We start from the raw sequence: 57,671 nt of genomic DNA on the forward strand, positions 1-57,671 counted from the left end.
GCCTGAGACAAGGCCTCAACCTGACGCACGGACAGACCCTCTTTCACAACCCGCTCAGCCAGAGCGGTCGGGTCTTCCATCGTGATCAGGCTACGGGCATGACCAGCTGACAAAGCGCCATCAGAGATAAAATCCTGTACGCGTTGCGGCAGTTTTAAAAGACGCAGCGTATTGGCCACATGGCTGCGGCTTTTGCCGATAACCTGGGCCAGATCGTTCTGCGTATAATCGTGATTGTCGATAAGCTGTTGATATCCCATAGCTTCTTCGACCGCGTTGAGGTCAGCACGCTGTACGTTTTCAACGATTGCAATCTCAAGCGCCACGCGATCATCAACATCGCGGATGATCACCGGGATGCTGTCGACGCCCGCGCGCTGCGATGCGCGCCAGCGACGTTCACCGGCGATCAGCTCAAAGCGATCAGGTTCGCCTGGTGCGGGACGAACCACGATTGGCTGAACGACACCGTGTTCCTTGATCGACTGCGCCAGATCTTCGAGTTCGACTTCCGAAAACATGCGACGCGGATTGCGCGGATTGCGTGTTACGAACTCAATCGGAACATTACGCTCGCTTGAAATCGGCACCTTGCGTTCTTCCGCCGGGCGGTCGATTTCACCGATCAGGGCGGCCAAGCCGCGGCCAAGGCGCTTTTTTGAAGGATCGTCGTTCATCGTCGGCAGTTCCTGCAATTGTTACGTAGTCGAATCGATAAAGTACCGTTATCCGATACTCGCTTATTGTTATGCGGCCTGAAGCTGCCGCTCACGCTGAATAACTTCGGAAGCAAGCTGTAGATAGGCCTGACTGCCTGCACATTTCAGGTCATACAGAATAGCTGGCTTGCCATGCGATGGCGCCTCCGAAACACGCACATTGCGTGGAATAACAGTACGATAGACTTTCTCGCCCATGAAAGCGCGAACGTCTTCAACAACCTGAGAAGCGAGGTTGTTGCGGCTATCGAACATGGTCAGCACGATGCCCTGAATGGTCAGTTCAGGATTAATCGTCGACCGAACCTGATTGACCGTCTGGAGCAACTGGCTGAGACCTTCGAGCGCGAAGAACTCACACTGCAACGGAACCATCACGGAATCTGCTGCTGCCATCGCATTGAGCGTCAGAAGATTGAGCGATGGCGGGCAATCCACCAGCACATAAGAAAACTTTTCTGCAACAGCTGAATCGAAACGCAGCGCATCACGCAAGCGGCGCGTACGATCGGGCGCCTGCGCGATTTCCATTTCGATACCGAGCAAATCGAGTGTTGACGGAACGATGTACAGATTTGGAACATCGCTCTGCATGGCGGCTTCATTCACGGAAGCTTCCTGCGTCAGCACGTCATAAGACGATAATGGACGGTTCTGCCGGTCAATACCAAGCCCGGTACTTGCGTTACCCTGCGGATCGAGATCGACAATCAGCACAGTTTCGCCAATGGCGGCCAATGCGGTAGCCAGATTAATGGCGGTCGTTGTCTTGCCAACGCCACCCTTCTGGTTCGCAATGGTTATGATCCTGGATCTCTTGTTCATACCGTCGCCCTGCTGCTTTCTGCTCTGAGATAACGAATTAGTCTGCAATGCGTCGAAGATTGCTGATTTCGAGTATCACCGAAGCTTTATCGATAGCACTTTCATGTTGTACCAGATCGAAACGCCAGCCGACACGGCTTTCATCGATTTCTCTCTGGTAATCCCGACCTTTTTGAAAAAGAGCCTTTGAACCCTTGGTAAGCCAAGGCTCAGCGAGTTCGAAAAGATCGTTCAACGAGGCGAGTGCGCGGGCTGTTACGACATCCGGCACGTCGATTTTATCCCACATCGATTCAATGCGGGCAGAGTGAATGCGCGCTGGCACAGCCAGATGGCCTGCAGCTGTACGAAGAAATGCAGCCTTTTTTCCCGCACTTTCGACCAGATCAATCGAAGCACCCTGAACTTCCTTCAGAAAGCAGGCGGTTACGATACCGGGAAAGCCGCCGCCAGATCCGAGATCAAGCCACCGCTTAGCGTCGGGAGCGAGCGGAAATATCTGCGAACTGTCGAGAATATGGCGGCTCCACAGGTCCGCAAGGGTAGAAGGTGACGCCAGATTAATGGCCGAAGACCACTTGCGAAACAGCTCTTCAAAGGCAATCAGCCGCTCATTTGTTTCACGTGAAACACCCGGAACAATAGTTTTCAAGCTTGAATAACGGCTATCCACAGTCATGCTACGCTTTTCCCGGCGTTCAGTTCAGCAGCAGCACGCTCACGCCCGCTATGCTTCTTAATATGCGTGATAAGCAGAGCAAGGGCTGCAGGTGTAATACCTTCAACGCGCTGCGCTTCTGCAATTGTCTCCGGCATACGCTGTTTGAGCTTAAACTTGAGCTCGTTCGACAGGCCAGAAATGGCATCAAAGTCCAACGACGCAGGAATGAAGAGACGCTCTTCCCGCTCCATCACAGCAATATCGCTTTGCTGACGATCCATATAGACCGAGTATTGAGCTTCGATTTCCAGCGCTTCCCGCGTGATCGAATCAATGCTGTTCAGCTCTGGCCAGATAGCCTGCAGTTTCTGTAGATCAATATCTGGATAGGACAGAAGATCATAAGCCGAGCGACGCACCCCATCCTGATTAAGATGGAGCTCATAACGACTTGCCTGGTTTGGTGTAATCGTGAGTTCCTTCGTCAAATCGCGCGCTGCCGACAATGCGTCCTGCCGTGCTGCAAACTTCTCGCGGCGCTCGGATTCAAGAATGCCGAGCTGATCGGCCAAAGGCGTGAGCCGCTGATCAGCATTGTCAGCACGCAAAGACAGGCGGAATTCGGCGCGTGAGGTGAACATGCGATAAGGCTCGCTTACACCACGCGATGTCAGATCGTCGACCATAACGCCAATATAGGCTTCCGTGCGCTGAATAATAACTGGCTCGCTACCCCCTGCCCGCTTTGCAGCATTAAGACCAGCAAGGAGACCTTGTGCGCCTGCTTCTTCATAACCGGTCGTGCCATTAATCTGGCCAGCAAGGAACAGACCAGTCACGCGGCGCGTCTCCAGACTGCGCTTCAATTCGCGGGGATCGATGAAGTCATATTCAATTGCGTAGCCAGGCTGCAGCATAATCGCCTGTTCAAGACCGGGAATAGTCTTGAGATAAGCGAGCTGTACTTCCTCCGGCAGAGAGGTCGAAATGCCATTTGGATAGACGGTATGATCGTCCAGCCCTTCCGGCTCCAGAAATATCTGATGCCCATCGCGATCACCAAATTTGACGATCTTGTCTTCAACGGATGGGCAATAGCGCGGACCGACCCCTTCGATAGAACCGGAATACATTGCAGATCGATGAAGATTGGCGCGAATGATTGCGTGCGTTTCAGGTGTCGTGCGCGTGATACCACAATTAATCTGTGGAGTGGTGATCTTGTCAGTCATCAACGAGAATGGAACCGGCTCTTCATCTGCCGATTGCATATCAAGGCTCTTCCAGTCGATCGTTCGACCGTCGAGACGCGGTGGCGTCCCCGTCTTGAGGCGCCCGACTGCAAAACCTAAACCGCGCAAAGTATCCGACAGTCCAAGCGCCGGGTTCTCGCCCATACGGCCTGCCGGGATTTTCTTCTCACCAATATGAATAAGGCCGTTCAGGAATGTACCGGTTGTCAGGACCACAGCCGCACAAGTCAGCGCGCAACCGTCACCGAGAATAACCCCGGTGATAGCTCCGTCCGTTACGCGAATATCTGAAGCGCCGCCCTCAACAACTGTCAGATTATCCTGCGCCGAAATAAGCTCCTGCATCGCAAGCCTATAAAGCTTGCGGTCAGCCTGTGTGCGGGGACCACGAACGGCTGGTCCTTTACGGCGATTGAGCAAACGGAACTGGATGCCCGCCTTATCTGCAACCCGCCCCATCAAGCCGTCGAGCGCGTCGATCTCGCGAACAAGATGACCTTTGCCCAGACCACCAATCGCAGGATTGCAGGACATCACGCCAATCGTATCGAAGCGATGCGTGACGAGAGCAGTGCGAGCGCCAGCGCGCGCGGAAGCTGCCGCAGCTTCGCAGCCTGCATGTCCACCACCAATGACGATAACATCAAAAGCTGTCGCTTCGGCAGAACCTATGTTGTTCATACTGATGCTTCCGAATCCAATCTAGGCATTCCCAGCAAAAGTGCCATGCAGCTTTGCGTTGGATAATGCGTAAGGCAAAGAGGGAGAGCGTATCAGAAAATGTCGCCAATCGGAATCGCTCTGGAAAGCAGTCTCTTTGACATGTTTATGCTTTCAACGGAAGGGGTAACCCGACCGAGGTGCGATCAACTCTTTGATAAATTTGATACGAAACTCGACTCACGGATGCGAACGGGAGTCAATAAGCCTATGCAGATTCCACAGATGTTTCACGTGAAACATTTCTTTGGGTCGCAAACACAGCTCTCACTGTTTCACGTGAATCACTCATTTTCCGATGCAGAATTGCGAGAAAATAACATCCAATATTTCCTCAACGTCGACATCGCCTGTAATGCGTCCGAGATATTGCGATGCGCGGCGCATGTTTTCAGCGCGCAATTCCAGCGGTAGATCATCTCGCTCTGCCGCTATTGAGATTTCAGAGATTGTCGATTGCAGCAAATTAATATGTCTCTGGCGCGTTGGTACTGCGTCATTGATCAAGCCTATCCGTTCCTCGGCAAAGGATTGCAGAGCTTTCAGTAATTGATCGAGGCCATCAGCCGTCTTGGTGGAAATTTCAAACTGCCAGTCAGCAGAAACAGCAGCATTGCCAAGGTCAGCTTTGGTTCCCACGGTCCAGATATCCGCACTGCCCTCTTCCAAAGTTACTGCAATCGGTTTCTGCATATCCTCAAGCATCAGAACCAGATCAGCCTCGGCCGCGCGTTCGCGGGCTCGTTCAATCCCGATACGCTCAACCTGACTGGTTGTCTCGCGCAATCCAGCTGTGTCAGTCACATAGACCGGGATGCCGCCGAGGTTGAGTTTAACTTCAAGCAGATCGCGTGTTGTACCCGCCTCTTCCGAGATAATTGCGATCTCCCGACCGGCAAGGAAGTTGAGCAGGCTCGACTTGCCGGCATTGGGTGCGCCAGCTATGACGACATGTAAACCATCCCGCAACATCGCGGCTCGTTTGCCGCTTTCAATATGGCGGGTAATTTCGCTTTGCAGAGACTTGAGTTGCTCCCATACCTGCCCCGAAACGGAACCAGGCACATCACTTTCATCAGCGAAGTCGAGTTCAGCCTCAATCAATGCGCGGGATCGAATAAGCTTCTGACGCCACTCTGTATAAAGCTGCCGCTGCGCTCCGGACGCGACCTGTAATGCAAGGCGACGCTGGCCTTCCGTTTCCGCCGCAATCAGATCGGCCAGACCTTCAGCAATCGTCAGATCCATCTTGCCATTGGTGAAAGCACGACGGGTAAATTCACCCGCTTCCGCAATTCGGGAATTCGGGAAAGTGCTGAGTTCTTCCAAGAGCTTTTCGACCACTGCAATGCCGCCATGCAGATGAAATTCCGCGCAATCTTCGCCAGTAAAGCTGTTCGGACCTGGAAAGAAAAGTGCCAAGCCCTTATCGATCGCATCGCCATTACGCGTTAGAAAAGTCTTATACGCAGCGTATCTCGGTTCAATAGCCTTTCCAAGAATCGTTTCGATAACGAATCGAACTTGTGGGCCGGATATGCGTACCACCGCCACACCGGAAGGCAAGCGTCCACTCGACAAGGCGAAAATCGTGTCCTGAAGATGTTGCGGCTCGCTCATTTGATTTCCCGTTCTATATAGATGACTACGTGATATTCATTCGTGTCAGGAAAGAAAAGGCTTATGACTGATATCAGCAGCAACAGGCTCGGCAGAGAGCCAAGCGCTTATCTTCGTCAACACGCCGATAATCCGGTTTACTGGCAGCCATGGGGCAAGCAAGCGCTCGTTGCTGCACGCGAACTGGACCGCCCTATCCTGCTTTCTGTCGGTTATGCGGCATGTCACTGGTGCCATGTGATGGCGCATGAGTCTTTCGAGAACCCGGAAATCGCGGAAGTCATGAACGCGCTTTTCGTTAATGTAAAAGTCGACCGCGAAGAACGACCGGATATCGACCAAATTTATATGGCCGCTTTAAGCGCCATGGGGCAGCAGGGTGGCTGGCCGCTCACCATGTTCCTGCGCCCTGACGGTAAGCCTTTCTGGGGCGGAACCTATTTCCCACCCAAGGCGCGGCATAACATGCCCGGCTTCGTTGATGTGCTCAAAGCCGTCAACAATCTCTGGCAGGGAAATAAAGAAAAAATTAATCATAATGCCGAGGCTGTATTCAACCATCTGGAAGCCCAGTTGGCTGCTCAAAGCGAAGCGCGCGCCAATGAAGTGACACGCTTTAACGAAGTCGCAGACCGCATCCATGCCATGTTTGATCCGGTACGTGGCGGCATAGATAATGCGCCCAAGTTCCCCAATGCACCCTTCATGGATGCCTTATGGCTGTCCTGGCTCTATAATCGCGAAGTTTCAAATCGCGACGCGTTTCTGCTTTCTCTCAGAACAATGTTGCAAGGTGGCATTTACGATCATCTGGGTGGCGGGCTTTGCCGCTATAGCGTCGATGCCGATTGGCTGGTGCCGCATTTCGAAAAGATGCTGTATGACAATGCGCAGGTCATTCGCCATGCGACCTACGCCTATGCGGAAACGCAAGATGATTTGTTCCGCATCCGAATCGAAGAGGTCATCGATTGGCTGATGCTCGAAATGCGCTTGCCCGACGGAAGTTTTGCATCCAGTCTGGATGCTGATAGCGAGGGTGAGGAAGGCAAATTTTATATCTTCACCGGCAGCGAGTTTGATGCCGTCCTCGGTGATCAGGCTGAAAGCTTCAAATCCTGGTATGGCGTGAAGCCCGCAGGCAATTTCGAAGACAGCAACATTCTCAATCGCCTTCACGCTGTCGGCGAACCAGCAATGCTCCCGCCGGATATAGAAGCTTCGAAACAGAAGCTGTTGGCTTATCGCAGCCAACGCGTCCGCCCAGGACGAGATGAAAAGGCACTGACAGACTGGAACGCACTGACAATTCGCGCACTGGCTGAAGCGGGACGCAGTTTTCAAAGGCAGGACTGGATTGAATATGCCGTCACCGCTTATCGTTCGATAGGGTCATCTTTTCAGAATGGTCGCATGGCGCATTGCCGGATGGATGACGTGTTACTCTACCCTGCCCTCTCCACCGATTACGCAGCGATGATTAATGCTGCCCTGTCACTCTTTGAAGCGACAGGAGATCGAACATTCATCGTTGATGCTGTGGCACTTAAAGATGCACTAGATGCAGCCAATCGCGATGCATCAGGCAACTATCGGCTTTCGGCGCTTGATGCGGAAGATGTCATTCTCCATGCCTATGGCGATTATGACGAAGCGATCCCCAGTGCTACAAGCCAGATCATCGAAGCTTTCACGCGCCTGTTTCTCGTGACCGGTGATCTGCATCTTTATAATCAGAATGAGCGTCTGGTTGAACAAGCCATGGGCCGCGCTCTGGTACAACAATATGGTCAGATCGGTATTTTGAACGCTGCCCGCTTTGCAGCCGAACCATTATCTTTGGTGATTGCCGAGGAAAGCAGTGAGGGCGAACTAAGCTTGATCGCTCAACACAATCCCGATCCACGGCGGGTCGATAGGTTCGTTCCGTTTGAAGCCTGTAAAGCGATTGAACTTCCAACAGGCGGCACCGCACATGCTGATAAACCTTCAGCGTGGCTCTGTAAGGGGCAAGTGTGCCTTGCACCGGTAGATACCCCGGCTGCACTCGAAATCCTCCTCAGAGGCCATTCCTGAGGTATTATAGCATTTCCAGCAAAAGTGCGAAGCGGTTTTGCGTCGGATAATGCGTAAAAACAGATAGTTGCAGCGGTTCCAACGATTTAATCCTAACTGGAACCGCTGTATTGATGAATACAAAAACGCCGCGCTGATTTCTCAACGCGGCGTTTTCTATTAATTGCAATCTTTGGATTACGTGTTCATCGAGTCGAAGAACTCGCCATTGCTCTTTGTCTGCTTGAGCTTGTCGATGAGGAATTCGATCGCGTCGGTTGTTCCCATCGGTGCAAGGATACGGCGCAGAACGAAAATCTTCTGAAGATCGGCGCGTGGGACGAGCAGGTCTTCCTTACGCGTACCGGACTTGAGAATATCCATGGCCGGGAAGATACGCTTGTCCGCAACCTTGCGGTCGAGAACGATTTCCGAGTTACCCGTGCCCTTGAATTCTTCAAAGATCACTTCGTCCATGCGCGAGCCGGTGTCGATCAGCGCCGTTGCGATGATGGTGAGCGAGCCACCTTCTTCGATGTTACGGGCTGCACCGAAGAAGCGCTTCGGACGCTGTAATGCGTTTGCATCCACACCACCGGTCAGAACCTTACCCGATGACGGCACAACAGTGTTGTAGGCGCGTCCCAGACGGGTGATGGAGTCGAGAAGGATCACAACGTCACGGCCATGCTCGACCAGACGCTTGGCCTTTTCAATAACCATTTCGGCAACCTGAACGTGGCGCGATGCCGGTTCATCGAAGGTCGAAGAAACAACTTCACCCTTCACCGAACGCTGCATGTCAGTCACTTCTTCCGGACGTTCGTCGATGAGAAGAACGATCAGATAGCATTCAGGATGATTTGCAGTGATCGAATGAGCGATGTTCTGCAACAGGACCGTTTTACCGGTACGTGGCGGAGCGACGATCAGACCGCGCTGGCCCTTGCCGAGTGGTGCCACGAGATCGATAACGCGAGACGACAGATCCTTCGAAGTCGGAACTTCAAGTTCCATCTTGAAGCGCTCATTCGGATAGAGCGGTGTCAGGTTATCGAAATGAACCTTGTGGCGGATCTTTTCAGGATCTTCAAAGTTGATCGTGTTGACCTTGAGAAGAGCGAAATAACGTTCGCCTTCCTTTGGACCACGGATCGGGCCTTCTACCGTATCGCCGGTCTTCAGCGAGAAGCGGCGAAGCTGGGAAGGAGAAATATAAATATCGTCAGGACCCGGGAGATAATTGGCGTCGGCAGAGCGCAGGAAGCCAAATCCGTCCTGCAGCACTTCAACAACGCCCTCGCCGATAATTTCGACGTCTTGAGCAGCAAGGCTTTTGAGGATCGCGAACATCAGTTCCTGCTTGCGCATGGCGCTCGCGTTTTCGACCTCAAGCGTTTCGGCAAATGCCAGCAGCTCGACCGGGGTCTTATTTTTAAGTTCTTGTAGTTTCATTTCCTGCATGTGTGAGGAACTCTTTTGAAATTTAAGGAGAAAATGCAGTTGTTCGGAAAGGTGGGTCACTTGAGTTGTGACCGGCATCGAAGGCCTGCTGTCATGGTGGGAAGAGGACTCATCCATACCGGTTTGCAGCATGAAGAGCAAGTGTCACATAAGGTGTGTCGGTCTTTTGTTCAATAGGTAAAAGCTAGTGCGAGTCTCAGAAAATGGAAAGTGGCTCTGCTAAAAATACCCGGAGCCAAATAAAAAGCCCGGATAAATACCGGGCTTTCTTTATAAAATTTGGAAATCAGAACGGTTTCACGATCACCAGAATGACAATGAGTATCATCAGGATTGTCGGTACTTCATTGATAATTCGCCAATGTTTGGCTGATTTTGTGTTCTTATCCTGCGCAAAAAGGCGCGTGGCTTTGGAAAGATAGCCATGCAGGCCCGACAGCAGCACCACGAGCAGAAGCTTTGCGTGCAGCCAGCCACCCTGAAAACCGAAAATTTCCCAGGCCATCCAGAGACCGGCAATCCACGTTACAATCATAGCGGGATTTATGATGAAACGCAGCAACCTGCGCTCCATAACCTTGAAGGTTTCGGACGTTTCAGAGCCGGGTGTTGCGGCGCAATGATAGACGAAGAGCCGCGGCAGATAGAGCATTCCCGCCATCCAGGCGATAACGGCAATGACGTGGATCGCCTTGACCCAAAGATAAGCATCAGCTGGATTCACGTGAAACAATCCCCATAAACCGAGTATCACAACCACCAGAGCGACGATGGTACGGATCAGAGCGGCCTTACCGCTGTTTGTTTTGTCAGAAGCCACCATCAGTAGCCTCCACGAACTCGATCAATCATGCGCTGAACATTCTCAATCGGTGCCTGTGGCGTAATTCCATGGCCCAGATTGAAGATCAGTGGACCCTGCCCGAGATTTTTGAGGATCGCATCAACGCCTTCGTCCAAAGCTTCGCCACCGGCCACAACGCGCAAGGGATCAAGATTTCCCTGGATAGCGCCTTCGGTCTGAAGTTCACGCGCAAAGGAATTCGGCACAGACCAGTCAAGGCCCAGAACGTCAACGCCGGTTTTTTCACGATAGCCCGCGTAAAGCATTCCGGCACCTTTCGGGAAACCGATGATGCGGGCCTCGGGATAAACTGCCCTCACCTTTTGCACAATGCGGGCCACCGGACGAACACAGAAGCGTTCAAAGCAATCTTCATCCAGAACCCCCGACCAGGAATCGAAAATCTGCACGGCATCCGCACCTGCATCGAGCTGTTCGATGAGATATTCGGCTGAAACATCTGCCAGATCATTCAAAAGCTTTTCAAAGGCTTCCGGGAAGCGATAGGCAAACAGGCGGGCGGGAGCCTGATCTGGAGTGCCATGACCGGCGATCATATAGGTCGCAACGGTCCAGGGAGCGCCACAGAAGCCCAACAGCGTTGTTTCCTCGGGTAACTGCTCGCGGAGCAGCCGAACCGTCTCATAGACCGGCTCAAGGCGTTTTGCGACACCTTCTGTCTCAAGCCAGAAGATTTCATCCGCATCAATCGGTGTCATCAAAGGCCCTCTTCCTTCTTCAAAGCGAAGGTCTCGTCCAAGGGCGTGAGGGACAACCAGAATATCTGAAAACAGAATGGCTGCATCAAAGCCAAAACGGCGGATAGGCTGAAGCGTCACTTCGACAGCCAGATCGGGCGAATAGCAAAGGTCGAGAAAGCTTCCGGCTTGTTTGCGCACTTCGCGATATTCAGGAAGGTAGCGTCCGGCCTGACGCATCATCCAGATCGGTGGTGGAAAGACTGCCTCACCATCCATCACTTTCAAGACCTTGCGCTTCATTGCATTCCACCCTGTTCGATCGGTTTTCGTTATCTCGTCTGAAAGTTTTCCCGTCCGGCTTTCATAAAGAAAGGATGATTCAGGAATCTTTTGATTCTTAGAGTCTGTTGGAATCGGGGATTAAGGTTTGTCCGTCTTTTCCCCACAGTTCCTCTCGGGCCATCTATGCCTGTGCGAACATTCACCGATAGTCTGAACAAAAGCAATGAAAACTCAAATCTTTCATTGAATATAAGGAGTTACCAATTGCCGCAGCTTTGCACAATTTGTGGATAGGCTGGGTATATCGCAAGGTTTTCCAAATGTTACGAGTCTTGTCCACAATCGCTTTTGAAAGCTTCACACATGTTGGCTCGCTGTGGATGACTTGCCAAGTTTCCCACCGCCTGCCATGGCTTGTGGATGGAGCCTCCAATTTACGCACAGTCGTCAACAGGGAGGGGAGAAAACTGTGACCAGACCGCTTTCTTACTTTCATCTTCATCTGATTTCTGATGCGACAGGAGAGACTCTCCTCGCTGCAGGGCGTGCTGCGGCCGCTCAATATGCCAATGCGCGCGCGATTGAGCATATCTATCCGCTCATCCGAACCGAGAAGCAGCTGCGTAAAGTTCTGGAGAATATCGACGCTGAACCGGGCATTGTTCTCTATACAATTGTCGATCAGAAGCTCGCGGCTATCATTGATGAAACCTGCGCCGAAATGGGCGTACCGAGCGTTTCGGTGCTCGAACCGGTGCTCAATACGTTTCAATCTTATCTGGGCGCGCCAGCGCACCGTCGCGCCAGTGCGCAGCATGTGCTCAATGCCGATTATTTCCGCCGGATCGATGCGCTCAATTTCACGATGGAACATGATGACGGGCAATTGCCGCCCGATATAGAGGAAGCGGACGTCATTCTTGTCGGCATTTCGCGAACCTCAAAAACGCCCACAAGCATTTATCTCGCCAATCGCGGTATCAAGGCGACCAATGTGCCGATTGTGCTTGGCATCCCCCTCCCCGATCAGCTTTTTACCGCAAGGCGTCCGATGATCGTGGGGCTGGTTGCAACGGCTGAGCGCATTTCGCAGATCAGACAAAACCGTCCACTGGGCAATGTGCCATCTCTTGATACCGGACTTTATACAGACCGCGTTTCAATTTCCGAAGAACTGGCTTATGCCCGCAATCTCTGTAACCGGCACAGCTGGCCGATCATTGATGTGTCGCGCCGGTCAATTGAAGAAACGGCGGCTGCTATTCAATCTCTGCTGCGCGAAGGCAGGAAGGAAGACCTGACATGACGACAAAGCTTATTCTCGCATCCAAAAGTCCGTTTCGGTCGGCACTGCTGAAAAATGCCGGCATCGAATTTTTGGCTGAAAGCGCGGATATTGATGAGCGCTTGGTTGAAGCGCCGCTTTATAAGTCGGGCGCTACGCCAGAAGAAGTCGCACAGGTTCTGGCTGAAGCAAAAGCTTTGTCGGTCAGCGAAAACAATCCCGATGCGGTGGTGATCGGTTGCGATCAGACGCTTTCGCTGGGGGATGAGATTTTCCACAAGCCTGTGGATATGGAAGCAGCGCGGCGCCAGTTGCTGCAGTTTTCGGGCAAGACACACCAGCTCAACAGCGGCGTGGTTCTGGTTAAAAACGGCGAGACCCTGTGGCGTCATGTTTCTGTGGCACGCATGACGATGCGCAATCTCGATCCGGGTTTTGTCGGTCGTTATCTCGGTCGGGTTGGCGACGTTGCTCTTTCCAGTGTCGGCGCTTATCAGGTCGAAGGTCCGGGCATTCAGCTTTTCGAGAAAATCGAAGGCGATTATTTCACCATCGTCGGACTGCCGCTTCTGCCCCTGCTTGATGAATTGAGGAAGGAAAATCTGATCGATGGCTAACAAGGCATTCGTCACGGGCTTTCCAATAAAGCATTCGCGGTCGCCGCTCATTCACGGCTTCTGGCTGAAAGAGCACGGCATCGAAGGCTCTTATGAAGCCATTGAAGTGCTTCCTGAAAATTTTGCGGAATTTGCTGCTTCGCTTGCAAAAAACGGCTTTGCCGGCGGCAATGTCACGATCCCGCATAAGGAAGTGGCTTTCGCAACCGTTGACAGCCGTGATGCGGCAGCGGAGGCAATTGGCGCAGTGAATACACTCTGGATAGAGAGTGGAAAGCTCTGCGGCGGCAACACTGATGCCTATGGCTTTGCTGCCAATCTCGATGCACTGGCACCGGGTTGGGACAATGCCAATATGGCTCTGGTTCTGGGCGCAGGTGGTGCAGGGCGCGCCATCGTCCATGCTTTGCAGACACGCGGGTTTTCGCGCATCGCCATCGTCAATCGCACGTTGAGCCGCGCTGAAGAACTGGCAAGCCATTTCGGCGAAGGGGTTTCTGCTCATGGATGGGATGCGGCGCAGGCTTTGGTCAAAGATGCCGGTCTGATCGTCAACACGACATCGCTGGGTATGAGCGGACATATGACCAGTGGGGGCGAGGCGACAGAGTTTCCGCTTGATCTGAGCGAGGCGCAGAAATCAGCTGTTGCTACCGATATTGTTTATATTCCGCTCAAGACGCCGTTTCTGGCCAGCGCTGAAGCAGCGGGTCTTAAAACTGTCGATGGGCTTGGCATGTTGCTGCATCAGGCGGTTCCGGGTTTTGAACGCTGGTTTGGCAAAAGACCAGAAGTGACAGAAGCACTTCGTAATTATATTCTGGATGATATGAAAAAGGCTGGTGCTTTATGATCATCCTCGGACTGACCGGCTCTATAGGCATGGGAAAAACCACTGCGGCAAACATGTTTGCCGACAATGGTGTGCCGGTCTATAGCGCTGACGATGCCGTGCATCAGCTTTATTCGGGTCGGGCAGCCCCCCTGATCGAAGCCGCCTTCCCCGGAACGGTTGTGGATGGAACTGTTGACCGGACAAAGCTTTCGAGCGCTGTCCTCGGCAAACCAGAAGCGCTTAAAAAGCTCGAATCCATCATTCATCCACTCGTGCACGAAGAGGAAGCCGCTTTTCTTGCACGCGCGCGTGCTGATGGCGCCGATATCGCGCTGATTGATATTCCGCTGCTCTTTGAAACGGGTGGCCAAAGCCGTGTGGACAAGGTGGCTGTCGTTTCCGCCCCTGCCGACATTCAGCGTGAGCGTGTTCTTTCCCGCGCAGGCATGACGGAAGCGAAGTTCGAGGCCATTCTGGCCCGGCAGATGCCGGATGTTGATAAGCGTGCACGTGCGGATTTCGTCATCGATTCTTCAGGCGACTTTGACGAGACGCGGGCGCAGATCAAAGCCATCATCGCTGAATTGCGTGGAAAGCTTGCCAATCCATCCTGAGCTTCGGCTTGGCCGTGCTATAAAACATTAAATGACTTGAGAGGTTGCCATGCGTGAGATCGTTTTCGATACGGAAACCACTGGCCTTGAACGGCTGGAGGATCGCGTCATCGAAATCGGCGGTGTGGAAATGATCAACCGCTTTCCCACGGGCCGAACCTTCCATAAATTCATCAACCCGCAAGGGCGAAAGGTTCATGTCGAAGCGCTCGCCGTGCACGGCATCACCGACGAACAGCTGCTTAAAGAGCCGACCTTTGCTGATATCGTCGATGAGTTCATGGAATTTTTCGATGGTGCGAAGCTCGTGGCGCACAATGCCATGTTCGATCTTGGCTTCATCAATGCTGAACTGGACCGTCTTGGGAAACCGGAAATCGCCGTTGAACGTATCGTCGATACGCTCGCTCTGGCGCGCCGAAAACATCCAATGGGACCGAATTCGCTCGACGCGCTCTGCAAGCGCTATGGCATCGATAATTCGCACCGTACATTGCACGGCGCATTGCTCGATTCTGAAATTCTGGCCGAAGTCTATATTGAGCTGATTGGTGGCAAGCAGACCGCGCTCGGCCTTAGCTCATCCGGTAGTTCTGGTAATGATGATCGCTCCGGGAATGGCGGCAATATTGTCTTGCGCCAGCGCCCGGCACCTTTGGCACCGCGTATCAGCGATAAGGAGCGTGCAGCCCATGATGCCCTTGTTGCGAAAATGGGCGACAAGGCAATCTGGAAAAAATACGTTAGCTGACGTCGAAATAAAAAACCCCGCGAGAGCGGGGTTTTCTTTTTAGGTCGTTGTAGAGATTAGCTCTTTACAGCGCTCTTTGCCTGTTCTTCGGCCATACGGCTCTGGAACATCTGCGCGAAATCGATTGGATCGATCATCAGAGGTGGGTAGCCACCATTGCGCGTGGCATCTGCGATGATCTGACGGGCAAATGGGAACAGAAGACGTGGGCATTCGATGAATAGCAGCGGAAGCATATGCTCCTGCGCGATACCCTGAATGCGGAATACGCCGCCATAGACCAGTTCCGTGTTGAACAGAACGTCCTTGCCGTCGACAGCCTTGGCTTCGAGCGTCAGAACAACGTCGAAATCCGTTTCGGAAAGTGGATTGGCGTTTACATTGACATTGATGTTGATCGAAGGAGCCTTTTCGCGCGGGCGCAGCGACAGAGGCGCGCCTGGGCTTTCAAAGGAAAGATCCTTGATGTACTGGGCCAGAATGTTGAGGGACGGCTGGGCGGTTGCGCCATTGCCGTTCTTTACTTCGCCCGCAGCGGCCTTATCGCTCATTATCGGTATGCCTTCTCTTTAATGATTTATCTTGTTGCCCAAAAAGCAGTGATGCTTGGCTAGCATGTGTGCGTAGATGAGGCAAGAAACCGTTTTTACGTTAGCATTTGAGCGATTAGTGATCTTTGCGGTCCGGATTCCACGGCGAGTTTTCATCTGGCTTTGTCGAGTAATCTTCCGGGTCCAGATCAATCACATTATTTTCTTTCCGCTCATATGGACGATAGGCTTCCGAATAGCGTGTCGATGCTGTGGCAACCACCAGGCGATTGCGCACAAAGCGGTTCCAGACAAGATCACGGATGAAGGGCACAAAAAGCAGAAGGCCGATCGCGCTTGTAACAAAGCCGGGTACGATCAGCATGATGGCTGCGACCACGATCATCGCGCCATGCATCATTTCGCGATCTGGTACGCGTCCTGCGGCACTTTCCATGCGGATACGCTGCAAAAGCCCGAAGCCCTGCACGCGCAGCAGAAAAAAGCCGAGCATAGCACTCAGGATGACAAGACCCAGCGTTGCCAGAACACCGATCTCACTGCCGACGATCACAAAGCCGGCAATTTCGATGAACGGCATTGCCAGCATGACGAGAGGGGCAAAAGAAGAGGACACGGCAGTTATGACCTTATGTTGGTTGATTGGTATGTGATGAAACAAACTTCATTCGCATGTTTTATTCATGTCAAAAGCAAAAAACGCTTGGCATTTTTACGCAACATGTTTTGAGGAACGAAATTGAAACTGTCTATCATGCAATATCAGATAGGTATGCGTGATCTGGATTTGAATGATCAGTCAAGCCGATCTATATGTATATGTAACGAAATTCACGACGTGAGGAGGGATTTGCAATCCCGACCCGTTAACTGGTGGCAGGCGGTATGGAATTTTTTGATTTTGGCACGATATTCTTCTTCATTGCGGCGGTGGTGATCTTTCTTCAGCTGAGGAATGTTCTTGGTCGTCGCACCGGAAATGAAAAACCGCCAATTGATCCTTATACATCCGCTCGTAATTCCGATTCCCAGACCGCAGGTGGCGAAGCCGACAATGTCGTTTCGCTTCCGCAGCGTCCCGGTGAAAAGGATTTCTCAGCAATCGACAAGGTTGCACCAGCAGGAACGCCTGTGAATGACGGCCTTCGCTCCATTCAGGCAGCTGATCCAGCCTTTGATCCGGCAAGCTTTGTCGATGGTGTGAAGATCGCCTATGAAATGATCGTCATGTCTTTTGCCGATGGCGATCGCAAGGTTCTGAAAAACCTTCTGTCCAAGGAAGTCTATGAGGGCTTCGTTTCGGCAATCGATGAGCGCGAGGCGCGCGGTGAAAGCGTTCGCTCGACCTTTGTCGGTATCGACAAGGCAGAGATTGCCAATGCCGAAATGAAGGGCTCGGAAGCGCATGTGACGCTTAATATCGTGAGTCAGATGATTTCTTCTACGCTCGACAAGGACGGCAACGTGGTTGAGGGCGATCAGGAAAATGTCGTCGAAATCCGTGATCTCTGGACCTTCGCGCGCGATACGCGTTCGCGCGATCCAAACTGGAAGCTTGTCGCGACCGAAGCCGAAGACTAAAGAGAGTTGACGATTCAGGGCCGCTAATTTAGCGGCCCTTTTAATTATTGACGGATGCGGCTTGTGCATAATCTGGCGAACATCATACGACCGGTCAGTTTTTCAGATTGCCCGGGCTGGGATCAGGACGATCGGGCGCTCGCCTTTTCGGCCTTTCGTCGTTCAGCCGATTATGCGGAACATAATCGCTATAACAGCGGCAGCCTCGGTATCAGTTTCGAGGCGCTTACACCTGCTTTTGCCGCCGCGCGTTTGCTTGATAATCCGGATAGGGCGCAGGCCCGCGCTTTTTTTGAAGCGCATTTTGTTCCCTGCCGTATCGATGCAGAAGGGTTTGTGACGGCTTTTTACGAGCCGGAGATTGAAGCATCGCGCAGCTTAGACAAGCAATTCACGGTGCCGTTTCTGAGAAAACCTGATGATCTTGTGAAGGTCACCGATGAAAACCGTCCCCTGGGGCTCGATGCTTCTTACGCTTTCGCCCGGCAAACACAGGACGGTATTGTTGAATATGATGACCGCAGGACAATCGAGCAAGGCAGCTTGAAAAATCGCGGGCTGGAGCTTGCCTATGTTGCCGATCGGGTCGATGCATTTTTCGCGCATGTGCAGGGCGCAGCACGGCTGAAGCTTACCGATGGCAGTTTCATGCGGATCACTTACGCAGCCAAAACCGGCCATCCATTCACCGGGATCGGGCGCATTCTGGTTGCTAGAGGCGAGATTTCTGCTGAAAGCATCTCCATGCAGACAATCCGCCAGTGGCTGAAAGATCATCCTGAAGAAGCCGATGACCTTATCTGGCAGAACCGTTCCTATATTTTCTTCCGTGAAACGGCATTTGATAGTAATGATGGGCATGACGCAAATTTAGGGCAGATCGCAGCGGCCAAGGTTCCTCTGACAGCCGGTCGCTCAATCGCGGTAGACCGGCTTCTGCATACATTCGGAACGCCTTTCTATGTCGATGCGCCAAACGTAACGGAATTCGATCATACGCCCTTATCCCGGTTGATGATCGCGCAGGATACCGGCACGGCGATTGTCGGCCCTGCCCGCGGCGATCTTTTTGCAGGATCGGGTGATGCAGCCGGGGAAATCGCGGGCGGCATCAAGAGCAAGGCCGATTTTTATGCGCTGGTCCCGCGCGCTCTGGTCGGGAATTGATCCATGATCGATAAGAGCGAAAAATCCGCAAAAGATTATCTACGGCCTGAAGATCGCATTCTCTGGGAAACGGTGGCTAAAACAGCAAAACCTCTGTCTGGAAAGAAGCCGAAGGAAGAGGAAGAGTTTCCGGATTTCAAAACGGTGATGGCGCAGGAGGCTGAGAAAAAGCCTGCGAAAAAGGCGCCCTCGTCTGCAGCTGACACGCAGACGCCGAAAAAGAAGGTCAACTCGCTCAAGGAAATGCCGATCCATGCCTTTGATCGGCCAACCCATCGCAAGATTTCCAAAGGACGTGTGGATATTGAAGCACGCATCGATCTGCACGGGCTCACACAAAACGATGCTTATGAGCTGCTCTATGGCTTCCTGCTCAGCGCACATGCGCGCGGATTGAAGCATGTGATGGTGATTACCGGCAAGGGCCGCTCTTTCGGCAGCGAAGGCGTGCTCAAGCAGGCGGTGCCGCACTGGTTTTCGACGCCTTTGTTCCGGCTGCTGGTCAGCGCCTATGAAGACGCCGCGCGTCATCATGGTGGGCATGGGGCGCTTTATGTCCGCTTGCGCAGGCAGACCCAGGGCGGAGGTCTCATCCGATGACCCCCTTTGGCAAGCGGCTTCGTGATCTTCGTGAGGAACGCAACGTTACACAGAAAGAAATGGCTGCAGCGCTGCGCGTATCACCAGCCTATCTTTCGGCGCTGGAACACGGGCGGCGGGGACAGCCAACCTGGGATATGCTGCAGCGCATCATCACTTATTTCAATATTATCTGGGATGAGGCAGAGGAGCTGCAAAATCTGGCAGCTGTCTCGCATCCGCGCGTGGTGATCGATACGTCCGGTCTCTCGCCACAGGCGACCGAGCTTGCAAACCTTCTGGCACGTAATATCCGCATCATCGATCGCGAGACGATCAGACATCTGACGGAAGAAATCGAGGCGGCACGCAAGCGCCGCCGTGGCCTGAAGCCGCTAGAGCGGTTTTAGCTAATGCTGAGTCATTGAAACCGCTCTATCTATTTGTTTTTACGCATTTCCAGACGCAAAACCGGTTCCCACTTTTGCTGGAAATGCTCTGGTGCCCCGCTCCTAAAAAAGCGCTTTCAGTTCATCGAGCTTGGTGTTGACCAGCCAGCCATAGTAATTTTCCTGCGGCATCAAAGGCTCCTGCCCGGATGCCTTGCGCTGGGCATTTTCATTGGCAAGCGCGCGGGCGCGTGCTGTCGATCCGCCGGTATTGTACAGTGTCGCTGTCAGGCCGGGGTTTTTCGAAATATCGAAATCGGCAATCTGGCGATAATCGGTGATCGACTGCTTCAGCGTTGCCGCGATGTAAGGCAGTGTCAGATCAGGGTCCATGATGGTCTTGTAAACTGTATTGCCGTTCTCGGCATTAAGCTTCGGCAGACCCGATACACGATTGACCATGTCCGACATCTGCAGCGCGGTCAGCGGATTGATCTGGCCGAGGCCAAAGGTCTGGCCGGCATAGAACGGCTGGAAGAACACGGCGCTGAAACGATTGTTCGGATATGTCTTGCCGCCAACCGATTTTCCGCGGAACTGCTTGTTCCAAATCGTCTCGCGGCAGCTCCACAGCGAATAGCTGTCCTTGAACTTGAGGCATTCGGAAAACTCCGGACGCTTCACGAACTGGCCGATGCTTTCGCCATTATAACCAAAGCTCACGCCCTGGTTCACATAGGACATGGCCTTGACGTAATAGGTCTGCAATCGGTCATAGACATCGACATTGTAGGTATGTTCACCAACGATCGCACCGACAATATGGATCGGATCGATGCCATAAGCCGAAGCCGTTGACTTGATCTTCGAACGCAGCGAGGCGTCCTTTTTCAGAAGATTATAAATCTTGCGATACTTGGCTTCATAGGTCGTGCTCAGCTCCTTGGTGCGCTTGGCTGAGGCGCCGGGAATGGGAGGCTGTTCTGCACTGCGGTTTCCGGGCGGAACCGTAACGGCTGCATAGGCGCTCTGGCAGGAGAAAGCGATGGCAAGGCAGATGCCTGCAATACGGTTCAGTCGACTGGTCATTGCGCGGAAACGGCCCCAATATGGTAAACGATCTATAAAAGTTGCCGCAAAATAAAAAACCCCCTCGATGAAGTCGAGGGGATTTTTGTCTTTCGGGATTATGGGACCCAAGCGTGACTTTCTGGTCACGTTCCTGGATCGCATCTCAGGTTCTTTACAGAATGAAACGCGAAAGGTCCGTGTTCTTGGCCAGATCGCCGATGGTCTTGCGGACATATTCCCCATCGACCTTGAAGTCCGAACCGGCCTTGTCAGGTGCATTGTAGGAAATATCGTCCAGAACCCGTTCCATCACCGTCTGCAAGCGACGCGCGCCAATGTTTTCAACCGTCGAATTGAGATCGACCGCAATGTCAGCCAAAGCATCAATCGCGTCGTCCGTAATATCGAGTTTCACCTCTTCCGTCGCCATCAACGCAATATATTGCTTGATGAGGCTGACTTCGGTTTCAGTCAGAATCCGGCGGAAATCTTCACGCGTCAGCGCGTTCAACTCCACACGGATCGGCAGACGACCCTGAAGTTCCGGCAGCAGGTCGGATGGCTTGGAAACGTGGAACGCACCCGATGCGATGAACAGGATATGATCGGTTTTCACCGGACCATATTTCGTTGCAACAGTGGTGCCCTCAACGAGCGGTAGCAGATCGCGCTGCACGCCTTCGCGTGAGACGCCTGCTCCCATTCCGCCTTCGCGTGCTGCGATCTTGTCGATTTCGTCGAGGAAGACGATGCCGTCATTTTCGGTCGAACGCAGGGCTTCCTGAATGAGCTGATCCTGATCGAGTAGCTTGTCAGACTCATCATTGATCAGGATTGCATAGGATTCCTTGACCGTGGTCTTGCGCGTTTTGGTACGCCCGCCCATGGCCTTGCCGAAAATATCGCCGATATTGATCATGCCGATATTGGCACCAGGCATACCCGGAATTTCGAAATTCTGGCCTGAACCTGTATCGGCAACCTCGATCTCGATTTCCTTATCGTCCAGCTCGCCGTCACGCAGCTTCTTGCGGAAGCTTTCGCGGGTGGCAGGGCTTGCAGTCTTGCCGACAAGACCGTCAAGCACGCGCTCTTCAGCATTGATGTGTGCTTTGGCCTTCACGTCTTCGCGCTTCTTTTCACGCACCAGAGCGATCGCGGCTTCAACCAGATCGCGGATGATCTGTTCAACGTCGCGGCCGACATAGCCCACTTCGGTAAATTTGGTGGCTTCAACCTTGATGAAAGGAGCGCCTGCAAGCTTGGCGAGCCGACGGGAGATTTCCGTCTTGCCAACGCCGGTCGGTCCGATCATCAGGATGTTTTTTGGCATGACCTCTTCGCGCATCTGGCCTTCCAGCTGCTGGCGGCGCCAGCGATTGCGCAGAGCGATAGCGACGGCGCGCTTGGCGTCGTTCTGGCCGATGATGAAGCGGTCAAGTTCGGAAACGATTTCACGGGGAGAAAAATTACTCATGATTATAACCCGGTTTGCCACTGCTTGATGAACTCGAACGGATGCAGCAGCATGATCACGTTGAGCGTAAGGTTGTCGCGGATGACAATGAGCGCCAGAACTTCAAAGAAGAGCGCATTCGCGACGGTGATTTTTGTTGGCAGTTTGGCTGCGATCAGAAAGCCGATCATGGCGAAAACACTGTCGGAAACCGAATTCACGATACTATCGCCAAAATAGTCCACCGAGGACGTATTGGCGCGATAGCGCTCGATGATGAAATTCGAGTTTTCGACCAGTTCCCAGGCGGCTTCAACGCCGACTGCCACAGCAAGTCTCAAGCCCAGCGGAGCCTTTGGCGCGATGATTGTCAGAAGCCAATAGAACAGAAAGCCATGAATGATATGCGAGAGCGTATACCAGTCGGCTATATGCTGCGAATTCTCAGACATCAGCGAACCGGACCATAATTTTATGGTGCCGCATTCGCACATGGGAATCCGTCCGTCGATATAAAGCCAGGAGGCCTGTATAACGAGAATGGCAAGGACGATCAGAGCACCTAAGCCCCAACGATGTGTCTTGGAGGTTGAGGCTTGCGCTATTGAGCTCATTCGGCGTCGAGGCTTTCAACAAGAATGCTGTGATTGGTGTAGATGCAGATATCGGCCGCAATCTCCATCGCCTTGCGGGCGATTTCCTCAGCATCCTTATCGGTATCGATCAGCGCGCGGGCTGCGGCCAGCGCATAATTGCCGCCCGATCCGATGGCCATGACGCCATGTTCGGGTTCAAGCACGTCGCCCGTACCGGTGAGTGCCAGCGTCACCTTGCTGTCGGCAACCAGCATCATGGCTTCCAGCTTGCGCAGATAGCGGTCGGTGCGCCAGTCCTTGGCGAGTTCGACGGAGGCGCGCATCAGCTGATCCGGATATTGTTCAAGCTTGGCTTCAAGGCGCTCAAGCAGCGTGAAGGCATCAGCCGTGGCACCGGCGAAACCAGCAATGACATTGCCTTTGCCGATGCGGCGCACTTTGCGCGCATTGCCCTTCATCACGGTATTGCCGAGCGAGACCTGCCCGTCACCGGCGATAACAACCTTGTTACCCTTGCGAACGGTGACAATGGTCGTGCCGTAAATTGTCGTGGGATTATGTTCGATCATGGATCACTCCTTTGGCGGCCGATACGTTTCCATCTGGCAAACGCATAAGCCCCTTATTTGGCTCGAAGCTCGCTTCGTCGGCTCAAGAGCTAACTGAATCGGGTTTCGTTGTGAATATTTAAGAAGGGGCTGGCAAAATGCAAATGGCTAACAGCGCATTCCAAAAAGTGTGAAGCGGTTTTTGGATGAAATGCGCTGCTGGGAAAGCCGCATTCCAATAAGTGTGAAACGGTTTTTGGGTAAAATGCGCTGCTGGGAAAGCCGCATTCCAAAAAGTGTGAAACGGTTTTTGGGTAAAATGCGCTGCTGGGAAAGCCGCATTCCAAAAAGTGTGAAACGGCTTTTTGATAAAATGCGCGCAAACAAAAGTCAGAATGTTGGGAGCATCCCTAAAACCATTGGCAAAAGCGGCCAGCTGTTCTAGAACGCGAAAAGATTTCAACTGAGGAAATGCAATGACGGCTGAAAGCGCCCGCAAAGCAAGTATCGAACGTTCAACAAAAGAAACAAGCATTGCTGTTTCTGTGGATCTGGACGGCAACGGCAAGTTCGACATTACAACTGGTGTCGGCTTCTTCGATCATATGCTGGAGCAGCTTTCCCGACATTCGCTCATCGACATGCGCGTCATGGCCAAGGGCGATCTGCATATCGATGACCACCACACAGTCGAGGATACTGGAATTGCGCTGGGTCAGGCTGTGGCGAAAGCGCTTGGTGAGCGTCGCGGCATCGTGCGTTATGCCTCGATGGATCTCGCCATGGACGACACGCTGACGGGTGCGGCGGTCGATGTTTCGGGCCGTGCCTTTCTGGTCTGGAACGTGAATTTCACGACGGCCAAAATCGGCACCTTCGATACTGAACTGGTGCGCGAGTTCTTCCAGGCTTTTGCGATGAATGCAGGCATTACGCTGCATATCAACAATCACTATGGTGCCAACAATCACCATATTGCAGAATCGATCTTCAAGGCGGTGGCCCGGGTTCTGCGCACAGCGCTCGAAACCGATCCGCGCCAGAAGGATGCAATTCCCTCGACCAAGGGGTCGCTGAAGGGATAAGTCTTTCCCGAAAGGACGTGTCATGGCGCAATTCGTCGTTCTTGAACCAGCCGGAACTCAACGTTCCGAAAAAGCGGTTTTCGTGCGCGACGGATTCTACGCCTTAGCGCTGATCCTCCCGTTTGTCTGGCTTTTGTTGCAGCGGCTCTGGTTTGAAGCCATTGCCGTTCTCGGTGTGACGATCCTGCTGGGCGTGGCAGGTTCTGCATTGGGCATCTCCAATGCAGTGCCGCTGATCACGTTGCTATTTTCGCTTTTCGTGGCGTTGGAAGGCGTTAACTGGAAGATCGCGAAGCTAAAGCGTCAGGGTTTCGTTGAAACAGCCGTCATTGATGCGGCTGATTTGGAAGAAGCGGAAATCCGCTACTTCTACGGTCTTAAAGAAGCGGCAGAGCCAGCGACAGAAATCAAAGACTCCCTGAAGGACACCTCTGCGCCCGAATGGGCGCAGCAGCCCCCTCGTCCCACATATTCCTCATTTGGCTCGACGATCGGATTTGTCGGTCATCGCGGAGAAAACTGAAAATGCGTGTTGCAATTATCGACTATGGTTCCGGCAATCTTCGCTCGGCCACCAAGGCCTTTGAGCGCGCCGCCCATGAGAGCGGTTTGAAAGCTGAAATCGAACTGACTGCAGATGCCGATCGCGTGGCGAGCGCCGATCGCATCGTGCTGCCAGGCGTTGGCGCTTATGCCGATTGCCGTCGCGGCCTCCATGCGGTTTCCGGCATGGTGGAAGCACTGGAAGATGTGGTTCTGAAAAAGGCGCATCCGTTTCTTGGCATCTGCGTGGGTATGCAGTTGATGTCGGAACGCGGCCTTGAAAAAGAAGTGACCGAAGGTCTCGGCTGGATCGCAGGCGACGTGCGTGAAATGACGCCGTCCGACCCGACGCTCAAGATTCCGCAGATCGGCTGGAACAGGATTCACGTGAAACATTCGCATCCGGTGTTTGACGGTATCGCTACCGGCGAGAACGGCTTGCATGCCTATTTCGTGCATTCCTATATGTTCGACGCGAAGAACAAAGCAGAAGTGCTGGCCGTCACCGAATATGGTGGCGATGTGACCGCAACGGTTGGTCGCGACAACATGATCGGCACGCAGTTCCATCCTGAAAAGAGCCAGCTGCTTGGCCTTTCGCTTATTGCCAATTTCCTGAAATGGAAGCCTTGAAGATATGATCCTTTTTCCCGCCATCGATTTGAAAGACGGTCAATGCGTGCGCCTGAAGCTTGGCGACATGGATCAGGCGACCGTTTATAATGAAGACCCTGCAGCACAGGCCAAAGCTTTTGAGGATCAAGGCTTTGAATGGCTGCATGTGGTTGATCTAAACGGTGCTTTTGCTGGCGAAAGCGTCAACGGCAAAGCTGTTGAAGCCATTTTGAAAGCGACCAAAAATCCGGTTCAGCTTGGCGGCGGTATCCGCACCCTCGCCCATATCGAAAGCTGGCTTTCCAAGGGACTGCGCCGCGTAATTTTGGGTACGGTTGCCGTACGCGATCCGGCGCTGGTGATCGAAGCCTGTAAGGAGTTTCCGGGTCAGGTTGCGGTCGGCATTGACGCCAAGGGCGGCAATGTTGCCGTTGAAGGCTGGGCCGAGGCCTCCGAGCTTGGCGTGGTGGAACTCGCGAAAAAGTTTGAAGGTGCGGGTGTTGCCGCCATCATCTACACAGACATTGATCGCGACGGCGTGCTGGCTGGTATCAACTGGGATTCCACACTTGGCCTAGCAGACAGCGTTTCCATTCCGGTAATCGCATCGGGCGGTCTTGCTTCGATGGATGATATTAAGCGCCTCGCCGCTCCTGATGCACGCAAGCTTGAAGGTGCGATTTCCGGTCGCGCGCTTTACGATGGCCGCATCGATCCAGCAGAAGCACTGGCTCTTCTGAGGACTTCAGCATGACACTCAAAGCACGCGTGATTCCCTGCCTCGATGTGAAAGACGGTCGTGTCGTTAAGGGCGTAAACTTCGTCGATCTGATTGATGCCGGTGATCCGGTTGAAGCAGCACGCGCCTATGATGCGGCGGGTGCAGACGAATTGTGCTTCCTCGACATCACGGCGTCTTCGGACAATCGCGAGACAATTTTCGATGTTATCGCCCGTACAGCTGAACAGTGCTTCATGCCGCTGACTGTTGGCGGTGGCGTGCGTCAGGTTTCTGACATTCGCAAGCTGTTGCTTGCTGGGGCCGACAAGGTTTCGATCAACACGGCTGCGGTCAAGAACCCGGAATTTGTTGCAGAAGCCGCCGACAAGTTTGGCGATCAGTGCATCGTTGTGGCCATTGACGCCAAGAAGGTTTCGGGTGCTGGCGAGAGCGACCGCTGGGAAATCTTTACCCATGGCGGTCGCCAGACGACTGGCATTGATGCGGTGGAATTTGCACAGAAGGTGGTGAGCCTTGGTGCGGGTGAAATCCTGCTGACCTCGATGGATCGTGATGGCACCAAGGCGGGTTACGATGTGGCACTGACGCGCGCTGTTGCTGACAGCGTGCGCGTTCCGGTGATCGCATCGGGTGGCGTTGGAAATCTCGATCACATGGTCGACGGTATCCGCGAAGGTCATGCAACGGCAGTTCTCGCAGCATCCATCTTCCACTTTGGAACCTATACGATTGGCGAAGCCAAGCGCTATATGGCCGAGGCTGGTATCCCGATGCGGCTCGATCCGGTCCGTTGAGAATATAGCTTGTCGCGGAAAAGTGGGAACCGGTTTTCCGATAACGACATGCGCAAAAAGAGTTGAAGGAATTCCGATGGCTGAGTTCACCCTTTCCGATCTTGAACGCATCGTCGCAGAGCGTGCAAATTCGACGGATGGATCGTCTTATACTGCTAGTCTCTTTGCCAAGGGTCAGACGCGGGCCGCCAAAAAGCTTGGTGAAGAAGCCGTCGAAACGGTGATTGCCGCAGTTAGCGGTGATCGCGCGGAAGTGGTCACGGAAAGCGCTGATCTGCTTTATCACCTGCTGGTGGTTCTCAAGATTGCAGACGTGCCACTTGATGAAGTTCTTGCAGAGTTGCAACGCCGCACGGCGCAGACTGGCCTTGAGGAAAAGGCCGGTCGTCCGAAAGCATAAATGCAAACTAATCCAAAAGCTGTTAGTGCAGAATTGGCGTTGAGGGAGAGCAGCGACAATATGTGGGAAAAAGTGGACCAGCTAACGCCGTCGCGTTACTCGCCTTACCGTTTCTTTTCGGCGGAAGAGTGGGCAGGCTTTCGCGCCGACACCCCCCTCACCCTCACCTATGAAGAAGTGAAACGGTTGCGCTCGCTGGGCGATCCGATTGATCTTGATGAGGTGCGGCGCATTTATCTGTCGCTGTCCCGCCTGCTCTATGCGCATGTGGAAGCAAGCCAGCTTCTGTTCCGCCAGCGCCAGCAATTTCTCAATATGGAAGAGCGCTTCAAGACGCCCTTTATCATTGGCATTGCAGGCTCGGTTGCGGTCGGCAAATCCACGACCGCGCGTATTCTGAAAGAACTACTCGCCCGCTGGCCTTCCAGCCCGAAGGTCGATCTGGTGACGACGGACGGCTTCCTCTACCCCAACGCGGTTTTGCGTGATCAGAACATGATGGAGCGCAAGGGCTTTCCGGAAAGCTATGATGTGGGCGCGGTCTTACGTTTCCTGTCAGCGATCAAGGCAGGCATGAGCCATGTGCGCGCGCCGCTCTATTCGCATCTGAGCTATGACGTGCTGCATGGCGAATATCAGATTGTCGACAAGCCCGACATTCTGATCTTTGAAGGCATCAATGTGCTTCAGGTCCGCGATCTGCCGGAAGACGGAAAAATGGTGCCTTTCGTGTCCGACTTCTTCGACTTCTCGATCTATATCGATGCGGAATCGGAGCTGATCCACAAATGGTATATCGACCGCTTCATGCGTTTGCGTGAGACGGCTTTCGTCAATCCGCAGTCGTTCTTCCACCGTTATTCGCAGCTTTCAGAAGAAGCCGCGCGTTCCATCGGCGAAGGCCTCTGGAACAATATCAACATGAAGAACCTGCGCGAAAACATTCTTCCCACCCGCCCCCGCGCCGATATTATCCTGCGCAAAGGCAGCGATCATCTGATCGAAGAAGTGGCACTCAGAAAGATTTAAATCTCAGGAAACCAGAATGCCGCAAGTGCTGGAAATGTATCAGGTGGACGCGTTCACCAAACGTGTCTTCGCCGGAAACCCTGCGGCAGTTCTGATCCTGAAAGACTGGCTGAGCGATGCGACCATGCAAGCAATCGCTGCGGAAAACAATCTCGCGGAAACAGCTTTTGCGTGCCCTGCAGAGGATGGCTGGAAGCTCAGATGGTTTACACCGACGCTTGAGGTCGATTTCTGCGGCCATGCCACTCTGGCAACGGCGCATGTTCTGGCTTGGCACCACAAGATTGATGGTGAGCTGCATTTTCACACCCGCATAGGCAAGATCAGTGTTTCGCGCGCGGACGACGATTATGTGCTTGATGTTCCGTCCATTGCTCCCGACCAGCTTTCCGAGCTGCCCGCGTTCACTGCACCACTGTTTGAGAATGAGAGCGGAGCCACGTTCTTCAGAAATTTCGAGAATATCTATGTGCAGCTTGAGGATGAGGCTGCGGTCAGGGCTTTCGTGCCTGATCATATCCAGATTGAAAAACTGGGATCAGTCGGCCTGGTGATTACCGCACGAGGATCGTCGCACGACTTTGTTTCGCGTTATTTTGCGGCGGGATCGGGTATCCCGGAAGATCCGGTTACAGGATCTATCCATGCGACGCTTGTTCCCTATTGGGCTCAAAAGATCGGGAAAAACAAACTGTCCGCTTATCAGGCTTCTGCCCGTGGTGGACATTTGGGATGTGAGCTAAAAGGCGACCGTGTTTTGCTCACCGGCAACGCCGTAACATTCATGAAAGCCGAGATTTATATCCCGTAAAGAATAAGGGCGCCGAATAGTTCGGCGCCCTGATCGCTTTGGATCGTTTTAGCAATCAAGCAAGCGGCGGAATGCGCAGCACCTGACCCGGATAGATTTTGTCCGGATGCGTCAGCATCGGCTTGTTGGCTTCAAAGATGATGTCGTTCTTTGCGCCCTTGCCTTTGCCGTATTGAGCTTCGGCGATTTTCCAGAGATTGTCGCCCTTCTTGACCGTGTAGAAGACGGGTTCGGCACCGGTCGTCCCGGCTCCATCGACTTTCAGTTCCGAGGCTTCCACTTTGGAAACACCAAGCGAGTTGCCCACAGCGATAATAGCTTTTTCAAAAGCCGACTGATCCTTCACATTGCCGGTCAGGACGGCCTTGTCGCCCTGCACGCTCACCTGCACGCCATCGGTGCCGAGATTATGCGAGTCGAGTTCCTTCTTCAGATCATCGGCTTTGGGTTCATTTTCACCGAAACCAAGCTTGGTTCCGACCGACTTCACGAAATCGAAAATTCCCATGGGGCAAATCTCCCTGTTGTTGCTAAACTATTGATGCGTCGTATCAAATATCAGAACCAGAGATGAGCTAGCGCTTCTTGCAGCCAATCAATAGGCTACAAAGTACAGCTCGACGAAAATTGGTCAAGACAGGATTTTCCGGAAATTGCTCAATAAGTTCTGGCACTTAATTAGCATGCCCCTTCGATAAGACCGTTTTAACGACCAAGATTGGTACGGGCGAGTTCAACGATTTCATCACCACGACCGCTGATGATGGCTTTGAGCATATAAAGGCTGAAGCCCTTCGCCTGCTCGGCCTTGATCTTGGGCGGCATTACCAGTTCCTGTTTGGCTGTTAACACATCGACCAGAACCGGACCGTCATGCGCAAAAGCCTGCTTTAATGCCTCCGGCAGATCAGCGGACTCCTCTACGCGAAAACCTTTGATGCCGATGGCTTCCGCCATGGCTGCAAAATTCGGGTTTTCGAGGTCGGTTCCAGAGGTCAGATAGCCGCCCGCTTTCATTTCCATCGCCACGAAGCCAAGCGAGCCATTGTTATAAACAATGATCTTGGCGGGCAGATTGAGCTGCTTCAACGACAGGAAATCGCCCATCATCATGGTGAAACCGCCATCGCCGGACAGTGAAACGACCTGTCGTTCCGGCGCTGCAGCCTTTGCGCCCAGCGCCTGAAGCATGGCATTGGCCATTGAGCCATGATTGAAAGAACCGAGCAGGCGACGCTTGCCATTCATGGTGAGATAGCGTGCAGCCCAGACGGTAGGCGTGCCGACATCGGCGGTAAAGATCGCATCTTCATCCGCAATCTCATTGACGAGGCGGGTGAGATATTGCGGGTGGATCGGCTGGCCTGGTTTTGATGGTGCTGCCAGATCATCCAATGCCTCGCGCGCTTTCGTGTAATGTGTCTTTGCAGCATCGAGGAACTTCGTGCTGCGACCAGATTTGAGCTTCGGCAAAAGGGCTGCGATTGTTTCCGACACATCGCCGGTCACGCCCAATGTGAGCGGCGCACGGCGTCCGAGCTGTGAAGGATCATTGTCGATCTGAACGATCTTTGCCTTGTCGGGATAGAAGTTGCGATAAGGGAAACTGGTGCCAAGCATCAGCAGCGTGTCGCAGTTGAGCATGGCGTGATAGCCGGATGAAAAGCCGATCAGGCCGGTCATGCCAACATCAAAGGGATTGTCCCATTCGACATGTTCCTTGCCGCGCAGCGCATGAACCACAGGCGCCTCAAGCTGTTCGGCCAATGAAACGACAGCATCATGGGCGCCAGCGCAGCCGCTGCCTGCCAGAATGGTGATCTTCTCAGAACCGTTGAGAATATCTGCGAGCTTAGCGACATCCTGATCAGACGGAACCATGCGTGGAGGCGAGATCGGCGTCCAGGTCTGCTTTGCCCCTTCAGGTGCCTGCTTGAGCGCAACGTCACCCGGAATGACGATCACGGCCACGCCGCGCTTTCCGATGGCCGCGCGCATGGCGCGGTTCAGCACTTCGGGCATTTGTGCAGGGTTGGAAACCAGCTCAACAAAATGGCTGCATTCGCGGAACAGTTCCTGCGGATGGGTTTCCTGAAAATAGTCGAGGCCGATTTCGGATGAAGGAATATGGGCTGCAATCGCCAGCACAGGTTCGCGGTTGCGGTGACAATCAAAAAGCCCGTTGATGAGGTGCAGATTGCCAGGCCCACAGCTGCCAGCACAAACGGCCAGTTCGCCGGTGACAGCCGCTTCGGCCCCTGCGGCGAAGGCTGCGGTTTCCTCATGGCGGACATGCATCCAGTCGATCTTGCCAAGTCTTCTGAGGCTGTCATTCAGTCCGTTGAGGCTATCGCCCGTGACGCCCCAGATACGTTTAACACCTGCTTCGGCCAAGGTCTGAGCCAGAAGATCCGCAACAGTCATGCCCATGATTTCACCCTTTTCACAATCCTGAAGATCCAGTTAGGACTGAAGATCAAGTTAGGGCGCGGGGCGGATGTGGGAAGCCGTCAAACGGCATCAATCGATGCCGTTTGAATTACAAAAGTTATTTTGTGCAACTCTCGATGAAACGAGCGAGATAAGCATCAAATTCCGCTGGCGTTTCGCGAAATGGCGCATGTCCAGCATCGTCGATAACGTGGGTTTTGCCTTCCCAAAGATTACCGAATTTTACCTTAGAGACGAAGTCGAGTTCGACGAAAGGTTCGTCGCGTCCATTGACGACTGCAATTGGAAGCTTTGCTTGAGCGACGATGTCGCGCTGGTTGCCTCCGGTGCCAGCGGCGAATTTTTCAAACATGATGCGGCGCGCGCGGCCGTCGGTACGGGCAACAATATCGAGAAGCGATGCTTCGAATGGTTCGCCACAGGTGCTGCGTGCGTAAGAATCCACATCGCGCTCGGAAAAGACTTCCTGTCCGGCAAGCGCCATGTCGGGTCCACTCTTGAACCCCTGCCCCACTTCCTCGCGCGCTACGGGTGGAGTTCCGGTAATCATAAGGCCACGCATTTCATGATAACGGGCAATCATCTCGATACCGATATGGCCACCGAGCGACCAGCCGAAAACGACAGCATCGGCAATGCCGAGCTGCTGCATGACTTCCGTCATCGCATCCGCATAGCCTTCCATCGAATAGCTGCGATCAGGATCAATCGCATCGGAAGATTTGCCATGGCCCGGAAGATCAGGTGCTATCACGCGCCATTTTTTGCCGATCTCGCCTTCGAGCTGTGGTGCGAAAATTGCGCCCGAACTTGAATTGCCATGGATCATCAGAAGAGGAGCGCCCTCGCCTTCGCTTTCACGCACAGCAATGCGGCCATGGCTGGTTTCAAGCTCGTGATAATTGATTGTCATGTTGTCTGTTCCCAAAATGCGAATGGTATATTTGTTTTTACGCGCATCTCCTTCCGAAAACCGGTTCCCACTTTTCGGGATGCGCTTAATCGTAAGAAACCTTGCCGCGGCCTTTCTTGATGTCAGAGCGTCCGGATTTAGCCTTGAGGCGGCGCTCAATCGAGCCTTTTGTCGGCTTTGTTTTCCTGCGCGGTGGCGGTGGCGGAACTTCTGCCTCCTGGATCAGCGCAATCATCCGCTCACGGGCATCTTCGCGATTGCGTTCCTGTGTGCGAAAGCGATTGGCCTCGATCAGTATGTCACCGTCCTTGGTGCCTTTTTGACCAGCAAGCTTGAAAAGACGGGAAAGCACATCTTCGGGAAGGCCGGAGCGTGCCGCATGAAAGCGCAGCTGCACGGCGGTCGAAACCTTATTGACGTTCTGACCACCGGGACCGGATGAGCGAATAAAGCTCTCCTCCAGATCGTCCTCGTGGATCGTCAGGCGGTTGGTGATGCGAATGATGTTGCGGCTTTCTTCCATGATGGAAAGTGATACACCGCTTTCTAACGCATGTCTCCCAAAAGTGGGAACCGGTTTTGGGATAAAGACATGCGTAAAAACAAATGGATAGAGCGAGCGCGGTGGATACGATCAAGCGCGACACGTTCTATCCGTTAGACAAAAGAAAAACCCGGCCTTTCAGCCGGGCTTCTCCTCCTCCTCAGGATATCAATCACATTTATTGTGCGGCGATCTGGGTCGCTGGCGCAGCGTCCTTCACATCGTGATCGACATGGCTTTCGAACTTCTCGAAATTGTTCACGAACATATCGACAAGTTTTTGCGCCTGTGCGTCGTAAGCTGCCTTGTCAGCCCAGGTCGAACGCGGATCGAGAATGGACGTATCCACGCCCGGCACTTCAACCGGCACGGCGAAGCCGAAATTCGGATCAGTACGGAATTCCGCATTATTGAGCGAACCGTCGAGCGCTGCTGCAAGAAGCGCACGGGTAGCCTTGATCGGCATACGCTTGCCGGTGCCATAAGCGCCGCCGGTCCAGCCGGTGTTGACCAGCCAGCAATCGACCTTGTGTTCGGCGATCAGCTTGCGCAGCAGATTGCCATATTCCGATGGATGGCGCGGCATGAATGGCGCACCAAAGCAGGTCGAGAACGTTGCTTCAGGCTCGGTCACGCCCTTTTCGGTACCGGCAACCTTGGCGGTGTAGCCTGACAGGAAGTGATACATGGCCTGCGCAGGCGTAAGCTTGGCGATCGGAGGCATGACGCCGAAGGCATCAGCGGTAAGCATGATGATGTTCTTTGGCTGACCGCCCTTGCCCGTCGATGATGCATTCGGGATGAAGTCGAGCGGATAGGCGCAGCGGGTGTTTTCAGTCAGCGATACGTCATCGAAATCCGGTTGGCGGTTTGCATCCAGCACAACATTTTCCAGCACAGTGCCGAAGCGCTGCGTAGTTGCGTAGATTTCCGGCTCGGCTTCAGCTGACAAACGAATGGTCTTGGCATAGCAGCCGCCTTCGAAATTGAAGACGCCATCTTCGCCCCAGCCGTGCTCGTCATCGCCGATCAGCGTGCGGGTTGGATCAGCCGACAGCGTGGTCTTGCCAGTGCCGGACAGACCGAAGAAGACAGCCGTGTCGCCGTTCGGGCCTTCATTGGCCGAGCAATGCATTGGCATGACGCCCTTGGCAGGCAGAAGATAGTTGAGCGCGGTGAAGACCGACTTCTTCATTTCACCAGCATAGGAAGTGCCACCGATCAGCACAATCTTGCGGGTGAGATCGACTGCGATCACCGTTTCGGTGCGCACGCCATAGCGCGCAGGATCGGCCTTGAAGGAAGGTAGGTCGATAATGGTCATTTCAGGCACGTAAGAAGCAAGCGCTGCTTCTTCCGGACGGATCAGCAAGTTGCGGATGAACAGCGAATGCCATGCATATTCAGTGACAACACGCGCGTTGATCTTGTTGTCTTCGTCTGCGCCGCCGATGAGATCCTGTACGAAAAGCTCCTTGCCCTTCGCATGTTCGATGAAATCGGCATAGAGAAGCTCGAAAGCCTCCGGCGTCATTGGCTTGTTGTTGTCCCACCAGACCTGATCTTCGGTGTTTGCATCGCGAACCACGAATTTGTCTTTTGGCGAACGGCCAGTGTGCTGGCCCGTTCTAGCAACAAGGGCTCCTTGTGCTGAAAGCTCTGCTTCGCCACGGCGAATAGTCTCTTCATAAAGCCGGGCCGGTCCAAAATTATAAAAGACTGCGGACAGTTCCTTCAATCCTGAAGTGGCAATGGAAGCGGCAGTATTGTGAATGCCGATCTCTTTCATGGTCTCTCCGCCATCTGGTTCTAAAGTTTGTTGGCCCGGTTCATTTTAATCCGGGATGGCAGTCAGAAACAGATTAATTAAATCAAATCAAATATTTAATCGATTTAAAAAAATTGAAACTTTTTTAAATCGTTTAATCTTCACGTTATCGGGTGTATTTTTCATCGAGAACAATTGCCGATTGCATTAACCAAGGAAAAGGAATCGCAGCGGGGCATGGATGGTTAGTTGAGCGGCTGCCACATTTTGTACCTAATTTGTACTGCACAAGCGGCATGACTATTATACTATTGATTTGTCGGGCAGCTGGAACCACTTCTTAGGTGAACTGACAAAGAGAATTTGCAGACGAGACGCCAGAAGGCGTTCGGTTATTTCTGCCGCTGCCGTGATCGGGGCGGTTTAAAAAGGAGAAGGTCCGCATGAAGGAAGCTTCGGCAACGCAGACAATTGCGCTGGTCGACGATGACCGCAACATTCTGACCTCCGTTTCCATTGCTCTGGAGTCGGAAGGCTATCGCGTGGAGACCTATACCGATGGGGCTTCCGCTTTGGATGGCCTGATGGCGCGTCCACCGAACCTTGCGATCTTTGATATCAAGATGCCGCGCATGGATGGTATGGAACTTCTGCGCCGCCTGCGCCAGAAGTCTGATCTTCCGGTCATCTTCCTGACGTCCAAGGACGACGAAATTGATGAATTGTTCGGCCTCAAGATGGGCGCTGACGATTTCATCACCAAGCCGTTCTCGCAGCGTCTTCTGGTCGAGCGTGTGAAGGCCGTGCTGCGCCGTGTTGCGGCTCGTGATGGCACCGCAAAGCCGACCGGCCAGCAGGCCAAGTCACTGGAACGTGGCCAGCTGGTCATGGATCAGGAACGCCACACCTGCACCTGGAAAGGTGAGCCGGTAACGCTTACTGTGACCGAATTCCTCATCCTTCACTCGCTTGCACAGCGCCCCGGTGTTGTGAAAAGCCGTGACGCGCTGATGGATGCGGCTTATGATGAGCAGGTCTATGTGGATGATCGCACCATCGACAGCCACATCAAGCGCCTTCGCAAGAAGTTCAAATCGACCGATGACGATTTTGAGATGATCGAAACGCTCTATGGCGTCGGTTACCGCTTCCGCGAAGCGTAATATGAAGTTATGAGAGCGCCGGGCCATTAGAGGCCCGGAGGCTTATTAGAGCATTTCCAGCAAAAGTGCGAAGCGGTTTTGCGTCGGATAATGCGATAAAAACAAAGAGATCGAGCATTCCCCATGATTCATCCTGAATAGGAAATGCTCTAAGAAAGTAAGATTGAAGCGACATGGTCGCCGAAACCCGGAAAGACAGTGCCGTTACCATGAGAGAACGTAGGGCGCGGCGGCAACGTTCGCTTTTCCTGCGTCGTCTTTTTGCGCCCTTCAGCCGGTTTCTGGGTCAGTTTCTCTTCTCAAGCCTGACGCGCCGTATTCTCTTCCTCAATCTTGCAGCCCTTGCCGTGCTTGTTTCCGGCATTCTTTATATGAACCAGTTCCGAGAGGGGCTGATCGACGCCAAGATCGAAAGCTTGCTTACGCAAGGCAAGATCATTGCGGCAGCTATATCTTCATCCGCAACGGTTGATACCAATTCGCTGATGATCGACCCGGAAAAACTTCTGGAGCTTCAAGCGGGACAAAGCATTACGCCTTCGCCCGATTCACCGGATAACTGGGAATTCCCGATTAATCCGGAAAAAGTCTCCCCGATGCTGCGCCAGCTGATTTCACCGACCAGTACGCGCGCCCGCATTTACGATCATTACGCCAACCTTCTGCTTGATTCCCGCTCGCTCTATGCCCCGGCTTTCGCGTCTGGCGGTCCGGTTTTCCGTTATGATCTGCCAGCAATCGAAGAAGATGAACCGAGCGCCTGGGAACGCTTTACCGGTTGGTTCTCACGTCTGTTTTATGGCGGTGGTCTGCCGCTTTATCAGGAACAGCCCGGCGGCAATGGCCTCGCCTATCAGGAAATCGTTCGTGCGCTGACTGGCTCTCCGCAAACAGCACAGCGGCGTAACCAGCAGGGTGAATTGGTCGTTTCGGTGGCAGTGCCCATCCAGCAGTCGCGCGCCATTCTGGGCGTCCTTTTGCTTTCGACCGAAGGTGACGATATCGACAAGATCGTGCAGGGCGAACGCATGGCCGTTTTCCGGGTCTTTGGCGTTGTGGCCGCGGTCATGGTGATTCTGTCGCTGTTTTTGGCGTCGACGATTGCAAGCCCATTGCGGAAGCTGGCGGCTGCCGCCGACCGTGTGCGTCTTGGTGTTAAGAGCCGTGAGGAAATTCCGGATTTCTCCGAACGTCAGGACGAAGTTGGGCATCTTTCGACCTCTATCCGCGCAATGACCGATGCGCTTTATACGCGCATCGAGGCGATTGAGAGTTTCGCAGCTGATGTGAGCCACGAGCTGAAAAACCCCCTCACCTCGCTGCGCAGCGCCGTTGAAACGCTGCCGCTCGCCAAGAACGATGATTCGCGCAAACGCCTGCTGGATGTAATCCAGCATGATGTGCGCCGCCTGGATCGCCTGATTACCGATATTTCTGATGCCTCGCGTCTGGATGCAGAGCTCGCGCGCGAACATTCCGACCGCGTCGATATGAAGACGCTGCTCAACAGTCTGGTCAATGCTGCGCGCGAAGTTCGTCGCAACAAGATTGGTACAGAGATTGTATTCAATACGGGCAAGTTCCCGGCGGGCAAGAAGGGCTTCTTTGTTGCCGGTCATGACCTGCGTCTGGGACAAGTCATCAGCAACCTGATCGAAAATGCGCGTTCTTTCGTGCCGGAAGATACGGGCCGGATTGAAGTTACCCTGACTGGTGAAGGTGGCCGTTTGCGTGTTCTGGTCGAAGATAACGGCCCCGGTATTCCGATTGAAAATATCGAGCGTATTTTCGAGCGCTTCTATACTGATCGCCCCGCATCGGAAGCTTTCGGCCAGAATTCGGGTCTTGGGCTTTCGATCAGCCGCCAGATCATTGAAGCTCATGGCGGTACGCTGACAGCAGAAAATATCATTGATGCGGATGATCCGGATCAGATGAAGGGCGCCCGCTTCATCGTCGATCTTCCGGCTAGCGCGTAATTTCGACATGACACCCGAACAGGAAAAAAGCGGCCTCCATGCAACAACTGTTCAGTTGCAAGGACGCGGTGTCATGCTGATGGGAAAATCCGGTGCCGGAAAGACAGAACTCGCCCTCACCCTGATTGAGCGCGCCAAGATGCGCGGCGATCAGGCTTGTCTTGTTGCCGATGATCGCACGCTTCTGCATGTGGAGGGTGAAAGACTTGTCGCGAGTGTTCCCGATGCACTGGCTGGAGGAGTAGAGATTCGCGGTGCAGGTCTGTTCACTGTTGCTTATGTGAAACAGACGCTGCTTGATCTTGTGGTCATGCTGGTTGGGCGTGATGAAGCAGAGCGTTATCCCAGCGGCGAAAAATGGCAGTTTGACGACATTGAGGTGCCGCGTCTCTTACTGCCTGCGCTGTCGTCAAATGGCGATTCCAACGCGCTTTCCCGGGCTATAGAGGCCAGTCTCTTCTACAAGACTTGGCCCTGACAATTCGAATGATTATATAATTCATAAGAATCCAAAAGACGTGCCCAACGCTGCGGCATTTTGCTTTTTTCAAGGCAGAGCTGAAATTTTTCACTTGATATCAAGATTTGCCCTGCCAAGATGCACAACTCGTCGGCTAGAGGCCGGCAGGGTTTTTGTGCCATCTGCGCCTTTGGCGGGTTCAAGCGGCGGGTACACGACAGGAGCTTTTAAAGTATGATCGGACTCGTGCTTGTTACGCACGGAAGGCTGGCCGAAGAGTTTCTCCATGCGGTTGAGCATGTGGTTGGCCCGCAAGACAATTTCGAGACCGTATGTATCGGTGCCGAAGATGACATGGAACAGCGTCGTCGCGATATTGTCGATGCCGTTGATCGTGCCGATAATGGCAGAGGTGTCATCGTTCTGACGGATATGTTCGGCGGCACACCGTCGAATCTGGCTATTTCGGTGATGGAAGAAGGCAAGATCGAGGTGATCGCTGGTGTGAACCTGCCGATGCTCATCAAGCTTTCAAGTGTTCGTATTGGTGGAGACATCAAGACGGCACTGCGCGAAGCGCAGGATGCGGGGCGTAAGTACATCAATGTTGCAAGTCAGGTTCTGACAGGAAAGTAGTCCATGCATCCAACCGTAGCCGTTACCGGCGAATACGATGCCGATAGCGCCTTGTCCCGGTCTTTCGAGATCGTCAACAAGCGCGGTCTTCACGCCCGCGCATCGGCTAAATTTGTGCAGCTCGTCGACGGTTACAACGCTCATGTCCGCGTCAGCAAGGACGGAATGACTGTTGGCGGCACGTCGATCATGGGTTTGATGATGCTGGCAGCCTCCCCGGGCTGCTGCATCGACGTTCGCGCATCTGGCGAACAGGCTGACGCCGTGCTCGATGCACTTCAGACACTTATTGCCGATAAGTTCGGCGAGGAGTGCTGAGTCTCCGGGCGTTCCGCTGCTTCTCAATCAATTGATATAGACACATAAAGATTTCTTTATGTTGCGTTGTGCTGTGCGTGCTGATCTGCTAATCAGAACGCCAGCCGAAGCCCTTTCGCATCCTTTTGGGCTTCTAAACAAATTTGATTGGAGCAGATGATGACCGCAAGTCAGGATTTTGTCGTCAAGGATCTCGGTCTTGCCGATTGGGGCCGCAAGGAACTCGATATTGCTGAAACCGAAATGCCGGGCCTGATGGCCGCGCGCGAAGAATTCGGCAAGTCGCAGCCGCTCAAGGGCGCGCGCATCTCCGGTTCGCTGCATATGACGATCCAGACCGCCGTGCTGATCGAAACACTGAAGGCGCTGGGCGCCGATGTGCGCTGGGCTTCCTGCAATATTTTCTCGACGCAGGATCATGCAGCGGCAGCTATTGCAGCCACCGGCACGCCGGTTTTCGCCATCAAGGGCGAAACGCTTGAAGAATATTGGACCTATACCGACAAGATCTTCCAGTGGACGGATGGCGAACCATCCAACATGATCCTCGATGATGGTGGCGATGCTACCATGTATATCCTGATCGGCGCGCGCGCTGAGGCTGGCGAAGACGTTCTTTCCAAGCCTGAAAGTGAAGAAGAAGAAGTTCTGTTCGCGCAGATCAAGAAGCGTATGGCTGAAACCCCAGGCTTCTTCACGCGTCAGCGCGATGCGATCAAAGGTGTGACCGAAGAAACCACCACAGGCGTCAATCGTCTTTACCAGCTGCAGAAGAAGGGCCTCCTGCCCTTCCCGGCAATCAACGTCAATGACAGCGTCACCAAGTCGAAGTTCGACAACAAGTACGGCTGCAAGGAATCGCTGGTTGACGGCATCCGTCGCGGTACAGACGTCATGATGGCTGGCAAGGTTGCTGTCGTTTGTGGCTATGGCGACGTTGGCAAAGGCTCGGCTGCATCGCTCGCTGGTGCCGGTGCCCGCGTGAAGGTCACGGAAGTTGATCCTATCTGCGCGCTTCAGGCTGCAATGGACGGCTTTGAAGTCGTAACGCTCGATGACGCAGCTTCGACCGCTGATATCGTGATCTCGACGACCGGCAATAAGGACGTCATCACGCTCGATCATATGCGCAAGCTGAAGGATATGGCCATCGTCGGCAATATCGGTCACTTCGACAATGAAATTCAGGTTGCAGGACTGCGTAACCTGAAATGGACCAACGTGAAGCCACAGGTCGATCTGGTTGAATTCCCGGATGGCAAGCGCATCATCCTTCTCTCGGAAGGCCGCCTGCTCAACCTCGGCAACGCAACCGGCCATCCAAGCTTCGTTATGTCGGCTTCCTTCACCAATCAGGTTCTGGGCCAGATCGAACTCTTCACGCGTACCGACGCGTATAAGAATGAAGTCTATGTCCTGCCAAAGCACCTCGATGAGAAGGTTGCACGTCTGCATCTCGACAAGCTCGGCGCCAAGCTGACTGTGCTTTCTGAGGAACAGGCCGCATATATCGGCGTAACGCCGCAAGGCCCATTCAAGTCGGAACACTACAGGTATTAATTACCCGTTAACCATACTGCTACATCTTGTAGGTCGGGCATCTTTACGTTGCCCGGCCTTTATTTTTGCGTGCAACACGCTTCACGCGGATTCACGGTGAGGGTATTGTGAAGACGAATCAATGTGTTTTGACGGGTGTTTGCGTTGGGCGTTTTTTGCCGGTTCAGGCGAAAGACGGGCGACCTATTCATCCTCGAAACATGTCTGGCTTTCAGCATTGTGGCGATGCGAGAGAGCTGGAATGAAGAATTTTGAAATACGGGAGCCCTCTTTTTGAGGATGCTTCCGGGCGGCGGAGACAAGGGAAATATGCCAGAGACCGGCTCAACGGGGAGCTTGCGGAGCAAATCCGCATACAGCGCAGGCAGGCACCTGAAAGCATCGCTTTCATTGGCTGCAAGCCCTCTCAAACGGGTTGTTCTCAAGGCTTCAGTTTCCTTTGCCGCACTTGTTGCGGCTGTTCCGGCATTTGCACAAGGTGCTGAAAATTCCGCACGTATCGAATTGCCTTTCGGTGGCAGCGTCGGTGCTTTTGAAGTTATCCAGTTTTCGATGTTTTTGGGCGCCATGGGCGCAGCCCTCCTCTCGGCTGGCTGGCTTATCCGCGACCGCTCAAAAATTGCGCATCAAAACAATGATTTGCGCTCGCGCCTCTCGGATATGAATCTGACCGCGCAGCGCAATGAAGCGTTGCTTAATCTCAAAGATCAGCGTGCAGTCGTCTGGGATGCCCATGGCGCGCGTGCCGATGTGGTCGGGCAACTGCCGTTTGATAGCGGCGCGCCGCAGGATCGCTCGCATTTCCTCGCTTTCGGTCGCTGGCTGCGTCCGCAATCGGTTGCCGAGCTTGAACGCGCGGTTTCAGCGCTGCGCGAGCAGGCCCATGCTTTCGATCTGACGGTCGAAACCAGCAATGGCACCCTGCTCGACGTCTATGGCCGAACTTCCGGTAGCTTTGCTATCGTGCGTTTCCTTGGTCTTCAGGGCGTTCAGGCCGAGCGTGCCGCGCTTCAGGCACAGAACCGCGAGCTATCAGAAAAACTGGCTTTGTTGCGTCATCTGCTCGACCGTCTTGAACAGCCGGTCTGGGTGCGTGGCACCGATGGACGCATGGAATGGGTCAATGCCGCCTATGCGCGAGCTGTGGATGCTGTAGACGGCACACAGGCAACGTCCGAGCGTCGCGAGCTTTTTGGCGCGCAGGCCCGTCAACGTCTGGAACGTGATCGGTTTGCAGAGCCTGATCTATATGAAAAACTGCCTGCCGTCGTGCGTGGCGACCGCCGCATTTTTGATGTGACGGATGTGAGTGCGGAGGCAGGTTCTGCCGGTCTGGGCTTTGATCTCAGTGAAGTCGAGCAGATCCGCGAAGAATTAAGTCGTACATTGAAGAGCCATGCTGAGACGCTCGATCAGCTTTCAACCGCTGTGGCGATCTTCGATCCGGATATGAAGCTGCAATTCTTCAATCAGGCTTTCGTTTCGCTCTGGTCGCTCGATACAGCCTGGCTTGAGACACATCCGAGCAATACGCTGCTGTTTGACCGTCTGCGCTCGGAAGGCAAGCTGCCGGAACAGCCGGAATGGCGCAAATGGAAGGATTCCATGCTTGCGGCCTACCGCGCTGTCGAGCCGGAAGAACATATGTGGCATCTGCCGGATACCCGTATCCTGCGCGTGGTTGCCAATCCGCATCCGCAAGGCGGCGTGACGTGGTTCTTCGAGAACATGACCGAGAAGTTCGAGCTTGAAGGTCGTTACAACACGCTGATCAAGGTGCAGGGCGAAACGCTCGACCATCTTGGAGAAGCCGTCGCCGTGTTCGGCTCCGATGGCCGTTTGCGCCTGTCCAATCCGTCTTTTGCCGACCTCTGGTCGCTGCCTGCAGCCATCACCGTTGAAGGCACGCATATCTCAACCATTTCCAAGCTCTGCGGCCAGCGTGGCGGCGATGGCATATGGGATGATTTCGTTTCCTCTGTCACCGGCTTCCTGGATGAGCGCAACGGGCGCATGGGGCAGGTTGAACTTGATGACGGTGTGATCCTTTCCTATGCGGTGGTGCCGCTGCCGAAAGGTCAGACGATGCTCACTTTCATCGATGTCACCGATACGGTGCGCGTTGAACGGGCGCTCAAGGAAAAGAACGAAGCGCTTTCGCTTGCCGATCAGATTAAGAACGACTTCGTGCAGCATGTGTCCTACGAGCTGCGTTCGCCGCTGACAAACATTATCGGCTTTACCGAGCTACTACAGACACCGGCCTTTGGTTCACTCAATGAGCGCCAGCTGGAATATCTGGATCACATCGGCACATCGTCTGCCGTGCTTCTGACCATCGTCAACGACATTCTTGATCTTGCAACGGTCGATGCAGGCATCATGCAGCTCGATATCGATGATGTCGCTGTCATGGACGAAATCTCGGCTGCGGCAAAGCGTGTGAGCGAGCGTCTGCAGGAACATGACATCGCGCTCAATGTCGATATTGCCGATGACGTGGAAACCTTCAGAGCCGACGCCAATCGCGTGCGTCAGGTGCTGTTTAATCTCCTGTCCAACGCCTCCAATTATGCACCGGAAGGTTCCACTGTTTCGCTGCAGGTTGTCCGCGAAGGCACGGATATTCTGTTTGCCGTGCATGATGACGGTCCGGGGATGCCGGGCGATGTGCTTGATACTGTGTTCAAGCGTTTCCAGGCCTATCAGAACGGCGGACGCAGGCGCGGTGTGGGGCTTGGCCTTTCCATCGTGAAGAGCTTTGTCGAACTGCATGGCGGTCGCGTGGAAATTGAAACCGGCGCAGATATCGGAACAACCGTTATTTGTCGCTTCCCGGCGGAAGCGCGCAGCTTCCGTGTTGCCGCCGAATAAGGTAAACGGGGCTTTATGAGCACCCCAATCAGTAGCCCGATAACCCGTCTTGAATTGTTCCTGCCCGATGAGGCTGCGACCAAACGCTTTGGCGAGGATTTCGCTTTGGCGCTGATCAAAGGCGATCTCGTTACCTTATCGGGCGATCTTGGCGCTGGTAAATCCTCGCTCGCACGCGCCGTCATTCGCGCGATTGCCGATGATGAGGGGCTTGAGGTGCCAAGCCCGACATTCACGCTGGTGCAGAGCTATGAGGCGCTGCGCTTGCCCGTCGCTCACGCTGATCTTTACCGGATTTCGCATGGCGAAGAGCTGGATGAGCTGGGACTTGTCGAGTTTCTCGAAGATGGTGTTGTGCTGTCCGAATGGCCGGAGCAGGCAGAGGGCTTTTTGCCGGAACCGAGCTTTGCCGTCACATTAACCCATGAAGGGGCAGGGCGGCGCATTGTAATTAGCGGGGCAGACGCTGCGATTTCGCGTCTTGAGCGCACGCTGAAAATCCGCACTTTCCTGGAAAACAACGACCGGACAGGGGCCACGCGCCGCTATTTGCAGGGCGATGCTTCACCGCGCAAATATGAGATTATCGACAGTGCGCACGGCGTTGAAATTCTGATGAATGCGCCCGCGATGCCCTACGATCCGCCATTGCGTAACGGCAAGTCCTATCGCCAGCTTGCGCATATTGCAGAGAATATTCAGGCTTTCGTGGCCATTGATGATCTGCTTGCGAAAAATGGCCTGCGCGTGCCGCAAATGCGCGCTGTTGATATTGATGCAGGACTGCTGATCCTTGAACATCTTGGGCTTGAGGGTATCAGGGCTCCATCTGGTGAGCCGGTGGTTGAACGCTATGAAGCGGCTGGACGGTTTCTTGCGCATCTTCATAGGGTTCAGTGGCCGGACCATGCGCCTGTTGCAGGCTATCCAGATCACATCATTGCACCTTTTGATCGCGATGCCATGATCATGGAAGTGAGCCTTGTCGGGCAATGGTATGCGCCACGCATGATGGGTCGCAAGCTGAGTGATGCAGAAGTGCAGGCTTATGAAGGGGCATGGGACAAAGTTCTCGATGCTATTGCCGATTGCGAGAAAAGCCTGCTGCTGCGCGATTATCATTCGCCAAACCTGTTCTGGTTTGAGGATGCGCGAGGCGCAAACAAGATTGGCACAATCGACTTTCAGGACGCGATGATCGGCCCTGCTGCCTATGATGTCGCGTCGCTGGCGCTTGATGCTCGCGTGACGATTACGCCGGAGCTCGAAAAGGCAGTGGTAGATGCCTATTGCGATGAACGCCGCAAGCTTGGCCATGTGTTTGACGAAGCGGCTTTCCGCATGGCTTATGCCGCCATGGGTGCGCAGCGCAACGCCAAGCTGCTGGGTCTGTTCGTGCGGCTTGATGAGCGTGATGGCAAGCCGCATTATCTCGCGCATCTGCCCCGCATTCACGACTATCTTAGCCGCGTCTTAAAGCATCCGGTCATGGCACCGGTCGCCCGCTGGTTTGATGATCTCGCATTGCTGGAGAAACAATGACACGTCCTGATACAGCAATCATGCTTGCAGCAGGTCTTGGCAAGCGTATGCGCCCGATTACCGAAACCATGCCCAAGCCACTGATTAAGGTTTTCGGCAAGCCGCTGATCGATTGGGGCTTGGATGCGCTGGCGGGTGCAGGCGTTGAGAATACAATCGTCAATGTTCATTATTTAGCCGACCAACTGATCGACTATCTTGGCAGTCGCTCAAAGCCGAAAATCACGATCTCCGACGAGCGTGATCTGCTGCTCGATTCCGCAGGCGGTATCGTCAATGTGCTACCACAGCTTGGGGGGAAGCCGTTCTACGTACTCAATGCCGATACATTCTGGGTTGGTGATGAGGAGCAGCCAAATATTTCGGCGCTGGCGCATGTCTGGGACGATGCCCGCATGGATATTCTTCTCATGACGGCGAGGCTCGATCAGGCAACAGGTTTTGAAGGCAAGGGCGATTTCGTTGGGGATGAAGAGGGCCGCTTGCGCCGTCTGCGTGATGTCGCAGGCGACCCGGTCATCTATGCCGGTGCAGCAATCATTCATCCGCGTATTTTTGCCAAAGCCGAGCCGGGTGTTTCATCGCTCAACCGCTATTTCGATGAAGCCATTGCAGCCGGACGTCTTTATGGTATGCCCATGACCGGGCATTGGCTTACGGTGGGAACACCGGAAGCAATCGGCGAGGCGGAGGCTGTGCTTTCCGCAATTGCGTAAGGAGAGCATGGCGGAATGACCATTACGAGGCCGAAGCTTTTTTCCATTCCATCCGGCACAGCTTTTCTACCAGCCTTTGCCAAGGCACTTCTGGAAGGTCGCCTGATTGAAGGCTTTCCGGGTGATGCCTCTGATCCGCTGGCATTAGCGAACGCGACTATCTATGTGCCGACGCGCCGTGCGGCGCGTGCGCTTCGTTCCATTCTGGTTGATATGAATCCGGCTAAATCTGCGATCCTTCCGACCATTCGCCCGCTGGGCGATGTGGATGAAGATGCAGCTTTTTTCAATGCGGCCACAAGCGGCGTATTCGATCTTAATCCGCCAATTGGCAAGGCTGAACGGCTGTTGCTGCTGGCGCGGCTCATTCGTCCATGGCGAGAATCGCTGCCTGCGCATGTGCGGGCGCTGTTTGGCGTCGATGATGTTTCGGTTCCCGCAACAACCTCTGACGCGATTTGGCTTGCGCGTGATCTGGCTGGCCTGATGGATCAGGTCGAAACCGACAATGCCAAATGGAGCGAGCTTGCCAGCATTGCGCCCGATGACCTTGCCGACTGGTGGCAGGTTACGCTCGGTTTTCTCGATATTGTCACGAAACTCTGGCCGGAAATTCTGGAAGAGCGCAAGCTGTCCAATCCGGCAGCGCACCGCAATGAATTGATCTGGGGCGAGGTGCGGCGACTGCGCGATCATCCGCCGCAAGGGCCTGTGATTGCGGCTGGTTCCACAGGCTCCATTCCCGCGACTGCCGAGCTTGTTTCAGTCATCGCCCGATTACCACAAGGTGCTGTGGTTCTGCCGGGACTGGACCGTGATCTTGATGAAGGCGCTTGGAACCTGCTGGGAGCTTCGGATGATAATCCGTCCACCTTTGGCCATCCGCAATATGGTCTCCACAAGCTGTTGCAGGCTATTGGCGTATTACGCGAAGATGTCGAGCATATCGAAGATATGCCGGTTAACAAGCGCGTGTTGGAGCGTGTGGTCAGCGAAGCACTGCGCCCGGCGGAAACCACCGATGCATGGAGCCTGCTCAACCGCGATGCGGATATGCAGCCCCAAAGATTGCTGCAATCGGCTCAAAAGATCGATCTGATTGAAACCGCCAATGAGCGTGAGGAAGCGCTGGCAGTGGCCCTGGCGCTGCGCGATGCGATCAGTGATGAAAACAAGACTGCAGCATTGGTTACTGCCGATAGAAATCTCGCGCGCCGCGTGGTGGGCGAACTCGCCCGCTTTGGCATCGACGCCGATGATTCCGGCGGTCGCCATTTGCGCGATATCGAAACCGCGACGCTGATGCGCCTCATGGTCGAAACCGTGTTCAACCCCGGCGATCCGGTGGCTCTGTTAGCGTTGGTCAAGCACCCGATGCTACGGCTTGGCGGCAAGCGTATCGAGCGGCGACTGGCTGCGGAAACGCTCGAACTGGTGGCGTTCCGTGGCGGTACGGGCAGGGCATCGATCATTGATCTTCCCGGCTTTTTCGATCGCCGCATGGAAGAAAGCGCCAGCCAGTCATGGCAACCGGCATGGCACGCGACTGTTACGCCTGACATGATCGAAGCGGCGCGCGCGCTTTGCGTGAGCCTGTCGGAAGCTATTGCGCCGCTTGCACCTTTTGCCACCATTAACCGGCGAACGGATATTGGCGAGATTACACGGGCAACTGTGGAAGCGCTGGAAAATCTGGCGCGTGATGAAAGCGAAAGCGTCACACGTTATTATTCCGGCGAGCATGGTGAGAAGCTGGCTTCATTTCTGCGTCAGCTTGTGGCGAGCGAAGCGGGACTGGACTTTGAGGCTATTGAATGGCCCGCAATTCTTGAAGCTCTGATGTCGGGCGAAACCGTCAAGCCGCATCCAGGTGGCCATCCGCGCGTCTTCATCTGGGGGGCGCTGGAAGCGCGTTTGCAGACCATGGATACGTTGGTGATCGGTGGTCTCAACGAAGGCACATGGCCCGCCAAGACGCGCAACGACCCGTTCATGTCGCGCCCTATGAAGGCGATGATCGCGCTTGATCCACCTGAGCGCCGTACCGGCCTTGCAGCACACGATTTCCAGATGGCTCTTGGCATGGATCATGTCGTGCTTTCGCGTTCGCAGCGTTCTGATAATGCGCCGACGATTCCGTCGCGTTGGTTGCAGCGGCTTGAAACGGTGCTGGGTTCAGATGTGACCAAGGATATGCGCTCACGTGGGCAACGTTTTATCCATTGGGCGCGTGAAATCGATCAGGCACCTGACGTGCCTTTTGTCAAACGCCCGGAACCGGCACCGCCTGTAAGCGCGCGACCCAAGCATTTTTCTGTCACGGAAATCGAAACCCTTCGTCGCGATCCTTATGCGATCTTTGCCAAAAAGATTCTGAAGTTGCGTCCGCTGGAGCCGCTGATCCGCGATCCGGCAGCCGCAGAACGTGGAACGCTTTTTCACGACATTCTTGGACATTTCACAGAAGAGGGCTTTGATCCGCTGGCACCGGATGCGAGCGCGCAACTTGAAGAGTTTGGCCGGCATTTCTTTGGCGAAATGGATCTGCCCATTGAGATCGAAGCAGTCTGGTGGCCGCGTTTTACCGCTCTTATTCCGCAATTCCTCGAATGGGAGCGGGAACGCGCGTATAATGTTCAGACCCGCTTTGCCGAAATTTCGTCGGATAAGCGCGAGGTTGAAAGTCTTGGCATCACTTTGTCGGGCCGTGCCGATCGTATCGATCTGATGCGCGATGGAACTGCGGAAGTGATCGACTATAAGACCGGCTCCACGCCATCGCCACGACAGGCGCATGTCCTCTTGTCGCCACAGCTGGCGCTTGAAGCAGCCCTTCTCGTGCGCGGTGCGTTCCGCGAACTGGGGTCGGTTCGCGCGTCTGATCTGACCTATGTGCGCTTGCGGGCAGGCGGCGAGGTGAAGCCGGAATCGATTTTGAAGATCGGTCGGCCACCATCTGAAAAGACCGCACCCGCCCTTGGCGAAGAGGCATGGCAACGATTGGCGCAGCTGCTTGCTGAATATCAGAATCCGGCTAAGGGTTATCTTTCCCGCGCGCTTCCTTTTCGTGAGACAGATTTGACTGGCGATTATGATCATCTTGCACGCGTGCTGGAATGGTCCGCTGGTGGTGATGCTGGCGGGGAGGGCGGCGAATGAAAAAACAACGTGTCATTCCAAAGGAAACAATCGACGCGCAGGCCAGTGCCGCCAATCCGCTGGCCTCTGTCTGGGTGTCGGCGAATGCCGGTTCGGGTAAGACTCACGTTCTGACCGAGCGCGTTATCCGGCTGCTGCTCGAAGGCACTGATCCATCAAAAATCCTTTGCCTGACCTATACCAAGGCGGCAGCCGCCGTCATGCAAAACCGCGTCTTTGCGCGATTGTCCGAATGGGCAATGTTGCCGGATGAGGATCTGGCTGACAGGCTTGTCAAGCTCGAAGGCAGGCGCCCGGGAGCGACACGGCTTGCGGTGGCACGCAGGCTTTTTGCGCGCGCGCTTGAAACGCCGGGCGGGTTGAAAATCCAGACCATCCACGCATTTTGCGAAGCCATCCTGCATCAGTTCCCGCTTGAGGCGAATATTGCAGGCCACTTCGAGATGATGGACGATCTTATGCAGGTGGCTCTTGTCGGCGAAGCGCGACGCACCCTGCTTGAGACCGCGCACGGCGGCGGTGATCCGGAACTGGCAAACGCCTTTGCCGATGTCATGCAGGCAGCGGGCGAGATGGGTTTGCAGGCACTGCTTGATGAGGCTGTTGGTCGCCGCAATGGCTTGCAGCAATACATTTCTGCGCTTGGTAATGCGGATGAGCGCAGCGAGACTTTGCACAGGCATTTCCGTTTTCGGCCAGACACGCGCGAATCCGATTTGCTGGATGATATGTGGCCGGTGCCGGAATTTTCAGACGATGCACTCGATCTCATTTTGTCGATCCAGAAGGGTGCGGCACGCGCACATGATTTTGCGTTGCAGCTCAAGCAATATGACAAGGTCAAAAGCAGCTTCGACAAGGAAGCCGTTCTGCGCGCTTCCTTCCTGAAAGCCACCGGCGAAGCAAAATCCGGTTCCTATGTCGGCTCGGCTGCGGTCAAAAAGCTGCTGCCGGATTTCGAGGAAGATTTTAATGCCGCAGCAATGCGTGTTGAACTCGGTCTCGACAAGATCAAGGAGTTGCGGCTTATCCGGCTAAATCTGGCCGGGCTCACACTCATTGATAATCTCCTGCAGCGCTATCATGATTTGAAGCGCAAGCGCGGCCTGCTCGACTTTGAAGACCTGATTACCCGCACGGTGGCGCTTCTGGCGCGTGATGGGGCGGGGCAATGGGTACAGTATAAGCTTGATCGTGGCATTGATCATATTCTTGTCGATGAAGCACAGGATACCAGCCCCGATCAGTGGCAGGTCATCCGCATGTTGTCGGAAGAGTTTTTCTCGGGCCTCGGTCAGCGTAATGTGCAGCGTACGCTGTTTGCCGTTGGCGATGAAAAACAGTCGATCTACTCGTTTCAGGGCGCAGTGCCGGAAGACTTTGCTGCACAGGGCAGGGCGGTCAGCCTCCGGGCACAGGATGCAGAGCTTAAATTCGAGCGCGTAAGCCTCAATTTCTCGTTCCGTTCGGCCCCTGATGTTTTGCAGGCCGTGGACGAAGTTTTTGCTCGTCCCGAGGCCAATCGCGGCTTGTCAGGTGCCACTGTTCACTCCGCCATTCGCGATAATGAGCCGGGCGAGGTGGAAATCTGGGATATGCTGACGCCGGAAGAGGTGGAGGAGCCCGACGACTGGCGCGTGCCGGTCGATCATTTGCAAGCTCCAGCTATCAAACTCGCCGAACAGATTGCAGCAACCATTCGCTACTGGCTTGACCGCGGCGAAACCATTCCGGGCCAGAACCGCAAACTTGCGCCGAAAGATATTATGGTGCTGGTTCGTAAGCGCGATCAGTTCATGCCAGCGCTTTCGCGCGCACTCAAAGAGCGCCATGTGCCGGTGGCTGGTGCCGACCGCCTCAAGCTTACAAGCCACATCGCCATTCAGGATCTGATGGCGCTGGGGCGTTTCGTGTTGCAGCCGTCAGATGATTTGTCATTGGCTTCGCTTCTCAAAAGCCCGCTGTTTGGCTGGGATGATGACAGACTGTTTGCGCTCGCCCATCCGCGCAAGAGCGGCGAAACGCTGTTTGAGCGCCTTTATCATGCATCCCTTGAAGACCCGGCACTGATCGGCGTTCATAAGACGCTGAGCCGTTGGCGCAATATGGCCGACACCATGCCGATCTTCGAGTTCTATGCGCGGATTCTCAGCGCAGATGGTGCAAGACGTAAGCTTTTGGCGCGGCTTGGACCGGAAGCAGGCGATATTATCGATGAATTCCAGAACTATGCGCTTTCGGCTGAACGCGCTGGTCTGCCGGGTATGCAGGCATTTCTGGAAACGCTTGATGCCGCCTCGCCGCAGATCAAGCGCGAACTTGATCAGGGCCGCAACGAAGTACGTATCATGACGGTTCATGCCGCCAAGGGGCTTGAGGGTGCTGTGGTGTTTCTGGTTGATCCGGGTAATGCCGTCTGGAGCGGAACACGCGCGCCCAAGCTGATCCCGTTTGATCTCAGCAATGACGGGCCACAGGTCAAAGGCTATCTCTGGCAGCCCAACGCTGGCTATCAGACCGGCTTTTTGGCGTCACAGATTGAAGGCTTGAAGGCTCGTGCGGAAGAAGAATATCGCCGCCTGCTCTATGTAGGCATGACGCGTGCTGAAGATAAGTTGATTGTCTGTGGCTATCGTGGTTCGCGTGAAAGCGGCGAGACATGGCACAGGCTGGTTGAAGATGCGCTCACAACCAAGGCTGAGACCTTTGTGCATCCGGTATCGGGTGTTGCCGCCCGGCGCTATCGCAACACGCCGCGCGGTCTCACTGAGATTGCAGAGCCTGAAGTGGCGAAAGCAGCAGAGCTGCCACCGCTGCCGCTCGACTATCTCAAGCCCATAAAGCCGGAACCGGGGTTGCCGCGTCCGCTGGCGCCATCGGGTGCATCAGCACTGATTGAAGCGGATGAGGAGCCACCGCTTGATACGCTGTCGCCGGTTCTGGGACAGGGCGGCGAGACGTCTGCATTTGCTCTTCGTCGCGGTACGGCGATCCATATGCTGTTGCAATATCTGCCAGAAGTGACCGCGAATGAGCGCGAGAAGCTTGCACAGGATTATCTGGCACGCATTGCTGCCGACTGGCCGGAAGCTGAACGCGCGAAAGCCTGGGCGAGTGTTGCAACAATTCTGGCCGATCCAAAGTTTGCGCCGGTTTTTGCTCGCGGATCGCGTGGTGAAGTGGCGGTCATGGGCACGATCAATCTCGGCGGAAAAGACCATGCCGTCTCGGGTCAGATCGACCGCATCAGCGTTGATGAAAACCGCGTGCTGATTGTGGATTATAAAACCAATCGACCTCCACCACAGACCGTTGAAACTGTGCCTTTTGCCTATCGCGCACAGCTGGCGCTTTATCGGGAATTGCTTGCGCCTCTTTATCCGGGAAGGGTTGTTGAAGTGGCTTTGCTCTTCACGGAAGGCCCGTATTTGCTGCCATTGCCGGAAAACGTGCTCAATGAAGCATTGAAGGCTCTCAGTGACTCTCAAGGAAAGGTGAGCAACCAGAGCTTGACGAATGCGGGCTGACACGCCACATGATATGGTCAAATGAGCAGTTTCTCGATGAGTCTTATGCTCTCAAACAGATATGAGGATAGCCCTATGGCAACCGTAAAGGTCGATAACAGCAATTTTCAGTCGGACGTTCTTCAGTCGAGCGAGCCTGTGGTCGTTGATTTCTGGGCTGAATGGTGCGGTCCTTGCAAGATGATCGCTCCGGCTCTTGACGAAATCGCCGCTGAAATGGCTGGACAGGTCAAGATCGCCAAGGTCAATATCGACGAAAATCCAGAACTCGCAGCACAGTTCGGCGTGCGTTCGATCCCGACGCTTCTGATGTTCAAGGATGGCGAACTTGCCGCCAACATGGTTGGCGCTGCTCCAAAGAGCCGCCTTGCTGACTGGATCAAGGCTTCTGCTGCTTAATCAGCTGAACTTATAAAATAAGAAAAGCCCGGCCATTGAGCCGGGTTTTTTGTTGCGCTCATGCAGCATCAAAAGCGCGTGCATTCAAGAAAGCTTCAATGAACTGAGAAAATCCTGTTACAAAGGAGGCCTATTTCCCCGTGCAGTCTCACAGCTGGTCATCGTTGATGCGGTGGTCGCCATCGTTCGGGGTAAAGAATGCTTATTAATCGTCGTCACGCATTAGGTCTGATGGGAGCCACCGCCGGCACCCTTATCCTTCCAAGCATCGGTCGCGCCAATCAGCGCCGTTCGATCACGATTGCCGTGCAGAAGATCACCAACAACAACACGCTCGACATCTGGAACGAGCAGTCGAATGTTGGCGAGCGCGTCTTCTTCCCGAATTTGTGGGAAGGTCTCATCCTTCGTGACTGGATGGGCAATCAGGGCCCTGTTCCGGGTCTTGCGACCGAATGGAAGCGTCTGGACGACAAAACCATTGAACTCAAGCTGCGTCAGGGCGTCAAGTTCCACAATGGTGATGAACTGACGGCTGAAGACGTCGTCTTCTCGTTCTCGGACGAGCGCCTTTTTGCAGGCACTGAGCCTGCCGGTGGCAAGACGCTTTACGAGGCAAACTTCAAGCCGCAAACTGAAAAAGAACTGCCGGCCGCAATTCCAGGCATTTCGCGCCGTCTGTGGCCAGCTCTTCGCGGCGTTGAAGCTGTCGACAAATACACCGTGCGTTTCCACAACGCGACACCTGACGTCACCCTTGAAGGCCGTCTCTACGCCTTTGGTTCGCAGATCGCCAACAAGCGCGCCTGGAATGAAGCGAAATCCTATACTGATTGGGCACGCAAGCCGGTCACGACTGGCCCTTACAAGGTTGCTGATTATAAGCCTGACGTAGAACTCGTTCTTGAGGCTCACGACGAATATTGGGGTGGTCGTCCACCGCTCCAGCAGATTCGCTTCGTGGAAGTGCCAGAAGTAGCAAGCCGCGTAAACGGCCTCATTTCCGGTCAGTACGACTTCGCCTGTGATCTTCCACCTGACCAGATTGGCAATGTTGCCAACAATCCAGGCCTTGAAGTTCAAAGCTCGACCATCTGGAACCATCGTACAACGATCTTCAACACGCAGAACGAAGTCCTGCGCGATCCGCTCGTTCGCCGCGCGATGACCCATTCGATCGACCGTCAGGCAATCGTGGATTCGCTCTGGGCTGGCCAGACCGTTGTTCCGGCAGGTCTGCAGTTTGAAAGCTTCAGCACCTCCGACATGTTTATCGAAGGTTGGGAGCCACCGAAGTTTGATCCTGAACTGGCACGCGATCTGCTCAAGCAGGCCAACTACAAGGGCGATGCGATTCCTTATCGCCTGCTCAACAACTACTATACCAACCAGACGCCAACCGCTCAGGTTCTGGTGGAAATGTGGAAGCAGGTTGGTCTCAATGTCGAGATCGAGATGAAGGAAAACTGGGCGCAGATTCACGATCCAGCAGGCACAAAGGGTGTCCGTGACTGGTCGGCATCCAACAACATCAATGATCCGATCACACCAATGGTGGTTCAGTTTGGCCCGAACGGCGAAGTCCAGCAGAAGAAGGACTGGTCGAACGAAGAGGTCAACAAGCTGTCGGTTATCATGGAAACTTCGACCGATCGCGGAGAGCGCAAGAAGGCGATCAAGCGTATGCTTGAAATCTGCGAGCGCGAAGATCCGGTTTACAACATCCTGCATCAGAATGCCGTGTTTACCGGCATGAAGAAGGAACTGAAGTGGAAGGCTGCTCCGGCATTCGCCATGGATTTCCGTTCGAACAACTGGAACGTCTGATCCTGATGAATGGCTGACGCGTTTACGCGTCAGCCATTTTCCTCTTCATGAAATGCATCTGAAAAATCGCCAGTAACCGCGATTGACCGAGCGAAAGGAGAAGACGGTGGCATTCGTCTCCATTCGGGATTTAAAGGTTTCTTTCAACGGTGTGCAGGTTCTGCACGGTATCAATCTCGACATCGACCGGGGTGAAACTCTGGGTCTGGTTGGGGAATCGGGGTGCGGAAAATCCGTAACCTGGCTGGCAGCTCTTGGGCTTTTGCCGGGAAAAACATCTGTTTCCGGTTCAGTGGTTGTTGATGGTCAACAGCTGATTGGTGCTCCCCGCCATGCGCAGGAAAGCGTTCGTGGCGGTCGCGTTGCAATGATTTTTCAAGATCCAAGCTCGTCGCTTAATCCGGTCAAGAAAGTTGGCCCGCAGATTGTGGAATCATTGTCTCTTCATCGTGGATTGAAGGGCAGTGCAGCGCGGCTTGAAGCAGTCAAACTTATGGAGCGGGTTGGCATTCCGGATGCTGCGAGACGGTTTGATCTTTTCCCGCATGAATTTTCAGGTGGCCAGTGTCAGCGGATCATGATCGCTATCGCATTGGCCGGTGAGCCGGATGTGCTGATTGCCGATGAGCCAACCACTGCACTCGATGTCACCATTCAGGCGCAGATACTCGATCTTCTGAATGAAATCAGGCAGGAAACCGGCATGGCAATCGTGTTCATCAGCCATGACCTTGGCGCGGTGAGTCAGATTTGCGAGCGCGTGTCAGTGATGTATGCGGGCCGGATTGTTGAAAGCGGACAAACTGCAGAACTGTTCGAGACGCCAAAACATCCATACACACTCGGTCTGTTCGATGCCATTCCAAGGCTCGATGGTGGTCGCGAAAGACTACGAGCCATTCCGGGTACGGTTCCCGATCCGCGAAACCTGCCACAGGGCTGCGCCTTTGCTCCGCGCTGCCCGCAAGTCAGCGAGCAATGTGAAAAACACATCCCCGATCTCCGTCAATTAAGCCGACAGAAAGTCGCGTGTTTCAACGCAGCAGACGTGTTGCATACCCATTATACGGATGCGGCAAATATAGCGGGTGCGCTAAAGTCAGAAGGAGCGGCAGCATGAGTTACCTTCTGGAAGCACGCAATCTGGTCCGGACCTATCAGGCGGGCGGTATCTTCAGAAAAGCTGATCCGGTCAAAGCGGTTGATGGTGTCAGCCTGACGATCAAGCCCGGCGAAACACTGGGTATCGTAGGGGAATCTGGTTGCGGCAAATCCACCCTTGGCCGCATGTTGCTTGGCATTGATGACGCCAGCGAAGGGCAGGTGTTTTTTGACGGAAAGCCGTTGCCGCCGCGCAATACGCCTGAATGGCGGAAGCTGCGTGCGCAAATGCAGCTGGTCTTTCAGGACCCACTTGCAGCGCTTGATCGACGGCTGACGATTGCCTCGCAAATCGGCGAGCCTTTGCAGATTCATGGCATGGCCCGAGGCACAGAGCTTAAAGAACGTATCGAAGAACTGATGATATCGGTCGGTCTCCGCCGCGATCAGGGAGATCGCTATCCGCATGAATTGTCGGGTGGCCAGCGCCAGCGTGTCATCATCGCGCGGGCACTGGCAACAAGTCCACGACTGCTGGTCTGCGATGAACCGGTTTCGGCACTTGATGTTTCCATTCAGGCGCAGGTCGTCAATCTGCTGCGTGATTTGCAGGAACGCCACGGCGTTGCCATGGTTTTCATCAGCCATGATCTCAAGGTGGTGCGTAATATCTGCGACCGCGTGGCGGTGATGTATCTCGGCAAGATCGTCGAGGAAGCAAGCTCCGGCGTCATTTTTGAAACACCACAACATCCCTATACAAAAGCGCTCGTTTCCTCCGTGCCTGTTCCCGGCAAACGGCTTGAACATCGCATGATCCTGAAGGGCGAACCACCCAATCCAGCTAATCGACCGGATGGTTGTGTGTTCCATCCCCGTTGTCCGATGGCTGGGTTTCAGTGTCCGACCACAATGCCTGATCTTGAAGTTTCCGGTTACGACCGCAGGACGGCCTGTCACTTTGTCGAGCCGGTTAAAACTGCAGCGTGAGGCTTGAATGTTTTCTTATATAGCGTCCCGCTTTTTTCGTGCAGTGGTCACAGTGTTTCTGGTTATGACCTTCGCTTTCGTTGTGCTGCGCATGTCTGGTGACCCCGCGCAGATCATGCTTGGCCCCGATGCACCGCAGGAATCCATCAATGCTTTTCGCAAGGCATGGGGGCTGGATGACCCGCTATGGGTTCAATATCTCTCTTATCTCAAAGGGATACTGAGTTTTGATTTCGGCGTCTCCATGCGCGACAAGGCATCGGCGATGGATCTGGTCTTGCAGCGCGTTCCGGCTACCCTTCAAATCACGATACCAGCACTGATCATCAAGCTCTGCCTTGGTATTCCTGCAGGCGTCTATGCCGCGTTGCATCGCCAGGGTTTTGCGGATCGTGGTGTTATCACGCTTTCCATTCTTGGTTTCACGGTGCCGTCTTTTGTTCTCGGTCTCGTGCTGGTTCTGATCTTCTCTATCCAGCTGGGTGTGCTGCCATCAGGTGGCAGCGATACGTGGATACACGGCATCCTGCCAACGCTCACC

54 protein-coding genes (2 of these 54 only partly in view) are annotated in these 57,671 nt (G+C 54.2%); 34 read left to right on the plus strand and 20 right to left on the minus strand.

The genetic code is table 11. The features are described from left to right. The 5 genes from KMS41_10685 to mnmE form a co-directional block, all read right to left on the minus strand. Positions 1–677, minus strand: partial view of a ParB/RepB/Spo0J family partition protein gene (locus KMS41_10685; protein ID QWK77533.1) — the 5' portion only. Its footprint begins 199 nt before the window's first position; only the first 677 of its 876 coding nucleotides appear in the window; the start codon lies at positions 675–677; the stop codon falls past the left edge of the window. Positions 678–746: 69 nt separating this feature from the next. After that, positions 747–1,544 carry a ParA family protein gene (locus KMS41_10690; GenBank protein QWK77534.1) on the minus strand — a complete coding sequence of 266 codons (798 nt, stop codon included), beginning with the start codon at positions 1,542–1,544 and terminating at the stop codon, positions 747–749. A 37-nt stretch (positions 1,545–1,581) separates the two neighbouring features. After that, a complete protein-coding gene (rsmG, locus tag KMS41_10695; protein ID QWK77535.1) occupies positions 1,582–2,223 on the minus strand; it encodes a 16S rRNA (guanine(527)-N(7))-methyltransferase RsmG in 642 nt (213 codons plus the stop codon). Then, positions 2,220–4,130 (minus strand): tRNA uridine-5-carboxymethylaminomethyl(34) synthesis enzyme MnmG, encoded by a 1,911-nt coding sequence (gene mnmG / locus KMS41_10700; GenBank protein QWK78848.1) that lies wholly within the window; start codon positions 4,128–4,130, stop codon positions 2,220–2,222. Before mnmG ends, rsmG begins: the two co-directional genes overlap by 4 nt. Before the next feature lie 336 nt (positions 4,131–4,466). Beyond that, positions 4,467–5,798: a tRNA uridine-5-carboxymethylaminomethyl(34) synthesis GTPase MnmE gene (gene mnmE, locus KMS41_10705; protein QWK77536.1), complete on the minus strand. Its 1,332-nt coding sequence runs from the start codon at positions 5,796–5,798 to the stop codon at positions 4,467–4,469. Positions 5,799–5,861: 63 nt separating this feature from the next. Here mnmE and KMS41_10710 point away from each other — a divergent pair, with 63 nt between their 5' ends. Then, the gene (locus KMS41_10710; GenBank protein ID QWK77537.1) at positions 5,862–7,874 is read left to right on the plus strand and encodes a thioredoxin domain-containing protein; all 2,013 of its coding nucleotides are present in this window, start codon (positions 5,862–5,864) and stop codon (positions 7,872–7,874) included. A gap of 177 nt (positions 7,875–8,051) precedes the next feature. Here the strand turns inward: KMS41_10710 and rho are convergent, their stop codons facing one another. The 3 genes from rho to hemE form a co-directional block, all read right to left on the minus strand. Next, positions 8,052–9,317 carry a transcription termination factor Rho gene (rho, locus tag KMS41_10715; protein ID QWK77538.1) on the minus strand — a complete coding sequence of 422 codons (1,266 nt, stop codon included), beginning with the start codon at positions 9,315–9,317 and terminating at the stop codon, positions 8,052–8,054. A 286-nt stretch (positions 9,318–9,603) separates the two neighbouring features. Further along, entirely contained in the window at positions 9,604–10,140 is a 537-nt protein-coding gene (hemJ, locus tag KMS41_10720) for a protoporphyrinogen oxidase HemJ (protein QWK77539.1), read from the minus strand. Further along, entirely contained in the window at positions 10,140–11,162 is a 1,023-nt protein-coding gene (gene hemE, locus KMS41_10725; GenBank protein ID QWK77540.1) for a uroporphyrinogen decarboxylase, read from the minus strand. The genes hemJ and hemE overlap by 1 nt, the downstream gene beginning before the upstream one ends. Before the next feature lie 451 nt (positions 11,163–11,613). Between hemE and KMS41_10730 the strand changes: the two genes are divergently transcribed. Genes KMS41_10730 through dnaQ form a run of 5 tightly spaced genes read left to right on the plus strand, consistent with a single transcriptional unit; the run spans position 11,614 to position 15,246 of the window. After that, positions 11,614–12,450, plus strand: coding sequence for a kinase/pyrophosphorylase (locus KMS41_10730; GenBank protein QWK77541.1), 837 nt, complete (start codon positions 11,614–11,616; stop codon positions 12,448–12,450). Beyond that, the gene (locus KMS41_10735) at positions 12,447–13,046 is read left to right on the plus strand and encodes a Maf-like protein (protein ID QWK77542.1); all 600 of its coding nucleotides are present in this window, start codon (positions 12,447–12,449) and stop codon (positions 13,044–13,046) included. Before KMS41_10730 ends, KMS41_10735 begins: the two co-directional genes overlap by 4 nt. Continuing rightward, on the plus strand, positions 13,039–13,899 hold the full coding sequence (locus KMS41_10740) for a shikimate dehydrogenase (GenBank protein ID QWK77543.1): 861 nt from the start codon (positions 13,039–13,041) through the stop codon (positions 13,897–13,899). The genes KMS41_10735 and KMS41_10740 overlap by 8 nt, the downstream gene beginning before the upstream one ends. Then, positions 13,896–14,495: a dephospho-CoA kinase gene (coaE, locus tag KMS41_10745; protein QWK77544.1), complete on the plus strand. Its 600-nt coding sequence runs from the start codon at positions 13,896–13,898 to the stop codon at positions 14,493–14,495. The genes KMS41_10740 and coaE overlap by 4 nt, the downstream gene beginning before the upstream one ends. Before the next feature lie 49 nt (positions 14,496–14,544). Continuing rightward, positions 14,545–15,246 (plus strand): DNA polymerase III subunit epsilon, encoded by a 702-nt coding sequence (gene dnaQ, locus KMS41_10750; protein QWK77545.1) that lies wholly within the window; start codon positions 14,545–14,547, stop codon positions 15,244–15,246. A gap of 56 nt (positions 15,247–15,302) precedes the next feature. Here the strand turns inward: dnaQ and secB are convergent, their stop codons facing one another. Continuing rightward, positions 15,303–15,797, minus strand: a complete 495-nt coding sequence (gene secB, locus KMS41_10755; protein ID QWK77546.1) for a protein-export chaperone SecB — start codon at positions 15,795–15,797, stop codon at positions 15,303–15,305. A gap of 115 nt (positions 15,798–15,912) precedes the next feature. After that, positions 15,913–16,413 (minus strand): membrane protein FxsA, encoded by a 501-nt coding sequence (fxsA, locus tag KMS41_10760; GenBank protein QWK77547.1) that lies wholly within the window; start codon positions 16,411–16,413, stop codon positions 15,913–15,915. Between the two features lie 269 nt (positions 16,414–16,682). On the opposite strand from fxsA, the gene KMS41_10765 reads away from it, so the two are divergent. Genes KMS41_10765 through KMS41_10780 form a run of 4 tightly spaced genes read left to right on the plus strand, consistent with a single transcriptional unit; the run spans position 16,683 to position 19,534 of the window. Then, complete coding sequence (locus KMS41_10765; GenBank protein ID QWK77548.1) at positions 16,683–17,378, plus strand: Tim44/TimA family putative adaptor protein; 696 nt, start codon at positions 16,683–16,685, stop codon at positions 17,376–17,378. A 54-nt stretch (positions 17,379–17,432) separates the two neighbouring features. After that, the gene (locus KMS41_10770; protein QWK77549.1) at positions 17,433–18,545 is read left to right on the plus strand and encodes a murein transglycosylase A; all 1,113 of its coding nucleotides are present in this window, start codon (positions 17,433–17,435) and stop codon (positions 18,543–18,545) included. A 3-nt stretch (positions 18,546–18,548) separates the two neighbouring features. Next, positions 18,549–19,145, plus strand: coding sequence for a Smr/MutS family protein (locus KMS41_10775; GenBank protein QWK77550.1), 597 nt, complete (start codon positions 18,549–18,551; stop codon positions 19,143–19,145). Continuing rightward, positions 19,142–19,534: a helix-turn-helix transcriptional regulator gene (locus KMS41_10780; protein QWK77551.1), complete on the plus strand. Its 393-nt coding sequence runs from the start codon at positions 19,142–19,144 to the stop codon at positions 19,532–19,534. The genes KMS41_10775 and KMS41_10780 overlap by 4 nt, the downstream gene beginning before the upstream one ends. A 102-nt stretch (positions 19,535–19,636) precedes the next feature. Here the strand turns inward: KMS41_10780 and KMS41_10785 are convergent, their stop codons facing one another. The 5 genes from KMS41_10785 to KMS41_10805 form a co-directional block, all read right to left on the minus strand. After that, positions 19,637–20,602, minus strand: a complete 966-nt coding sequence (locus KMS41_10785; GenBank protein ID QWK77552.1) for a DUF1402 family protein — start codon at positions 20,600–20,602, stop codon at positions 19,637–19,639. A gap of 154 nt (positions 20,603–20,756) precedes the next feature. Next, positions 20,757–22,061 carry an ATP-dependent protease ATPase subunit HslU gene (hslU, locus tag KMS41_10790; protein ID QWK77553.1) on the minus strand — a complete coding sequence of 435 codons (1,305 nt, stop codon included), beginning with the start codon at positions 22,059–22,061 and terminating at the stop codon, positions 20,757–20,759. Positions 22,062–22,063: 2 nt separating this feature from the next. Beyond that, complete coding sequence (locus KMS41_10795; GenBank protein QWK77554.1) at positions 22,064–22,654, minus strand: DUF2585 domain-containing protein; 591 nt, start codon at positions 22,652–22,654, stop codon at positions 22,064–22,066. Next, positions 22,651–23,205 carry an ATP-dependent protease subunit HslV gene (hslV, locus tag KMS41_10800; GenBank protein ID QWK77555.1) on the minus strand — a complete coding sequence of 185 codons (555 nt, stop codon included), beginning with the start codon at positions 23,203–23,205 and terminating at the stop codon, positions 22,651–22,653. The genes KMS41_10795 and hslV overlap by 4 nt, the downstream gene beginning before the upstream one ends. Before the next feature lie 118 nt (positions 23,206–23,323). Beyond that, a complete protein-coding gene (locus tag KMS41_10805) occupies positions 23,324–23,647 on the minus strand; it encodes a hypothetical protein (protein QWK77556.1) in 324 nt (107 codons plus the stop codon). Between the two features lie 13 nt (positions 23,648–23,660). Here KMS41_10805 and hisB point away from each other — a divergent pair, with 13 nt between their 5' ends. The 8 genes from hisB (at position 23,661) to KMS41_10845 (ending at position 29,203) form a co-directional block, all read left to right on the plus strand. Then, the gene (hisB, locus tag KMS41_10810; protein QWK77557.1) at positions 23,661–24,269 is read left to right on the plus strand and encodes an imidazoleglycerol-phosphate dehydratase HisB; all 609 of its coding nucleotides are present in this window, start codon (positions 23,661–23,663) and stop codon (positions 24,267–24,269) included. A 22-nt stretch (positions 24,270–24,291) separates the two neighbouring features. Then, positions 24,292–24,792 carry a DUF2628 domain-containing protein gene (locus tag KMS41_10815; protein QWK77558.1) on the plus strand — a complete coding sequence of 167 codons (501 nt, stop codon included), beginning with the start codon at positions 24,292–24,294 and terminating at the stop codon, positions 24,790–24,792. Positions 24,793–24,794: 2 nt separating this feature from the next. Further along, a complete protein-coding gene (hisH, locus tag KMS41_10820; protein QWK77559.1) occupies positions 24,795–25,445 on the plus strand; it encodes an imidazole glycerol phosphate synthase subunit HisH in 651 nt (216 codons plus the stop codon). A gap of 4 nt (positions 25,446–25,449) precedes the next feature. Beyond that, on the plus strand, positions 25,450–26,181 hold the full coding sequence (gene hisA / locus KMS41_10825; GenBank protein ID QWK77560.1) for a 1-(5-phosphoribosyl)-5-[(5-phosphoribosylamino)methylideneamino]imidazole-4-carboxamide isomerase: 732 nt from the start codon (positions 25,450–25,452) through the stop codon (positions 26,179–26,181). Beyond that, on the plus strand, positions 26,178–26,963 hold the full coding sequence (gene hisF / locus KMS41_10830; GenBank protein ID QWK77561.1) for an imidazole glycerol phosphate synthase subunit HisF: 786 nt from the start codon (positions 26,178–26,180) through the stop codon (positions 26,961–26,963). Before hisA ends, hisF begins: the two co-directional genes overlap by 4 nt. Before the next feature lie 76 nt (positions 26,964–27,039). Next, on the plus strand, positions 27,040–27,363 hold the full coding sequence (locus tag KMS41_10835; protein QWK77562.1) for a phosphoribosyl-ATP diphosphatase: 324 nt from the start codon (positions 27,040–27,042) through the stop codon (positions 27,361–27,363). Between the two features lie 60 nt (positions 27,364–27,423). Beyond that, the gene (coaA, locus tag KMS41_10840) at positions 27,424–28,392 is read left to right on the plus strand and encodes a type I pantothenate kinase (GenBank protein QWK78849.1); all 969 of its coding nucleotides are present in this window, start codon (positions 27,424–27,426) and stop codon (positions 28,390–28,392) included. A 16-nt stretch (positions 28,393–28,408) separates the two neighbouring features. Beyond that, positions 28,409–29,203: a PhzF family phenazine biosynthesis protein gene (locus KMS41_10845; protein QWK77563.1), complete on the plus strand. Its 795-nt coding sequence runs from the start codon at positions 28,409–28,411 to the stop codon at positions 29,201–29,203. Between the two features lie 55 nt (positions 29,204–29,258). Here the strand turns inward: KMS41_10845 and lysM are convergent, their stop codons facing one another. The 5 genes from lysM to KMS41_10870 form a co-directional block, all read right to left on the minus strand. Then, a complete protein-coding gene (gene lysM / locus KMS41_10850) occupies positions 29,259–29,711 on the minus strand; it encodes a peptidoglycan-binding protein LysM (protein QWK77564.1) in 453 nt (150 codons plus the stop codon). A gap of 197 nt (positions 29,712–29,908) precedes the next feature. After that, entirely contained in the window at positions 29,909–31,633 is a 1,725-nt protein-coding gene (gene poxB, locus KMS41_10855; GenBank protein QWK77565.1) for a ubiquinone-dependent pyruvate dehydrogenase, read from the minus strand. A 118-nt stretch (positions 31,634–31,751) separates the two neighbouring features. Next, positions 31,752–32,567, minus strand: coding sequence for an alpha/beta hydrolase (locus tag KMS41_10860; protein ID QWK77566.1), 816 nt, complete (start codon positions 32,565–32,567; stop codon positions 31,752–31,754). Between the two features lie 85 nt (positions 32,568–32,652). Further along, a complete protein-coding gene (arfB, locus tag KMS41_10865) occupies positions 32,653–33,090 on the minus strand; it encodes an aminoacyl-tRNA hydrolase (protein ID QWK77567.1) in 438 nt (145 codons plus the stop codon). 199 nt (positions 33,091–33,289) lie between these two features. After that, a complete protein-coding gene (locus KMS41_10870; GenBank protein ID QWK77568.1) occupies positions 33,290–34,900 on the minus strand; it encodes a phosphoenolpyruvate carboxykinase in 1,611 nt (536 codons plus the stop codon). Positions 34,901–35,322: 422 nt separating this feature from the next. On the opposite strand from KMS41_10870, the gene KMS41_10875 reads away from it, so the two are divergent. The 16 genes from KMS41_10875 to KMS41_10950 form a co-directional block, all read left to right on the plus strand. Beyond that, positions 35,323–36,042 (plus strand): response regulator transcription factor, encoded by a 720-nt coding sequence (locus tag KMS41_10875; GenBank protein QWK77569.1) that lies wholly within the window; start codon positions 35,323–35,325, stop codon positions 36,040–36,042. Between the two features lie 173 nt (positions 36,043–36,215). Beyond that, positions 36,216–38,021, plus strand: coding sequence for a stimulus-sensing domain-containing protein (locus KMS41_10880; protein ID QWK77570.1), 1,806 nt, complete (start codon positions 36,216–36,218; stop codon positions 38,019–38,021). 7 nt (positions 38,022–38,028) lie between these two features. Beyond that, positions 38,029–38,499 (plus strand): HPr kinase/phosphorylase, encoded by a 471-nt coding sequence (locus tag KMS41_10885; protein QWK77571.1) that lies wholly within the window; start codon positions 38,029–38,031, stop codon positions 38,497–38,499. A gap of 216 nt (positions 38,500–38,715) precedes the next feature. Beyond that, positions 38,716–39,117: a PTS sugar transporter subunit IIA gene (locus KMS41_10890; GenBank protein QWK77572.1), complete on the plus strand. Its 402-nt coding sequence runs from the start codon at positions 38,716–38,718 to the stop codon at positions 39,115–39,117. A 3-nt stretch (positions 39,118–39,120) separates the two neighbouring features. Next, entirely contained in the window at positions 39,121–39,435 is a 315-nt protein-coding gene (locus KMS41_10895) for an HPr family phosphocarrier protein (GenBank protein ID QWK77573.1), read from the plus strand. A 159-nt stretch (positions 39,436–39,594) separates the two neighbouring features. Further along, positions 39,595–40,995 (plus strand): adenosylhomocysteinase, encoded by a 1,401-nt coding sequence (gene ahcY, locus KMS41_10900; GenBank protein QWK78850.1) that lies wholly within the window; start codon positions 39,595–39,597, stop codon positions 40,993–40,995. Between the two features lie 309 nt (positions 40,996–41,304). Then, positions 41,305–43,869, plus strand: a complete 2,565-nt coding sequence (locus KMS41_10905; protein QWK78851.1) for a PAS-domain containing protein — start codon at positions 41,305–41,307, stop codon at positions 43,867–43,869. A 27-nt stretch (positions 43,870–43,896) separates the two neighbouring features. After that, entirely contained in the window at positions 43,897–45,411 is a 1,515-nt protein-coding gene (tsaE, locus tag KMS41_10910; protein QWK78852.1) for a tRNA (adenosine(37)-N6)-threonylcarbamoyltransferase complex ATPase subunit type 1 TsaE, read from the plus strand. Then, positions 45,408–46,127: a nucleotidyltransferase family protein gene (locus KMS41_10915; GenBank protein QWK77574.1), complete on the plus strand. Its 720-nt coding sequence runs from the start codon at positions 45,408–45,410 to the stop codon at positions 46,125–46,127. Before tsaE ends, KMS41_10915 begins: the two co-directional genes overlap by 4 nt. A gap of 15 nt (positions 46,128–46,142) precedes the next feature. Continuing rightward, complete coding sequence (gene addB / locus KMS41_10920; GenBank protein QWK77575.1) at positions 46,143–49,286, plus strand: double-strand break repair protein AddB; 3,144 nt, start codon at positions 46,143–46,145, stop codon at positions 49,284–49,286. Beyond that, a complete protein-coding gene (addA, locus tag KMS41_10925; protein ID QWK77576.1) occupies positions 49,283–52,813 on the plus strand; it encodes a double-strand break repair helicase AddA in 3,531 nt (1,176 codons plus the stop codon). Before addB ends, addA begins: the two co-directional genes overlap by 4 nt. A 75-nt stretch (positions 52,814–52,888) precedes the next feature. Next, positions 52,889–53,212 carry a thioredoxin gene (gene trxA, locus KMS41_10930; protein QWK77577.1) on the plus strand — a complete coding sequence of 108 codons (324 nt, stop codon included), beginning with the start codon at positions 52,889–52,891 and terminating at the stop codon, positions 53,210–53,212. Positions 53,213–53,410: 198 nt separating this feature from the next. Beyond that, positions 53,411–55,039 (plus strand): ABC transporter substrate-binding protein, encoded by a 1,629-nt coding sequence (locus KMS41_10935; GenBank protein QWK77578.1) that lies wholly within the window; start codon positions 53,411–53,413, stop codon positions 55,037–55,039. A gap of 106 nt (positions 55,040–55,145) precedes the next feature. After that, positions 55,146–56,159 (plus strand): ABC transporter ATP-binding protein, encoded by a 1,014-nt coding sequence (locus tag KMS41_10940; protein ID QWK77579.1) that lies wholly within the window; start codon positions 55,146–55,148, stop codon positions 56,157–56,159. After that, on the plus strand, positions 56,156–57,130 hold the full coding sequence (locus KMS41_10945) for an ABC transporter ATP-binding protein (GenBank protein QWK77580.1): 975 nt from the start codon (positions 56,156–56,158) through the stop codon (positions 57,128–57,130). The genes KMS41_10940 and KMS41_10945 overlap by 4 nt, the downstream gene beginning before the upstream one ends. Positions 57,131–57,137: 7 nt before the next feature. Next, positions 57,138–57,671: the 5' portion of an ABC transporter permease gene (locus KMS41_10950; protein QWK77581.1), read on the plus strand. It continues 393 nt past the right edge of the window; the window shows 534 of its 927 coding nt (coding positions 1–534); it begins with the start codon at positions 57,138–57,140; the stop codon falls past the right edge of the window.

It is taken from the genome of Ochrobactrum sp. BTU1 (genome assembly GCA_018798825.1).
Lineage (GTDB): Bacteria > Pseudomonadota > Alphaproteobacteria > Rhizobiales > Rhizobiaceae > Brucella.

Excerpts from the sequence above, each read along its gene's own strand:
- KMS41_10690 (QWK77534.1), bottom strand. The coding sequence starts at position 1,544 with ATGAACAAGAGATCCAGGATCATAACCATTGCGAACCAGAAGGGTGGC.
- rsmG (QWK77535.1), bottom strand. The coding sequence starts at position 2,223 with ATGACTGTGGATAGCCGTTATTCAAGCTTGAAAACTATTGTTCCGGGT.
- mnmE (QWK77536.1), bottom strand. The coding sequence starts at position 5,798 with ATGAGCGAGCCGCAACATCTTCAGGACACGATTTTCGCCTTGTCGAGT.
- KMS41_10710 (QWK77537.1), top strand. The coding sequence starts at position 5,862 with ATGACTGATATCAGCAGCAACAGGCTCGGCAGAGAGCCAAGCGCTTAT.
- rho (QWK77538.1), bottom strand. The coding sequence starts at position 9,317 with ATGCAGGAAATGAAACTACAAGAACTTAAAAATAAGACCCCGGTCGAG.
- hemJ (QWK77539.1), bottom strand. The coding sequence starts at position 10,140 with ATGGTGGCTTCTGACAAAACAAACAGCGGTAAGGCCGCTCTGATCCGT.
- hemE (QWK77540.1), bottom strand. The coding sequence starts at position 11,162 with ATGAAGCGCAAGGTCTTGAAAGTGATGGATGGTGAGGCAGTCTTTCCA.
- KMS41_10735 (QWK77542.1), top strand. The coding sequence starts at position 12,447 with ATGACGACAAAGCTTATTCTCGCATCCAAAAGTCCGTTTCGGTCGGCA.
- KMS41_10740 (QWK77543.1), top strand. The coding sequence starts at position 13,039 with ATGGCTAACAAGGCATTCGTCACGGGCTTTCCAATAAAGCATTCGCGG.
- coaE (QWK77544.1), top strand. The coding sequence starts at position 13,896 with ATGATCATCCTCGGACTGACCGGCTCTATAGGCATGGGAAAAACCACT.
- dnaQ (QWK77545.1), top strand. The coding sequence starts at position 14,545 with ATGCGTGAGATCGTTTTCGATACGGAAACCACTGGCCTTGAACGGCTG.
- secB (QWK77546.1), bottom strand. The coding sequence starts at position 15,797 with ATGAGCGATAAGGCCGCTGCGGGCGAAGTAAAGAACGGCAATGGCGCA.
- KMS41_10765 (QWK77548.1), top strand. The coding sequence starts at position 16,683 with ATGGAATTTTTTGATTTTGGCACGATATTCTTCTTCATTGCGGCGGTG.
- KMS41_10770 (QWK77549.1), top strand. The coding sequence starts at position 17,433 with ATGCGGCTTGTGCATAATCTGGCGAACATCATACGACCGGTCAGTTTT.
- KMS41_10775 (QWK77550.1), top strand. The coding sequence starts at position 18,549 with ATGATCGATAAGAGCGAAAAATCCGCAAAAGATTATCTACGGCCTGAA.
- KMS41_10780 (QWK77551.1), top strand. The coding sequence starts at position 19,142 with ATGACCCCCTTTGGCAAGCGGCTTCGTGATCTTCGTGAGGAACGCAAC.
- KMS41_10785 (QWK77552.1), bottom strand. The coding sequence starts at position 20,602 with ATGACCAGTCGACTGAACCGTATTGCAGGCATCTGCCTTGCCATCGCT.
- hslU (QWK77553.1), bottom strand. The coding sequence starts at position 22,061 with ATGAGTAATTTTTCTCCCCGTGAAATCGTTTCCGAACTTGACCGCTTC.
- KMS41_10795 (QWK77554.1), bottom strand. The coding sequence starts at position 22,654 with ATGAGCTCAATAGCGCAAGCCTCAACCTCCAAGACACATCGTTGGGGC.
- hslV (QWK77555.1), bottom strand. The coding sequence starts at position 23,205 with ATGATCGAACATAATCCCACGACAATTTACGGCACGACCATTGTCACC.
- hisB (QWK77557.1), top strand. The coding sequence starts at position 23,661 with ATGACGGCTGAAAGCGCCCGCAAAGCAAGTATCGAACGTTCAACAAAA.
- KMS41_10815 (QWK77558.1), top strand. The coding sequence starts at position 24,292 with ATGGCGCAATTCGTCGTTCTTGAACCAGCCGGAACTCAACGTTCCGAA.
- hisH (QWK77559.1), top strand. The coding sequence starts at position 24,795 with ATGCGTGTTGCAATTATCGACTATGGTTCCGGCAATCTTCGCTCGGCC.
- hisA (QWK77560.1), top strand. The coding sequence starts at position 25,450 with ATGATCCTTTTTCCCGCCATCGATTTGAAAGACGGTCAATGCGTGCGC.
- hisF (QWK77561.1), top strand. The coding sequence starts at position 26,178 with ATGACACTCAAAGCACGCGTGATTCCCTGCCTCGATGTGAAAGACGGT.
- KMS41_10835 (QWK77562.1), top strand. The coding sequence starts at position 27,040 with ATGGCTGAGTTCACCCTTTCCGATCTTGAACGCATCGTCGCAGAGCGT.
- coaA (QWK78849.1), top strand. The coding sequence starts at position 27,424 with ATGTGGGAAAAAGTGGACCAGCTAACGCCGTCGCGTTACTCGCCTTAC.
- KMS41_10845 (QWK77563.1), top strand. The coding sequence starts at position 28,409 with ATGCCGCAAGTGCTGGAAATGTATCAGGTGGACGCGTTCACCAAACGT.
- lysM (QWK77564.1), bottom strand. The coding sequence starts at position 29,711 with ATGGGAATTTTCGATTTCGTGAAGTCGGTCGGAACCAAGCTTGGTTTC.
- poxB (QWK77565.1), bottom strand. The coding sequence starts at position 31,633 with ATGGGCATGACTGTTGCGGATCTTCTGGCTCAGACCTTGGCCGAAGCA.
- KMS41_10860 (QWK77566.1), bottom strand. The coding sequence starts at position 32,567 with ATGACAATCAATTATCACGAGCTTGAAACCAGCCATGGCCGCATTGCT.
- arfB (QWK77567.1), bottom strand. The coding sequence starts at position 33,090 with ATGGAAGAAAGCCGCAACATCATTCGCATCACCAACCGCCTGACGATC.
- KMS41_10870 (QWK77568.1), bottom strand. The coding sequence starts at position 34,900 with ATGAAAGAGATCGGCATTCACAATACTGCCGCTTCCATTGCCACTTCA.
- KMS41_10875 (QWK77569.1), top strand. The coding sequence starts at position 35,323 with ATGAAGGAAGCTTCGGCAACGCAGACAATTGCGCTGGTCGACGATGAC.
- KMS41_10880 (QWK77570.1), top strand. The coding sequence starts at position 36,216 with ATGGTCGCCGAAACCCGGAAAGACAGTGCCGTTACCATGAGAGAACGT.
- KMS41_10885 (QWK77571.1), top strand. The coding sequence starts at position 38,029 with ATGACACCCGAACAGGAAAAAAGCGGCCTCCATGCAACAACTGTTCAG.
- KMS41_10890 (QWK77572.1), top strand. The coding sequence starts at position 38,716 with ATGATCGGACTCGTGCTTGTTACGCACGGAAGGCTGGCCGAAGAGTTT.
- KMS41_10895 (QWK77573.1), top strand. The coding sequence starts at position 39,121 with ATGCATCCAACCGTAGCCGTTACCGGCGAATACGATGCCGATAGCGCC.
- ahcY (QWK78850.1), top strand. The coding sequence starts at position 39,595 with ATGACCGCAAGTCAGGATTTTGTCGTCAAGGATCTCGGTCTTGCCGAT.
- KMS41_10905 (QWK78851.1), top strand. The coding sequence starts at position 41,305 with ATGCCAGAGACCGGCTCAACGGGGAGCTTGCGGAGCAAATCCGCATAC.
- KMS41_10915 (QWK77574.1), top strand. The coding sequence starts at position 45,408 with ATGACACGTCCTGATACAGCAATCATGCTTGCAGCAGGTCTTGGCAAG.
- addB (QWK77575.1), top strand. The coding sequence starts at position 46,143 with ATGACCATTACGAGGCCGAAGCTTTTTTCCATTCCATCCGGCACAGCT.
- addA (QWK77576.1), top strand. The coding sequence starts at position 49,283 with ATGAAAAAACAACGTGTCATTCCAAAGGAAACAATCGACGCGCAGGCC.
- trxA (QWK77577.1), top strand. The coding sequence starts at position 52,889 with ATGGCAACCGTAAAGGTCGATAACAGCAATTTTCAGTCGGACGTTCTT.
- KMS41_10935 (QWK77578.1), top strand. The coding sequence starts at position 53,411 with ATGCTTATTAATCGTCGTCACGCATTAGGTCTGATGGGAGCCACCGCC.
- KMS41_10945 (QWK77580.1), top strand. The coding sequence starts at position 56,156 with ATGAGTTACCTTCTGGAAGCACGCAATCTGGTCCGGACCTATCAGGCG.